A 41027-nucleotide genomic window follows, 5' to 3' on the forward strand; every position below is an offset into this window, starting at 1 on the left:
AGGCGGGATGCCGGGCCGGGCACCACTGTGCCGAACCTGCCCGGGCGGGTTTGCTTGCAGACGCACTAGTTGCACGGTAATAAAGCACCGCTTTTCTGTTACCGTGCGGGTATGGCGGCGAACACGGCCGGTGCCCGGCTCGAGGAACGGTGGCGGGACATCCTGTCGGTCCACGCCCGCACCGTGTGCGAGATCGACCGCGTGCTGCATCCGTACGGCCTCGGCGCAAGCGATTTCGAGGTTCTCGACATCCTCGCCGACGAGACGCCCGAGCACGGCTCCCAGTGCCGGGTACAGAACATCGCCCGACACGTCCATCTGAGCCAGAGCGCCCTGTCCCGGCTGATCGCACGACTGGAGAAGGACGGTCTCGTCCTGCGCTCGGTGTGCGAGGAGGACCGGCGCGGGGTGTGGGTCGCGCTGACCGAGAGGGGCCGCGACCTGCACGCCCAGGTGCTGCCGCTGCAACGCGAGGTCCTGGCCCGCATGCTGACCCGGGCTTGATCCGTCAGACGGTGAACTCCGCGCCGTCCGCGAGGACTTCGGCCCTGGCCTCGATCACCCGGCGCCGGGCGGCCGAGGCCGGGTCCAGCAGCGGGTTCGTGTTGTCGAAGCCGCCGCCGGCGGCCGTGCCCAGTAGATCGACCCTCACGCCCATCCTCTTCAGCGGTGGCCACCTGCCGTGGGGCCTTCCCTCCGTACCGTTCGGAACTATCCCGCCGCGGGGGGCAGTTCCGGCCGACCTCCGACAGGCTGCCGGTCGATGGGGCGCCGGGGCGGGATCGGGGTGAAGACGAAGTCGCGGGGACCGCTCCACAGCGCGGGGACGGCGTCGAAGCGGCGGCACAGCTCGTACGCGATCGCCTCGTAGTTGACCCGCCAGCCGTGGAAGTGGACCCAGGCCTCCTTGGCCGCCCGCTCGGCAGGAAACCCCACCGTCGCCAGCATCGCGACGGCCGCCTCGAACTCCGCGAAGGTGAGCTGGATCGGTGCGTCCGGGTCCGGGTCGACGTCGAAAGGGACACGCAGGGCGCGCGCGATGTCACGCAGGGCGGAGAAGCCGGCCCGCAGCACCAGTCGGGCCTGCGCAGGAGCTCTCTGGGGGGCCAGCGAGAGCTGCATCGCCGCCGCGTCCATGACGGAGAGCAGCCCGACCAGCCAGTGACGGTGAGCGCGCGGCGAGCGGAACGAGAGCAGTACCGGGTAGGTGGAGTGGCTCTCTCCGATGTCCGACGCCAGCCGCTCCCAGTCCCGGTAGAGCTCGGACAGCGCGGTCTCGGTGTCGACGAGCCACTGCCGCGCCAGGATCTCGGGCCCCCAGGCCGGTTCGCCGGCCCTGGACTGGAGCAGGGTCACCTCCAGTTCGCGGCGGTTGTAGGCGGCGTAGAGGGTGGGCAGGTAGGCGATCTGCAGGGCGATGAGGACCGGCCCGGTGGCCGCCGCCAGGAAGTCGATCGCGGACAGGTGCAGCCGCCGACCACTCGCGAAGCCGAGCGTGAACAGGCTGGATCCGGCCTCGCGCAGGGAGTCTGACCAGCCCAGCGAGGACAGGGAGTACAGCAGCAGGCCGTAGCCGATGAGTGCTCCGCCGAGCCAGGTCGCCAGCATGCCCATCAGGATCAGCGAGCCGAGCCAGGTCTGTGTGCGGTCGATGGCCTGGTAGCCCCCACGAAGAGCGCCCAGCCGCAGCAGGCCGCGCAGGATCCGCCACAGTCGGTACACGAGCGCCGAGTAGAGGCCGCGGGGTACCACCAGCGTGCGCAGGATGCTGGCCATGACGGTCAGGAGGAGCAGTGCGCCGACCGTGCCGGAGATCCATCTCATGCGGTCATTGTGGACCGCGGTCGGGCCTGCCCCGGCGCTACGGTTCGTGCACGGAACCGCGGACGCCCCGGGTCGTCACGGGTCCGCGCCGGGGCGGGCACCTGTCCGTGGATGCGCCGGGGCGTGCGGGTCGCCCCTAAGGGCGGGCCAGCAGGGTGCGCACCCCGTCGGAGTTCAGTGTCAGCCCGTGCGGCGAGGCCGCGTCGATGGTGAGCGTGAGTTCCCCTGTGGGCCACTGGGAGGCGAGCGCCCCGAGCGGCACGAGCCGGTACCTGGAGACGAACGGCAGCAAGCCGGCCATTTCCGTCTCCGAGGTGAACACCGGGACCGTCTGCTCGCCGTCGGGCTGCTCCAGGACCGGCAGGGCCACGGCGTAGGGGTCGACAGCGTCCTCCTCGGCGACATCGTCGGGCACGGGGACGAGCACGTCGCTCCCGGCCAGCGTGTCCAGCGCGTTCGAGTCCTCGGCATCCACCGCGAGGGTGTCGAGTGCTGCCTGAGCTGCGGTCGGTCGGTGGTTCTTGTCGGACGTGTTCATGGCGGATCCCCAGATAGTGGCGGGCGGGCACAGCCCGGAACCGCCGGCTCCGGGCGGGCTACCGTCGCGTACCCATCCGACGTCGGGCCATGCCTCGTGCGAGACCGGGATCGGTGTCTCCCGCCGGACCGGCCCGGCGGGAGACACCGCCCTGAACGGCGTGGCCACGCCACGACGGTCTCGGTGACGCCCGACGGACAGCGGGCGGTGCCCCGGCACTGCCGGGGGCACCGCCCGCTCGGGCCGTGCAGCGTCAGGCGGCAGCGCGATCCCTGCGGCGCAGGGTGAGGTACGTGCCGGTCAAACCGGCCGCCACGAGGGCGCCCACCCCGATGCCCACCGGGACGGCGGGGAACGACGACGCGTCCGTCGTGGCCGCCGTGTTCTGCATCGCGGGACCGGGGGTGATGCTGGTGGCGACGGCCTTCACCGGGCGGATCGGGCCGACCGACTTCACCGAGCCGTCCGCGTCCAGCAGCACCTGCTTGTTGTTCGGGTGCCGGAAGTCGAACATGCCCGCGAGGGAGCCGGCGGTGGCGTCGAAGGAGTGGTCACCGATACGGCCCGTGTGCCAGTTGTCCTCGATGAAGCGGATGATCGACGACTGGTCGGTCTGCGTGTGGTCGACCTTGTTGACCTTGCTGTACGGGGAGATCACGAGCAGCGGCTGACGGGTGCCGGGCCCGCAGCGGTCCGCGTAACCACCCGCCGCGGCAGGTCCGGTCTGGCAGGCCGGGCTGTCGGTGGCCTTGCCGTTGGAGCCGACCGAGGTGTCCTTGGAGCCGTTGCGCGGCTTGGCGAAGGCGTGGTCGTACCAGCCGTCGGAGTCGTCGTACGCGACGACGACGGCGGTCGACTTCCACTGCGGCGACTGCTGGATCGCGTTGATCTGGTCGACCAGGAAGTGCTGCTCGTCGATCGGGTCGGAGTAGGCGGCGTGGCCGTCCTGGTACTCGGCGGCCTTGATGAAGCTGACGGCCGGCAGCTTGCCCGCCTTGAGCGCCGCGCCGAAGTCGGTCAGGTCGTAGTTGTGGTTCGCCTGCCCGTTGTGGCCGATCTCGTCGACGTTCCTGGGCGGCAGATGGTGCGGGTTGGACGTCGACTTGTAGTACTCGAACGGCGAGTGGTGCGGGCTGTAGTCGACGACCTGGGCTCCGCCGACGTTGGTGTGGGTGGCGTCGCACTTGGCGTAGTCGCCCTGCTTGCCGTCCCAAGGCGTGGACGGCCGGAAGCCGCCCTGGAACCAACCCCAGGTGACATCCTGGGAGTTGAGCACGTCGCCGATATTGCGGCCCTGCATCGCGGCGAGCGCGTTCGTGCTCGTGTGGTCCTTGCCGGAGCAGTCGTCGTACGCCGGGTCGGGGTCGTTGATGACCGTGCCGACACCCTTGGCGTCGGGCGACTGGACGGTGTAAGCGTCGGGCTTCGTGGTCTGCTTGGGGTTCTCGGTACCGGTCGCCGGGTCGACGGAGACGACACCGTGCGTCTGACCGGCGACCAGGTTGAGCGCGCCGGGCGTGGACGGACCGTAGACGGAGCTGTAGGCGCGGTCACCCAGGGAGTAGTTCTGGGCGTAGTTCCACAGCGCGGTGACGGTATTGCCGTCGTAGTAGTCCATCACCAGGCCGGGCTCGCCGAACAGCGTGCCGGAGCACTTGCCCGAGTCCGTGTTCTGGACGAACTGGTCGTTCTTTCCGCCGTTGTAGGCGTACTGCTCGGGCCCGTAGGAGTGGTTCTGGTCGCAGGTCAGCGCCTGGGACGGGGAGAGCCGCTTGGGCGCGTACTGGTTGGGGTTCTTCGTCAGCAGCCCGGCGGTACGCAGGTTGTCGACGTCCTTCGGAGTGTTCTTGGACGCCGTGAACTTGGTGCCGTCGGTGTTGGCCGCCTGCGGATAGGTCGCGAAGTAGTGGTCGAAGGAGACGTTTTCCTGGAAGAGGACGACCACGTGCTGGATGGGCGTGGCCGTCGAGGAGTGGCCGTGCCCGTCCTGCGCGGCAGCCCAGGTGGGCGCGTTCGCGCCGAGGGCTGTGAGCGCCGCCGCGCCCAGGAGCGCGCCGAGGCTCCTCATCGTTGCTCGTCTTCCCCTGCTGGACATGCTGGTTCACCTTCCGGACACGAACGTCTTTGCGCCGTACGGTCAGGGATGCTCCGCCGAATGGGCGGCACGGCGCTGGAGCGGCGATGGCGGGCGAATGAACAGCGGGTCAGGGAAGCAGGGGAAAGTCTTGACCGTGTATTGACCAACAAAGCGGGCAGTTGTCTGAACAGGCTCAGCCCAGGAGGCTGCGCCCGTACCAGTCCGCACCGTCCCGCACGCCCGGCAGCGCGAAGAAATAGCCGCCGCCGAAGGGCTTGATGTAGTCGGTGAGCGGCTCACCCGCGAGGCGGTGCTGGACGGTCTCGAACTGGCGGGCAAGGTCCTGCTGATAGCAGCAGAACAGCAGTCCCATGTCCAGGTTGCCGTTGCTGTCCACGCCCCGGTCGTAGTTGTACGCACGGCGCAGGATCCGCTGCTGGGCGGTCCCCGGCGTGCGCGGGTTGGCGAGGCGTATGTGGCTGTCCAGGGGAATGACATCGCCCTTGGGGTCGCTCGGATAGTCGGGTGTGTCGTGCTCGACGTTCCCGTCGAGAGGCGCACCCGACTCCCGGGCCCTGCCGAACATCCGCTCCTGCTCGCTCAGGGATACCCGGTCCCAGAACTCCACGAGCATACGGATCAGCCGTACGACCTGGTAGCTGCCGCCCTCTGCCCAGTCCGGCTCGCCCATGCCCCGGCCCACCCAGACCAGCCGGTTCATCTCCCGGGCGTCCGTGGGATCGGGGTTGGCTGTGCCGTCCTTGAACCCCATCAGGTTGCGCGGGGTGCCGGAGGGACGGGGCGGGCTGGAGAACCCGTCGAGGCGCCAGCGAACCTGCATTCCGCCGCGGGTGTGCCGCGCGATGTCCCGCAGGGCGTGCAGCACGGTGTCGGTGTCGTCGGCGTGCAGCTGGAGGCTGAGGTCGCCGTGGCACCACTCGGAGCGGAGGTCGTCGTCGGGGAAGGCGGGCATCGTCGCCAGCCTGCGCGGGCGGCGGTCCGTCAGACCGAAGCGGTCGTCGAAGAGCGAGGCGCCGACACCGACGGTCACCGCCAGCGCGCCGGACGGCAGCCGGTCGCCGAGGACACCGGAGTCGGCGGGCGGCCCGGTGATGCCGACGGCCGGAGGCGTTCCGCCCGCGGTCAGGAAGCGGGCGCGGTCGGTCAGGGTGCGCAGCAACTCGCCGAGTTCCGCGCGGTTCTCGGCAGTCACGTCGAAGGCGATGAACGCCGAGACCCGGCGCGGGGCCGAGATCGCCGACTGCTGGTGGGTGCCGTGGAACGGCGCTACGGGGGACGCGTCCGTGACGTCGGCGGTGGCCGGGGCCGCCGCACCGCCGGCGGCGAGGCCGGCACCTGCGAGGGCGGCCCCGCGCAGGAAGCCGCGCCGCCCGAATCCGCCCGTCGCGGGACCGGCGTTCATACCGTCCTCCGGGGGTCGCAGAGCGTCGCCACCGAGGCCAGCCGCTCGACCAGGTCGTCGAGAACCGCGTCGAGCTGCTCCCGCTGGGTGCGGTCGAGCCGGTCCAGAGCAGTCCACCGCTCACCGTGGTGGAAGCCGTCCAGGGTGCGCTGTGCCCGGTTCATCTCGCGTTCGAGGGCGGGCAGGTCCGCGTAACGCGAAACGAGCAGGGGGTGCAGCCGGGACAGTACGGCGCGGGTGCCGTCGAGGTTGGCGCGGGCCGTGGCGAGGTTGGTGCCGCTGCCGTAGTCCGTCCGCCCGGGGAGCTCGAACTGCACGGTGTTCTCCAGGATCTCGTGCGCCCGCAGACCCAGTTGTGCCGGGTCCATGCGGGCCTGCGCCCAGTCGTCACGAAGCTCGCGGACGGCCTTGGCGAGGGCGGCCGCCGGTGCGCGCAACGCCTGCGCGGACTCGTCGTGCCACAGCCCGTACTCGATGCGGTGGAATCCGGCGAAGGACGGGTCGTGGACCCCGCCGGCAAGCCCCGCGTCCGTTCCGTTGATCTGCGCGTCGGCGTCGCCGAAGGCGTCGTACGCCGCACCGAGCCGCTCGTACTCGAGGTGCGCCGGAAGCCAGGCATCCCGGGCCGCGTCCAGATCCCCGCGGCCGATCGCGTCCTTGAGCCGTCCGGTCAGCCGTACCACGTGGTCGAGACCGGTGCCGACCCACTTCTGATAGTCGATCGCGAGCGGGATCAGGTCGTGCTCGGACACGGGAGCCGCAGCGGGGCCGGACCTGCCACCGGAGGTGATGCGGACCGTGGGGCCGGTGACCGCGTCGGCGTCGTCGGGCAGGCAGGTGAACGCGAACGAACCCCTGCCGAGCCGGACGGTCAGCGGACGGGTGGTGCCGGGGGCGAGGCCCTCCAGCTCCCCGTACACGGCCCGGCTGCGGGGGTCCTCGAGGTACACCTCCGCCGGACCGCTCGAGGTGTTGTGCAGATCGAAGACCTGCAGCCCGGGAACCGGGCTCTGCCAGCCACGGCCACAGCCGCTCGGCGACACCTCGACGGTGGTGTGCGTGAGCCCGTCGCCGGCAGCCCGCGCATGTCGGGCTCCACCGAGCGTGGTGATCAGCAACGCCGCCACCAGGCCGAGGGTGAGCACGAGCCCGCCCGCGGCCCAGACGCGGCCCCGCCGTGAGGTGAGGCCGGGCACCGGCATTCCTCCGCGCCTCCCCGAACGACGTGCGAACGTACCCACGCACCTCCCTGAGGCGCGATCACCTCATGCTAGGCAGCACTGCCGCCCCGAAAAGCCTTTCGCAGGGACCGACACCAAGAGTTCCCCCGTGATTCACCGGGAGCTCGCCGTGCGAGCGGTCTCGGCGGAACGCTCGGCCCCGCCGCTCACCGGCGACGGCGCTCATCCGCTCGGACCGCTTCACCGTGCCGCGCACTGAAGCGCTTCGTAGGCTGGTGCCCCGGGGGCACGTCACGGAGGTCTGCGATGCCCCGCAGCATCTGGTCGGGAGCGATCAGCTTCGGCCTGGTCACCATTCCGATCGATGTGGTTCCCGCGACCGAGGACCACAGCGTCGGCTTCCACCAGTACCACCTGGAGGACATGGGCCGGGTCCGGGTCCGCAAGTACTGCGAGGTCGAGAACCGCGAGGTCCCGCAGGCGGAGATCGGCAAGGGCTACGCGATCTCCAAGGACCAGGTCGTCCCGGTCCTCGACGAGGAGCTGCGCGAGTTGCCCCTGCCGACGGCGAGGGCCATCGAGATCGTCACATTCGTGCCGGCCGAGTCCATCGACCCGCTCCGCATCGGCGAGGGCTACTACCTCCAGGCCTCGGGCACGGTGGCCGCGAAGCCGTACGCCCTGCTGCGCAAGGCCCTCGCGAGGACGTCGAAGGTCGCGGTGGCGAAATTCGCCTGGCACGGCAGAGAGAGACTGGGGCTGCTGCGCGTGCGGGACGAGGCGCTGGTGCTGCATGCGATGCGCTGGCCCGACGAGATCCGGGACCCGGCCGAGCTGGCCCCGCCGGACGTCCGGCTCTCCGACCACGAGATCACCGAGGCACAGCACCTGATCGACCGCATGACCCGCGACGACCTCGAAGGGCCCGACTTCGCCGATCACTACACCGAGGCCCTCGAGCAGGTGATCGAAGCCAAGCGTGAGGGGCACGCACTGCCCGCGGCTCCGGAGCCGGAGGCCGAGCCCGGCAAGGTGCTGGATCTGATGGCCGCGCTCCAGGCCTCGGTGGCCCAGGCGAAGGCGTCCCGCGGCGAGGCTCCGGAGGCCGAGGTGCACAAGCTTCCGAAGAAGACCGCGACCGACACCACGGCGAAGAAGGCGCCCGCCAGGAAAGCCGCCGCCAAGAAGACCGCCGCGAAGAAGGCCACGAAGAAGGCCACGAAGGAAACGGCGAAGAAGGCCGCGGCGAAGCAGACGACCCGTCGGCCGCGCAGCGCGTAGCCGGGGTCCGGTCCGGGTCGTCGCTCGCGTCCGCGCCGACCGCCCCTGCGATCGGTCACCTGGGCTGCGGCGTGGTGGCCACCGGCGAGACCGAACAGGCGACCAGCACCGGGCCATGAACCGGCCTCACCTTTCGGCCCGGGCGGCGCGCCCGACAGATCGTCAGGGGTGGGGAGCGGGGGACGCGGAACGGGGGCTCTTCGCCGCCGTCGTCCGCCCCGATGTGTGCTGGTCGGACAGGACCAGGTCCTTCGCCCTGCGGAACTCCTCGTCCGTGATGTCACCACGGGTGCGCATCTCGGACAGCCGGGCGAGTTCCTCGGTGCTGCTGGGACGCTGCTCTCCCGCCACCGTCCGACGGATGTAGGAGTCGAAGGCCTGCTGCTGGGCGCGCGCCTGTGCCAACTCCCTGCGACCCATGTCCTTGCCACGGGCGACGAGATAGACGAAGACGCCGAGGAAGGGCAGCACGATCACGAACACGAGCCAGCCCGCCTTGCCCCAACCGCTCATGGAGTCGTCACGGAACGCGTCGACGACGACCCGGAACAGCAGGACGAACCACATGACCAACAGGAAGAACCACAGCATCGTCCAGAAGGCGCTCAGCAGTGGGTAGTCGTACGCGAGGTATGTCTGCGCGACCATTTCTCTCCTCCGTTCCGGGCTCTCGCCCCGGGACGCCGGTGCCGTCTTCAGGGTGCGCGCGGCAGGGGCGGGGAGCCTCACCCGGCAGGGGTGAGCGTCGCGGCGCGAGGCGCTCGCGAGGACCGCTGTCCGGCGGCCCTGCTCAGCATGCAGGACACGAGCCCGACGACCCCGACGATGAGGGAGAGCGCGGCGATGGTCTGCAACGGGTGCCTCCAGGGTCCCGCTCGGGGTGGGGGCGCCGGGTCACCCATCACGGGTGAGGCCGTCCGTTGCGGCCCGACGGCCCTCACTCCGGCAGTCGGTGCATCTCCACGACACGCAGTCCGAGCGACTGGCACCGGGCGAGCAGCCCATACAGGTGTGCCTCGTCGACAACGGGCCCGACCAGCACGGACTGACCGGAGAGGACAAGGTGGTCCATCTCCGGGAATGCCTTGCTCAGGGTCTCCGACAGCTGCCCGTCGACACGGATCTCATAACGCATGAGCTGCTCTCCCTCGGGTGGACTGGGGCGGGCGGACTGCGCCTCGTCCGCGATCCTCCGCGCCGGCGAGCCGCCCGGCCTCACCTGGCGGAGGTGAACCGTGGGGACGGCGGGCCCCGGTGTCAGTCCTTCAGGACGATCTTGAACATGATGATCAGCAGCCCGAGCAGGAGATTGATCGTGGCGCTCACGATCACGAGGCGCCAGGAGGCACCCGCGGTGCGTGCCGCGGCCGCCGACCAGCCCACCTGCCCGGCCACGGCGACGGCGAGCGCCAGCCAGGCCCCCGCCCCGCAGGTCCAGGCCCAGCAGCGGGCTGACGGCCACGGCGGCGGCGGGCGGGACGGCGGCCTTGACGATGGGCCATTCCTCACGGCAGACATGCAGCACCACCCGGCGGCTCAGCACCTGCTCCACCAGCCGCGCGCCGAACAGCTGGGCGTGCACATGCGCGATCCAGAACACCACGCCGGTGCTGACCAGCAGGAGCACGAGGTCGATGCGCGAGAACACGCCTGTCGCACCGGCGCCCACCACCACGGACGCGGCGAGCAGCGATCCGTAGACGCCGCCGGTGTAGTCGGCATGGGCGAGCAGCTCGGCGATGCGCGCCGGGGCCTCGGAGTGCTCCGCCTCGGACATCACAGCCTTCCCGGGCGACCGGCTGAAAGTCTGCGGGCACCGCGGCCTCGCCGACCGGGACGCGGCCGGCCCCGGGCCGGCTCTTCACCTCACCGGAGGAGCCCCTCACGCCGGACCGGAACACCGCCGCCGCTTCTCCGGGCCGCCGGGCGCCGGAGCCCTGCCGGCCCGTGGAACCCACGGGCGGGCGCTCAGCCCTCGGCCGCGGGAAGTGTCACCTCGAAGCGGCAGCCGCCGGGGATGTTGCGGACGGTGGCCTGCCCCCGGTGGGCCTCGACGATGCCCCGGACGATGGCGAGGCCGAGGCCCGCGCCGGCCGGGGGCGTACGCGCGTGCGTGCCGCGCCATCCGGTGTCGAAGACACGCGGCAGGTCCTCCTCGGGAATGCCACCGCAGCCGTCCGTCACGGACAGCACGACCCCGTCCGGTGAACACGTCGCGGCCACCGCGACGGTGCCGTCGGCGGGCGTGCGCCGGATCGCGTTGACCAGGAGGTTGCCCAGCACGCGGCTCATCTCCCGGCCGTCCACCTCGACGGGCACGGGCTCGACCTGGTCGCCCACCAGCCGTACCCCCCGTTCCCGGGCGAGCGGGTCGGCTCCCGCCAGAGCGTCGCCGACCAGGTCGTACAGCGACATCCGGGACGGCGTGAGGGCGAGGGCGCCGGCATGGATGCGGGACAGCTCGAACAGGTCGCCGACCATGTCGTTGAGCCGCTCGACCTCGGCGCGGATCTGCTTGAGATAGCGGTCGGGATCGCCGGCCACTCCGTCCTCAAGCGCCTCCGCCATCGCCCGCAGGCCGGCGAGCGGGGTGCGCAGGTCGTGCGAGATCCAGGCGACCAGCTCGCGCCGCGAGGACTCGAGCGCACGCTCACGCTCGCGGGACTCGGCGAGCTTGGCACTGGTCGCCGCCAACTCCTGACTGAGTGCGGCGAGTTCGGCGGTCGCCGGGCGGGCGGGGGCGGCGAAGTCGCCGCCGTCGCCGAACGAGCGCGCCGCGAGCTGAAGTTCCCGGCTGCGGGCGACGACCCATCGGCCCAGCAGCAGCGCGGTGGCCAGGGAGACGACCGCCGCCATCGCGACGACCGTCGTCACGACGCTCAGGTCGTGCGCGGACAGGAACATCGCCTCCGCCACCGCCAGGGTGCCCGCGAGCATGGCGAGCACCGCCACCGCGGCCACCACGGCGAGCGAGGCGGTGAGCGAGCGCCGCCGGATCAGGCGTAGCACACCGGCCCCGGCCAGGCCGGTGGCGGCGGCCCCGAGGAAGGCGTACAGCGCCATCAAGAGGGTGTCGTGCACCGTCAGCTCCCTTCGGACCCGGCGGGGTCGAACCGGTATCCCACGCCCCACACGGTCTGGATCAGGCGGGGCCGCGCGGGGTCGTCCTCGACCTTCCCGCGCAGCCGGCGGACGTGGACGGTCACCGTCGACAGATCACCGAAGTCCCAGCCCCACACCTCGTGCATCAGATCCTCGCGGCTGTACGCCCGTCCCGGGTGCCGCAGGAAGAACGCAAGCAGGTCGAACTCGCGCAGGGTCAGCGCCAGTTCCGCGCCGTTCTTGGTGGCGCGCCGGGCGGCCGGATCCACGGTGAGGCCGGCCGCGCCCAGGGGATGCGTACCGGCGACGGGCCGTGTACGGCGCAGCACCGACTCCACCCGCAGGACGAGCTCACGAGGGCTGAAGGGCTTGGTGACGTAGTCGTCGGCCCCCACCTCCAGGCCCAGGATGCGGTCGTCCTCGTCGCCGCGCGCGGTGAGCATGATGACCGGCACGGGCCCGCGCTCACGCATCCTTCGGCACACCTCCAGCCCGTCCATTCCCGGCAGCATCAGGTCCAGCACCACCAGGTCCGGCCGGCGCGCGGCGGCGCGGCTCAGCGCCTCCGGCCCGTCCTCCGCGCGGTCCACGGCGTAGCCGGCCCGGTCCAGGTACCCCGCGACGATCTCCGCGACGGTGGAATCGTCCTCCACGACCAGGACGCGGGCGACTGCGGGGGGCCGGTGCCCGGCGGGCACCCGGCTCTCGGGCTCATACGGCTGCTCCATGCGTCCAGCCTCGCACCGCGGTCACCCACCCGGTGCCTTCGAGCCGTTCCCCGGCCGCCGACGTCCGTGTTTCGTAAGAAGCCGAAGTCCGATTCGCACCCTTCGCGTTCGTAGGGTGAAGGCCGTGACGACCTCTCCCGCACCTGCCCACGTCGACGTGGTGCTCCCGTGTCTGAACGAGGCCGAGGCGCTCCCCTGGGTCCTCGCGCGTATCCCGCCCGGCTGGCGTGCCGTCGTCGTGGACAACGGCTCCACGGACGGCTCGGCCGAGCTGGCACGCGAGCTCGGCGCGACCGTCGTCCACGAGCCGCGCCGCGGCTTCGGCGCCGCCTGCCACGCGGGGCTGACCGCCGCCACCGCCGACATCGTGTGTTTCTGCGACTGCGACGCCTCGCTCGACCCCTCGCTGCTGGTGCCTTTCGTCCGCGACGTGCGTGCCGGGAAGGCCGACCTGGTGCTCGGGCGGCGGCGCCCGCAGGGCCGGGGCGCCTGGCCCGCACACGCCCGGGCGGGCAATCTCGCCCTCGCCCGGATGCTGCGCCGCCGCACCGGACTGCGCCTGCGCGACCTCGGTCCACTGCGCGCCGCCCGCCGCGAACCGCTGCTCGCCCTGGGCCTCACCGACCGCCGCAGCGGCTACCCGCTCCAGATGGTCGTGCGCGCGGCGGACGCGGGCTGGCTGATCACCGAGCACGACGTGCCGTACCGCCCGCGCACCGGCAGGTCGAAGGTGACGGGCACCTGGCGCGGCACCTGGCACGCGGTCCGGGACATGAGCCGGGTGCTGGCCGAACCGACCGCACTCACCACGGCAGGAGGACCCACTCGGTGACCACGCTCCTCGTCATCGCCAAGGAACCGCGGACCGGGCGGGTGAAGACACGTCTGACACCGCCGTTCACACCGCGTGAGGCGGCACTGCTCGCCGAGGCGGCGCTGGCCGACACCCTGAGCACCGTCGCGGCGACCCCCGCCACCCGCCGTGTCCTCGTCCTCGACGGGCAGCCCGGCCCCTGGCTGCCGCCCGGCTTCGATGTCGTACCCCAGTGCGCCGGCGGGCTGGACGAACGGCTGGCCGCGGCCTTCGCCGGCTGCACCGGTCCGGCGCTGCTGATCGGGATGGACACTCCGCAGGTCACGGCGGAGCTGCTCACCGTGGACTTCGCCGACTGCGACGCATGCTTCGGCCCGGCCGTGGACGGCGGCTTCTGGGCGTTGGGACTGGCCGAACCCGATCCCGGGCTGCTGCGGGGCGTGCCCATGTCGACGGCCGTGACCGGCGCCGTACAACGGGAACGGCTCGTCACCGCAGGTCTGCGCGTGCGCGATCTGCCGCGCCTCCGGGACGTCGACACGGCCGCCGACGCCGGGGCCGTCGCCGCCGTCGCCCCCCACGGCCGGTTCGCCGCACTGTTCGCCAGGCTCACGGCGGTCAGCGGTCGATGAGCGCCGCACACGACATCGCCGCACCGGACACCGTCGGGCACGCGGCATCGCTCCTCGCATCGCCCTGGGGCGCCGACGATCCGTACTCCCACGCCCTGCACTCCGGCCGCGGTCCCCTCTTCCTGCGGCGGGCCGACGGCTGGCTGCTGCCGCTGGAGGTCGAACGGTGGTGCGCGGAGGCCGACAGTGTCGATCTGGAGGTGCTGGGCCGGTGCGAGGGCTCCGTCCTCGATGTGGGCTGCGGGCCGGGTCGCCTGGTCGCGGCGCTCGCCGCACAAGGACGGTGTGTCCTCGGCATCGACGTCAGCGAGGCCGCGATCGCCCGCACCGTCCGGCGACTGCGACATCCCCTGCCCGAGAGAGACCGGGCGCTCGGGCTTGGTCCCGCCCTGCGCCGCTCCGTCTTCGAGCCGGTGCCCGGCGAGGGTCACTGGGACACCGCGCTCCTCATGGACGGCAACGTCGGCATCGGCGGCGACCCGCGCGCCCTGCTCCGCCGTCTGGCCCAACTCCTGTCCCCAAGCGGCCTGTTGATCGCCGAGACGGCACCTGTCGACATCGACGAACGCGTCACCGTCCAGGTCGTCCATATCGTCGGCTCCGGGGGCAGCACCGGAAGCCCGTTCCCCTGGGCACGGCTCGGCACACGGGCCCTGCTGCGTCACGCACATCGCTCGGGCTGGCGGGCGGTCGACCAGTGGTCGGCGCAGGGCCGCTGCTTCGTGGCACTGCGCAGTCGCCGCGCACGGGGCAGACCTGGACCGCCGAGGAGAGAGGCGCTGATCGGCGGTCAACGCGCGAGGAAGCCGTCCGCCGCAGGCACGGCGGCCGACCGGTAGCCACCCGTGCGCGCCGCGGCGCGCACGCGGCCACAGAGGTGGACCGGCACTCGGGAGGCCTCCTCCCTGTGGTTCGCGCGGCACACGGGCAGGCGAACCCTGACGGCCGGCGCCGACGGCCCTGTGGTTAGCATATGAGCACCGCCTAGCTCGAAAGATAAACCTGTGACTGTCAACGACGACTCGTTCACCAACTGGAAGAACCGCGAGGAGATCGCGGAGTCGATGATCCCGATCATCGGGAAGCTGCACCGGGAGCGGGACGTCACGGTCCTTCTTCACAGCCGTTCCTTGGTGAACAAATCGGTGGTCAGCATTCTCAAGACCCACCGATTCGCACGGCAGATCGCCGGCGAGGAGCTCTCGGTCACCGAGACGCTTCCCTTCCTGCAGGCCCTGACCAGCCTCGATCTCGGCCCTTCCCAGATCGACATCGGCATGCTCGCCGCGACGTACAAGGGCGACGACCAGGGCCTTTCGGTCGAGGACTTCACCGCACGGGCGGTGGCCGGGGCCACGGGCGCCAACAAGATCGAGCACGGCGAGGGGCGCGACGTCGTGCTGTACGGCTTCGGCCGCATCGGCCGCCTCGTCGCCCGCCTGCTGATCGAGAAGTCCGGTTCCGGCAACGGTCTGCGGCTGCGCGCCATCGTCGTGCGCGGCGGCGGTGACCGGGACATCGTCAAGCGGGCCTCACTGCTGCGCCGCGACTCCATCCACGGCCAGTTCCAGGGCACGATCACGGTCGACGAGGCGAACAGTGCGATCATCGCCAACGGCAACACCGTCAAGGTGATCTACGCCGACGACCCGACCGAGGTCGACTACACGGGGTACGGCATCAAGGACGCCATCCTCATCGACAACACCGGCAAGTGGCGCGACCGCGAAGGCCTGTCGAAGCACCTGCGTCCCGGCATCGACAAGGTCGTGCTGACTGCGCCCGGCAAGGGCGACGTGCCCAACATCGTGCACGGCGTCAACCACGACATGGCCAAGCCGGACGAGCAGATCCTGTCCTGCGCGTCCTGCACCACCAACGCGATCGTTCCGCCGCTGAAGGCGATGGACGACGAGTACGGCGTCCTGCGCGGGCACGTGGAGACCGTCCACTCGTTCACCAACGACCAGAACCTGCTGGACAACTACCACAAGTCCGAGCGCCGCGGCCGCTCCGCGCCGCTCAACATGGTGATCACCGAGACAGGTGCCGCCTCCGCCGTCGCCAAGGCGCTGCCCGACCTCAGGGCGCGGATCACCGGCAGTTCGATCCGCGTGCCCGTGCCGGACGTCTCGATCGCGATCCTCAACCTGCAACTCGCCCGTGAGGTGACCCGCGAGGAGGTCCTCGACTACCTCCGTGATGTGTCGCTGACCTCCCCGATGCGCCGTCAGATCGACTTCATCAGCGCACCCGACGCGGTCTCCAGCGACTTCATCGGCTCGCGCCACGCATCGATCGTCGACGCGGGCGCCCTCAAGGCCGAAGGTGACAACGCGATCCTCTACCTCTGGTACGACAACGAGTTCGGATACTCCTGCCAGGTCATCCGTGTCGTGCAGCATGTCTCCGGGGTGGAGTACCCGACCTACCCGGCCCCGGCGGCCTGATCCCCGCGCGCACAGGTCCCGGCTCGGTGCCCCGTCGTACGGGGCCGCCGGCCGGGACCGGCCGCCGTGACACCCCCTCAGCGGCACCAGCAAGTTGAACTCCCCACTTCAGTAGGGGAGTTCAGCCATGTTTGCGCCAATGTTCAGTCACGTGGCTCGTCCTGCCCACCGAGTCCTTGCGAAAATCTCGGCACCCGGGCCGCTCCCTCCCCAGGAGACCCCGGGATGTCCCCGTCCGCAGACGTCCGCAGGGAGTCGATGTGCGCGACCCGGTACCCCCCACAGCACGGCGCAGAAGAACGCCGTCCGTTCCCAGGCCCTCGCGGCGGCTGCGCCGCTCCGCATTCGCAAGTGCCCTGGCCGCGATCGCGCTGGTCGTGGCGCTGCCCACGAGCGCCCAGGCCAACGTTCTGCAACTCCTGCCCCAGAACGCCGACGGTCTGGAGCAGTCCTTCTCTCCCGCCTACGACTACGACGGCGACGGCTGCTACGCCACGGCGGCCATCGGCGCGGACGGCACCATCAACCCGGGCCTCAAGCTGGGCGGCGACGTCAACGGGCACTGCCACGACTACGCCCAACTGGCCAACGCCAACACATACTCGCGTGAGAAGTGCAACAACGGCTGGTGCGCCGTCGTGTACGCCAGCTACTTCGAGAAGGACCAGGCCACGCTCGGGCCCGCGGCCATCGGTCACACCCACGACTGGGAGCACGTCGTGGTGTGGATCAACAACAACGAGGTCCAGTACGTGTCGGTGTCGCAGCACTCCGGCTATCAAGTGGCCGGGCGTTCGTCGGTGCGCTTCGACGGAACCCACCCGAAGATCGTGTACCACAAGGACGGCGTCTCCACCCACGACTTCCGGTTCGCCAACAACAATGACGAACCGCCGGAGAACGTCACCGGCGGCTGGTTCTACCCGCGCCTGGTGGGGTGGAACGGCTACCCGGCAGGCTTCCGCGACAAGCTCATGAGCGCGAACTTCGGGGCGGCCACCATCAAGATCAAGGACGGCGACTTCGAGTACGCGCTCGCGCACTCCATGCCGACCGGGATCCCGTTCGACCCGAACGCCTGACCAGCGCACCTCGTCAGGGCCTGGCCGCCGTGGAGGCGGCCGGGCCCCTTCGGGACGATGATCCGCGCAGCGATCGCGACAGGGTCCGGGGACGGTGACGCCCGGTCAGGAAACGGGTTCGCGGGCCGTCAGGCCGCCGCGGCCAGGTCCAGATCCGTGGTCTCGGGGGCCAGTCCCGGGGCCGGTGCGCACGGCCGCCATGGCGGCGCCGAACTTCTCGGTGAACTCGGCCGCGACGTCGGTGTGGACGTAGAACCGGTTGGCGGCGATGCAGACCTCGCCGCCGCGCATCTTGGCATCCATCGCGCCTTGTACGGCGGCGTCGACGTCCGCGTCCGCGCAGACGACGAAGGGGGCGTTGCCGCCGAGCTCCATGGTCACGTCGACGACGTTGGCCGCCCGCCTGCTCCAGGAGCAGTTTGCCGGTCGCGGTGGAACCGGTGAAGGAGAACTTGCAGACCCGTTCGTCACCGAGCCAGGTCGAGACGACCTCGGGGGCGCGGTCGGTGGGCAGGACGTTCAGCAATCCCTCGGGCAGTCCGGCCTCGGTGAGCAGTGCGGCCACCGCGAGGGCGGTGAGCGGGGTCTGCGGAGCCGGCTTCAGCAGGACGGGGCAGCCGGCCGCGAGGGCCGGGGCGATCTTGCGGGTGGCCATGGCGGCCGGGAAGTTCCAGGGCGTGACGAACGCGGTGACGCCGACCGGGTGTCTGCGCACGACGTGCCGGAAGCCGCCGCCCGGGGCGTCGCCGAAGGAGGAGCCGATGCGGACGGCCTCCTCGGCGAACCAGCGGAAGAACTCGGCCGCGTAGCCGACCTCGGCCGCCGCGTCCCGGTAGGCCTTGCCGTTCTCGAGCACGATCAGGCCCGCGAGCATGTCGGTGTGCTCCCGCAGCAGCCGGAAGGCGTCGTGCAGGATCTCCGAGCGGCGCCGCGGCGGCGTGGTACGCCAGGGGGCCGCGGCCGCCTGCGCCGCCTCGATCGCGGCACGGGCATCGTCCGGACCCGCCGCGGACACCTCGCGGACGAGGGCGCCGGTTGCCGGGTCGTGCACGGAGTAGGTCCGTCCGCCGGCCGCCGGGAGCCAGCGGCCGCCGATGAACACGTCGCCGTCGGCGAGCGGGGCCTTGGCGAGGGGGTCGATGCCGACGAGCTTCATGAGCTGCTCTTTTCTCCGTTCGGACAGGGGCTCGCCAGATGCGCGGTGAATTTACGAGCACGCCATACGGCGGACAAGGCCACTCCGGCGGATCGCAACGGGGGTTGCACGACGCCCAGGCCGCCGGCCGTCTGCGCCTCGTCGGAGGCGAGGGCCTCCAGCAGGTCGATGTCCCGGCGCAGGCCGTGACCCCGCGAGGCCGAGGAGGCGTCCGTCACGCGCGTCGTCCCAGGCCCGTGACACGACGAAGGAACCCCAGGTCAACCAGCGAGTTGTCAGGAGAGCAACCGGCATTTCGATTCCTCTGGCCGCCTTGCGAGGGGGTGGCGGCAGACCTAGATTCGCCGCATCGGGCCGGATGAACTGAGCTGAATGCGAGGTTCATCCCTTGCTCCCGTCACATCCGGGTTCCCTCGTCGAACCCTCCACTACCGAAGGTCCAGGAGTTCCGATGCCCTCCCCCTTTGCCGCGACCGCGCTGATCGGCGAGTCCTTCGTCGGTGACGGCGCCGACGCCGCGCACACCATCGTCGTGATCGGCCGCAAGGGCGGCCCGGTCGAGACCGCCTGGGCGACCGTGCTGGCCACGCCGAGCGCCGGACACGTGCCGTTCATGACGGTCGTACGGCCGTCGGTGCCGGTCCGACCGCTGACACTGTTCGTGAACAAGGCCGTCGCCGGGAGCGATCTGCACGAACGCGCCATCTGGGGCAGCGCGCAGGCGGGCCTGGCGCAGGGTGTGCTGGACGCCGTGGCGCAGGGCCTGATCCCGGCCGGGGACGCCGACGATCTGCTGATCATCGCCGCGGTGTGGGTCAACCCGGCGGTCCACGACCTCGACGCCTGCTTCCGCAACCAGCGGGCCGCCGCCCGCGGCGCGATCCACGCGGCCGTGACGGGCACACCGTCGGTCTCCGACGCCCTGGCCGCGGCGAAGGAAGGAGCGACGAACCCGTTCTACACGCCCTCGCCCGAGGTGCTCGCCGCGTCCGCGCCCGAGGTGGTCGCCCGGTGAAGATCACCGACATCACCCTGGACGGCCACGCGATCACGGCCCACACGGGCACCCCGCACTGTGTCGCGCTCGCCGCCGTGCTCGAGGAGGTCATGGAGTTCAGTGCACCGCGCCGCGCAGGACGCGTACGAGGGTGTGGCCCGGGCCATGCGCCTCGCCCCGCCGGCCGACGGCGACTGGGGCCGGGCGGCCGTGACGGCCGTGCGCGAGATCTCCGGGGCACTGGATATCAAGCGGGTCCTGCGCGAGCTCGGCGCCGGCCGCGCGCTGCTGCCGGCCATCGCGGCGGGCGCGGTCGCCGATGCCGTGACCAAGAACGCACCACGACTGCCGGACGAGTCCGAGGTGCTGGAGATCCTCGCGCGGACCTACGAGCGCTCCTGAGGCACGGGGAGCCTTCCCTGCTGGTTAGTGGCCGTCCGGATCCGCCGCGGCACGGGTCCGGGCGGCCTTCTCTGTCTCCTGGGCACGAGACGGGCTCCGGGGCCGCGACGCCGGGGACCGGCCGGCCCAGGGGGCGCACCCGCCGGCCGGTCCCGCGTCCGTGTCACGTGCTGCGTCGCCGTCAGCTCGCGGTGGCCGCCGCTCGCTGAGCCAGGCGGTGTCCGCCCGTGAACACGTTCATGGTGTGCCGCCGAGGTCGCCGACGTCGGTGGGCCCGTCTCGGCGACCGGGCGGCGGCCGGCCACAAGGCCGGCGGTCGGTGCCATGTCCCCAGTCGGTACGGCCTCGTGAGGTGGTCGGCTCCGCTTTGTCTACAGTATTTCGTATGCCGCTGACAAGGGAAGGGACGGGACAACACGAGGAATTCGCAGCTCGAGCGTGCGTGCGGCCGGCGCCGGAGCGGGAGACAGCGGCCGTGCACGGACAAGCCGGGAGTAGACTGTAGACGAAAACCAATATGGGGCTCGGGTGAGCCGCTACCGAGGGGTGGAGCCATGGCCTTGCCGACCGGCACCGTGCCGAAGGTGGAGCGACCCGGCCCGCTGCGCGAGCGGGTCTACGAGGCTCTCCTGGAACTCATCGTCACCAGGTCGCTCGAACCAGGGCAGCATCTGGTCGAGACCGAACTCGCCGGCCACCTGGGCGTCTCCCGCCAGCCGGTCCGCGAAGCCTTGCAGCGGCTCAACACCGAGGGATGGGTGGACCTGCGCCCCGCGCAGGGCGCGTTCGTGCACGACCCCACGCAGGAGGAGGCCGACCAACTGCTCGTCGTACGCGGCCTGCTGGAGGCCGAGGCAGCAAGGCTGGCAGCGGCCCACGCCACCCCCCGGGCCACGGCGCGACTGCGGGAGTTGTGCGAGGCGGGCGAGCGAGCGTGGGAGTCCGACGAGGTCGAGGCGGTGGTGGCGGCGAACGCCGCCTTTCACGCGTATGTGATGGAACTCGCCGCGAACACGGTGCTGGCGGAGCTGTCCGCCCAGGTGGATCGACGCGTCCGATGGCTCTACACACCCGTCGCCCGCACCCGCGGCGCGCTGTCTTGGAGCGAGCACCGCGCCATGATCGACGCCATCGAGGCAGGCGACGAACAGCGTGCACAGCAGCTGATGCGGGCGCACACCGAGCACACGCGCACCAGCTACCACAAACGCGCGAGTTCCGAGCGCTGACGGCATCCTGCCGCCGGCCGTCGCCCACGGGACGCGTCCCACGGGCGACGGCCGGTTCCGCGCGCCCTCAGCGGCCGCCCGGAACGGACCGTCCATGCTTGCCGGTTGCGATGACCATCAGCGTCACCTCACTCGCCCACGATCCGGTTCGCGGCTGAGCACGACAGGTCGACCAACGGGTCGAACACCGAATGCATGGGCGACGAGGCACGGCTCCTCCGGGGGACCCAGCCCGAAACCGCCGGAACATTTGCAGCCCAGGACATGGATACACGCCGGGCGGTGACGGTATACAGTATGCAATCACTCAGGCGAGGGGACTTCATGGAGTCTGCCCCGACGGCCCATGAGGCGTCACCCTCCGAGACCTCAGGGAGCCGCTCCATGTCGTACCGCTCCGCTCTCGCCCACGTCTTGAGCAGCGCCATCAAGCCGTCCGCCGAGGAGACCGGCACACGTGAGCGGTTTCCCCGCGCGTCGGTGACCGCCCTCGGAGCGGCGGGACTGCTCGGACTCACCGTCGCCTCCGACCTCGGCGGCGGGGGTCTGAACCTCTTTGAGGCCACCGAGGTCGTGACCGAGGTGTCCCGCGTCTGCCCGGCCACCGGCGCGGTCCTGCGTTCCCACTACGCCGCCGTCGCCTTCATCGAGGCGTACGGCACACACTGGATGCGCCGGAAGGTCGCCGTCGGCCATCACCTGAGCACGCTGGCCCTCACCGACGCCGGCGAGACCGGCTCCCCGGGCGGAACAGGTGCGACGGCGACGCGCACCGGCGACGTGGTGGCACTGCGCGGCCGCAAACGTGACGTCGTCGCAGCGGGCGAGGCCGACAGCTACATCTGGTCCGCACGACCGGCCGACGGCGGCGAGGGCCAGGCCCTCTGGCTGGTGCCGGCGGACGCACCCGGCCTGTTCGTGCCCGCCCGCCCCAGCGGAGAGGGTCCGCGCGGCAGCGGGACGTCGACGGTCTGCGCGGACCCTGTGCTCGTCCCTGCCGGGGCGATGCTCGAACGGGACGGGACCGACGACATGTTGAGCACCGTCTGCGCATGGCTGGCCGCGGTGCCCGCCCCGGGGGCGGAGGTCCCCGCCGGACCGGTCGATGCCCGAGCGCTCACCTGACCGCCGACTCGACCACCGCAGGACCGTGGTTGCCCCTTTCCGGACGGTGGACGTAGACATTGATAACTGCATACAGTATTCGATGAGCCTTCAGAGTCGCCAGGGGGCCACGCAAAGTGAAGCCGGTATACAAAGTTCCGTATGCATTGAGGGGCGTCATGCACTGTACGAGCAGCGCGGCAAGGTGTCCGGGATCGTCGATCACCACCCCCGTAGGGAGGAACCATGACGACGAGCGTCAGTGACGTGACGACGGAGGCCGCCGTCTGTGCGATCGTGGCCGCCCATCGTGGGCAGCGCGGTCCGCTGCTGCCGATACTCCACGCCGTCCAGGCCGAACTGGGCCACGTTCCGCAGGAGGCCGTTGCGATACTCGCCCGCGAGCTCAATCTGTCGAGGGCGGACGTACACGGGGTGGTCTCCTTCTACCACGACTTCCGCCGCGAGCCGGCCGGCCGTACCACCGTGCGCATCTGCCGCGCCGAGGCCTGTCAGGCCCTCGGTGCCGACGCCCTGGTGACCTCCGCCCGCGACCGGGCGGGCGTGCCGCTCGGGGAGACACGCGCCGACGGTTCGCTGACGGTGGAGCAGGTCTTCTGTCTCGGCAACTGCGCGTTGGGGCCCTCCGTCGAGGTGAACGGCGAGGTGCTGGGACGCATGAGCGCGGAACGCCTGCGCTCGATCCTGGACGAGGCGGTCTCATCGTGACTCAGACGTCGAACTCCCCGGTGACGGTGTACGTGCCGCGTGACTCGGCTGCGCGGTCGGTCGGCGCGGACGCGATCGCGGAGGCGCTCCGGAAGGCGGCGGCCGCTCGGAATCTGCCGCTCACCGTGGTGCGCAACGGGTCGCGCGGCATGCTCTGGCTGGAACCGCTGGTCGAGGTGGTCACGCCCGAGGGGCGGGTCGGCTACGGTCCGGTGGCGCCCACGGACGTGGACGGCCTGGTGGACGCGGGCCTGCTGAACGGCGCGGACCACCCCCTCCGGCTCGGTGTCGTGGACGAGCTTCCCTGGCTGACCCGCCAGACGCGGGTGACATTCGCCAGGGTCGGGGTCACCGACCCGCTCTCCCCGCAGGACTACGAGCGCCACGGTGGCCTCGTCGGACTGCGCAAGGCCCTGGAGCTTCCGCCCGCCGAGGTGGTCGCCTCGGTCACCGAGTCCGGCCTGCGCGGCCGGGGCGGCGCGGGATTCCCGGCCGGCATCAAGTGGAAGACCGTGCTCGACTGTGCCGACGAGCTGAAGTTCGTCTGCTGCAACGCCGACGAGGGCGACAGCGGGACCTTCGCCGACCGTATGGTCATGGAGGGCGACCCGTTCATGCTCATCGAGGGCATGACCATCGCCGCGCACGCGGTCGGCGCGCGCGAGGGCTATGTCTACCTCCGCTCGGAGTACCCGGACGCGGTGGCCACGATGCGTGCCGCGATCGAGATCGCGCGCGAGCACAACTGGCTCGGGAAGCACATCCTCGGCTCGGATCTCTCCTTCGATCTGCATGTGCGGGTCGGCGCCGGTGCGTACATCTGCGGCGAGGAAACCTCCATGCTGGAGAGCCTGGAGGGCAAGCGCGGCGTCGTCCGCGCCAAGCCGCCCATCCCCGCGATCGAGGGGCTGTTCGGCAAGCCGACCGTCGTCAACAACGTCCTCACCCTCGCCACCGTTCCGGTGATCCTCGCCGACGGGGCGAAGCCGTATCAGGAACTCGGCGTGGAGCGCTCGCGCGGCACACAGGTCTTCCAGCTCGGTGGCAACATCGCGCGCGGCGGCATCGTCGAGACGGCGTTCGGCGTCACTCTGCGCGAGCTGATCGAGGACTACGGCGGCGGCACGCTCAGCGGACGGCCGGTGCGCACGGTGCAGGTGGGCGGGCCGCTGGGCGCCTATCTGCCGACCTCGATGTTCGATCTGCCCATGGACTACGAGGCGTTCGCGGCGGCGGGCGCGATGCTCGGCCACGGCGGTGTCGTGGTCTTCGACGACACCGTGGACATGGCCGCCCAGGCCCGCTTCGCGATGGAGTTCTGCGCCGCGGAGTCGTGCGGCAAGTGCACGCCGTGCCGGGTCGGTTCGGTGCGCGGCGTCGAAGTGATCGACCGGATCGTGGCCGGCGAGCAGCGCGACGAGAACCTTGCCCTGCTCGAAGACCTCTGCGAGCTGATGACCGACGGATCGCTGTGCGCCATGGGCGGGTTGACCCCCATGCCCGTGCGCAGCGCCATCACACACTTTTCTGACGACTTCCTCGCGAGGAGGGAGGGCACGGCATGACACTGCTCAAGGAGCCCGACTTCGGAACCCCGGAACGACCCGGCGAGTCGACCGTCACCGTCGAGGTCGACGGCCTGCCCGTCACGGTGCCCGAGGGCACCTCGGTGATGCGGGCGGCGGCATGCGCCGGCATCGACATACCCAAGCTCTGTGCCACCGACAGCCTCGAACCGTTCGGCTCCTGCCGGCTGTGCGTGGTGGAGATCGACGGCCGTCGCGGCACCCCGGCGTCCTGCACCACCCCGGTCGCGGACGGGATGCGGGTGCGCACCCAGACGCCGAAGGTGGAGAAGCTCCGCCAGGGCGTCATGGAGCTGTACATCTCCGACCACCCGCTCGACTGCCTCACCTGCTCGGCCAACGGCGACTGCGAACTGCAGGACATGGCCGGCGTGGTCGGGCTGCGCCAGGTCCGGTACGGCTACGAGGGGGAGAACCACCTCGACGCCGCCCCGGACCTGAGCAACCCGTACTTCGACTTCAATCCCTCCAAGTGCATCGTCTGCTCCCGCTGCGTCCGCGCCTGCGGCGAGGTGCAGGGCACCTTCGCGCTGACCATCGAAGGCCGCGGCTTCGACTCCAAGGTCTCCCCCGGTGCCGGTGAGTCCTTCCTGGACTCCGAGTGCGTCTCCTGCGGCGCCTGTGTGCAGGCCTGCCCGACGGCGACGCTGCAGGAGCGGTCGGTCGTCGAACTCGGCATGCCGTCCCGCTCGGTGGTCACCACCTGCGCGTACTGCGGCGTGGGCTGCTCGTTCAAGGCCGAGCTGCGCGGCGACGAACTGGTCCGGATGGTGCCCTACAAGGACGGCGGGGCGAACGAGGGGCACTCCTGCGTCAAGGGCCGCTTCGCCTTCGGCTACGCGACCCACCCCGACCGCGTCCTCAAGCCCATGGTTCGCGAGAAGATCACCGACCCGTGGCGCGAGGTCGAGTGGGAGGAGGCCATCCAGACGGTCGCCGCCAAGATGCGCGCCATCCAGGACGCCTACGGCCCGAGCTCGATCGGCGCCATCAGCTCCTCGCGGTGCACCAACGAAGAGGTCTACGTCGTCCAGAAGATGGTGCGCGCGGCCTTCGGCAACAACAACGTCGACACCTGCGCCCGGGTCTGCCACTCCCCCACCGGCTACGGACTGAAGCAGACCTTCGGAGAGTCGGCCGGCACGCAGGACTTCCGCTCGGTGGCGGAGGCCGACCTCATCATGGTCATCGGCGCCAATCCCACCGACGGCCACCCGGTGTTCGCCTCGCGAATGAAGCGCCGGCTGCGCGAGGGTGCGGGGCTCGTCGTGGTCGACCCGCGTCGCATCGACCTGGTGCGCTCGCCGCACATCGAGGCCGCGCATCATCTGCAGCTCAAGCCCAGCACGAACGTCGCCGTCATCAACGCCATGGCGCACGTGGTGGTGACCGAGGGCCTGGTCGACCGCTCGTTCGTCGAGGCACGGTGCGAAGGGTTCGACGAGTGGGCGCAGTTCGTCGCCCTCCCGGAGAACAGCCCGGAGGCCACCGAGCCGATCACCGGTGTCCCGGCGGACCAACTGCGGGCCGCCGCCCGGCTGTACGCGCAGGCGCCCAACGCGGCCATCTACTACGGCCTCGGCGTGACCGAGCACAGCCAGGGCTCCACGATGGTCATGGGGATGGCGAACCTCGCGATGGCCTGCGGCAACATCGGCCGCGAGGGCGTGGGCGTCAATCCGCTGCGCGGCCAGAACAACGTGCAGGGCTCCTGCGACATGGGCTCCTTCCCGCACGAGTTCACCGGCTACCGCCATGTCTCCGACGACGCGGTGCGCACCGTGTTCGAGGAGCTGTGGGGCCGCTCCCTGCTGCCCGAGCCGGGGCTGCGGATCCCGAACATGTTCGACGCGGCGATCGACGGCTCCTTCCGGGGCCTGTTCGTCCACGGCGAGGACATCGCCCAGTCCGACCCGAACCTCCAGCACGTCAGTGCGGCGCTGGCGGCCATGGACCTGGTCGTGGTGCAGGATCTGTTCCTCAATGAGACGGCCAAGTTCGCGCATGTCTTCCTGCCGGGCGCGTCGTTCCTGGAGAAGGACGGCACCTTCACCAACGCCGAGCGCCGGATCAACCGGGTGCGGGCGGTCATGAAGCCGAAGACGGGCAAGCACGAGTGGCAGATCGTCTGCGAGATCGCCACCGCCATGGGCTACCCCATGGCGTACGACCACCCGAGCCAGATCATGGACGAGATCGCCCAGGTCACACCCACCTTCAAGGGCGTCTCCTTCGAGCTGCTGGACAAACTCGGCAGCGTCCAGTGGCCGTGCAACGACGAGGCTCCGCAGGGCACGCCGACCATGCATGTCGACGCATTCGTCCGCGGCAAAGGCAAGTTCGCGGTCACCGCCTATGTGCCGACGGACGAGCGGACCACCTCGCGCTTCCCGCTGGTGCTGACCACGGGACGCATCCTCAGCCAGTACAACGTGGGAGCGCAGACGCGCCGTACGGGCAACGTGGCGTGGCACCCCGAGGACCTGCTGGAACTGCACCCGCTGGACGCCGAGAACCGCGGCATCACCGACGGCGACATGGTGACGCTGACCAGCCGGGTCGGCAGTACGACACTTCGGGCCCGGGTGTCCGACCGGATGCCGCCGGGTGTCGTCTACACCACGTTCCACCACCCGGTGACCGGCGCCAACGTGGTCACCACCGAGAACTCGGACTGGGCGACCAACTGCCCCGAGTACAAGGTGACCGCCGTACAGGTGGGCCTGGCCCACCCGCTCGAACGGCACGCCACCGACTCCGTCGGGACCGACCGGCTCGCGGCGGTGGACTGAGATGGCCGCCGCCGTGCCGTCCGAGCAGCGGATGGCGAACCAGATCGCCGCGAACTTCCGGCATGTTCCCGATGACCGGGCCGCGGAGGCGATCGCGAGCCACATCAGCCGGTTCTGGGACCCGCGGATGCGTGCCCGGCTGTTGGAGCTGGTGGAGGCCGGGGCGGACGGCCTGGATCCCGTGGTCGTCTCCGCCGCACGACTGCTGAGGCAGCCGCAGGAGGCCCCGGCCGGCTGACCGGCGACCGCCTCCTCTGTACATGACACCGCCTCATCCCCCTTCCTTGCGAAGGCGGATGAGGCGGTGTGGTCTGCAGGGAGCCCGAACGGCTCAGGCCGCCGCGACGCCGTCCAGGCCGCGGCTGGTGACCAGCCGCACCCGTCCGTCGCCGAGGTGGTAGGACAGGCCCGCGACGGCCGTTGGCCCGCCGACGAGCGCGGGTGAGCGGTCCTGCAGCAGGTCCACGGTGTGGCGTATGTGCTCGTCCACGATGTCGGACTCCTTGCTCAGCCCCGCCGCACGCGCGGTCAGCACACTGGGCGTGACGCGCTCGACGACGTCGCGCACATACCCGGCCGGAGCCAGGCCCTCCTCGAGGGCCGTGCGCGCGGCGCGGATCGCACCGCACGCATCGTGTCCGAGCACGACCACGAGAGGGCAGCCCAGCAGGCCGACTCCGTACTCGATGCTGCCGAGCACCTCGGGACCGACCACATGGCCGGCGGTGCGCACCACGAAGAGGTCGCCGAGCCCGCGGTCGAAGATGATCTCCGCGGCCAGTCGTGAGTCGGAGCACCCGAAGATCACGGCGAAGGGATGCTGACCGGGCGCCAGGGCGGCGCGACGTGCGGCGTCCTGGTTGGGGTGCTGCGGATCTCCGACGACGAAGCGCTGATTGCCCGTCAACAGGATGTCGAGGGCCTGGGCTGCGGAGGGCGTCTCGTTGTGGGCCATGGAATCAGGATGCGTAGACTTCATACAGTATGCAATACCTGTGCAGTGGTCGGGTTCTCACGCGGAGGTGACGGTCGACGCGCTCGAGGCATTGCGCTGCGCCAGCAGGTCGGTCGCCGCGTGAACGGCCCGTAGCGTCGGGGCCTCCGCACCCGTGATGTCGGCGATCTCGACCACCGCCGTGACCACGGCATCGAGTTCGAGCGGCTTGCCGGCCTCCAGGTCCTGGAGCATCGAGGTCTTGTGGTGACCGACCCCTTCGGCGCCGCGCAGCCGCTTCTCGATGGAGATGTCCGGCTCGCTGCCGACCCGGGCCGCGATGTCCAGCGTCTCCTCCATCAGCTGGGTCACCAGCCGCCGCGTCCGGGGGTGACGGCAGATCTCGACCATGGTCGCCCTGGTGAGCGCGCTGAGCGGATTGAAGGCCACATTGCCCATGAGTTTGATCCAGATGTCGTCGCGCAGACGGGGCTCGACCGGCGCCTTCAGGCCTCCGGCGACCAACGCCTCGCTGAAGGCCGTGCAACGCTCGGACATGTGCCCCGAGGGCTCCCCGAGGGAGAACCGGGTGCCCTCCAGATGCCGGATCACTCCGGGCGCCTCGATGACGGTGGCCGGGTAGACGACACAGCCGATCGCCCGTTCCGGAGACAGGACCGCACTCGTGGCGCCGGCCGGGTCGACGGCCTCGACCCGACGGCCTTCGTAAGGCCCGGCCAGGCGGTGGAAGTACCACCACGGGATGCCGTTCTGCCCGGCCACGACAGCCGTGTGATCGGCCAGCAGCGGCTTGATCAGGGGGCCACAGGTCGGGTAGGAGTGCGCCTTCAGGCCGAGGAACACGTAGTCGACCGGGCCGACCTCGGTGGGGTCGTCCGTGGCGTGCGGCCGGGCGGTGAAGTCACCGCGCGGGCTGTTCACACGGACGCCGTCGGCCCGCATGGCACGCAGATGGTCACCGCGGGCGATGAGGTGCACCTCGGCGCCACCCCGGTCCAGTGCGGCACCGACGTACGCGCCGATCGCGCCGGCCCCGAGGACTGCGATCTTCATGGCCACTCCTCTCGATTGAAGACTGTATACTGTATTCACAGCTCTCTGTTCACGTCTACCAACAGCACGTGACCGTTCGACGTCGAATTCCGGCGCGCCCCCACTCAGCGAGGGATGAAGCGCACAACGGCGCCCGTACTCCCTCGGGAGGCCGCGACCGGAGTCGACCGGCTTTCCGGCACCGTGGACCGGGCCGGAGACGGCGGCCCGGTCACGTCCGGCCGGTATCCGCCATGCGCCCCATGACAGCCCGACGACCGCGGCGCGTTTCGGTGCCACGAGGACACCCGTCACCGAGGCCGCGGAAGAGCTCAACGCCGTGCCACCTGCGGGATCCCCGGCCCGCGGTCAGTCGAGCGGCCGGACAGCACTCCCGGCCGCTTCGGACGGTGTACGTTCCCGCGCCGCCCCGGCCTCGGGGCGGGACACGGGCAGCTCCACCATGACGCACCACCCCGAGGCGTTGCGCCGTACCTCCATACGCGCTGCAAGCGCGTCGACGATCGCCAGGCCACGACCACGCTCGTCGAGATCGCCGTCCTGGCACGGACGTGGGAGCTGACGGCCCCCTCCGTGGTCACGCGCCATCACGCGCAGGAAGCCCGGCCCGAGGTCCAGGCGCAGGGTCAACCGCCGGTGGCCGTGCTCGGCAGCGTTGGCCGCCAGCTCGTCGACGACGAGGACGGCGGTGTACCTGTCGTCCGCGCAGAGGCCCCACTGGTGAAGCAGCGCCTCGGCGATGTGCCGCGCGCTGCGCACGGACGCCCGTCGGGCGGGCAGGACCAGCAACGCATGCCGGGGAGGGGCCGGCTGCGCGACGGCCGCCGGGCCACGCGCCACCGTTGCCTCGCAGGTCGGTGCCTCGGTCTCGCCGCGATCCCACATACTGCCACCAAGAGGAACTGAATACCGTATACAGTATTCTACTCCCTTGCCCGGATTACCGGAAAACCGCAGCGGGAAGCCGGCCCGGGCCGATGGCCGGGGCCGGCTCCTCATGGAGGCAGGACGTCCGCTCCCACGTCATCCCGCCGGGCCCGCTCGAGAGCGGACCGGTTCAGATGATGACCTGCTTGTCCCGCATGGCGGCGATGGCGCTCGCGTCATAGCCCAGCTCGCTCAGGACCTCGTCGGTGTCCTCGCCGAGCAGCGGAGCACCCTTGATCTCGGGCTTGAACCCGGAGAACTTGATCGGGCTGCCGACTGTCAGGTACGTCCCGCGGCCCTTCTGCTCCACCTCGACAACGGTCCCGCTCTTGCGCAGCGCCTCGTCGTCGGCGATCTCCTTCATGCTGAGCACGGGCGCGCAGGGCACCTCCCACTTGCGCAGGATGTCGACCGCCTCGTACTTCGTCTTGTCGGCCAGCCACTTCTCGATCTCCTCGAAGATCTCGAAGATGTGGGACTGCCGGGCCTTGGCGGTGGCGTACTCCGGGTCCTCGGCCCACTCGGGGTGGCCGATGGCCTCGGCGGTCCGCTTCCAGTTCTGCTCCTGGACCGTGAAGTAGATGTAGGCGTTGGGGTCGGTCTCCCACCCCTGGCACTTGAGCACCCAGCCGGGCTGACCACCGCCGCCGGCGTTGCCACCGCGAGGCACGGCCTCACCGAACTCGCCGTTCGGGTACTGCGGGTACTCCTCCAGATAGCCGACCCGGTCCAGGCGCTGCTGGTCGCGGAGCTTGACCCGGGACAGGTTGAGCACGGCGTCCTGCATGGACACGGCCACCTTCTGGCCCTTGCCGGTCCGGTCACGATCGATCAGCGCCGTGAGAAGACCGATCAGCAGGTGCATGCCCGTGTTGCTGTCCCCGAGAGCGGCACCACTGACGGTCGGCGGGCCGTCCCAGAACCCGGTCGTCGACGCGGCACCACCCGCGCACTGGGCCACGTTCTCGTAGACCTTGAGGTCGTTCCACGGCGAGTCCTCGTTGAACCCCTTGACGGAGCCGAAGATCAGCCGCGGGTTCCACTTCTGGAGGGTCTCCCAGCCCAGGCCCATGCGGTCCATGGCGCCCGGTGCGAAGTTCTCCACCAGCATGTCGGCCTCGCGGATCAGCTTCTCCATGACCTCCCGGCCCTCGGGGGACTTGGTGTTGATGGCCAGCGAGCGCTTGTTGCTGTTCAGCATGGTGAAGTACAGCGCGTCGGCGTCGGGGATATCGCGCAGCTGATTGCGCGTCACGTCACCGCCGGTGGTGCGCTCGACCTTGAGGACATCGGCTCCGAACCAGGCGAGCATCTGCGTGCAGGCCGGACCGGCCTGTACGCCGGTGAAGTCGATGACCTTTATCCCGGCAAGGGGCAGTTCAGTCATGTTCGCTTTCCTTATCGTGAATAGTCTCGATGCAGTGATGGCGGGACGTGGTCAGTGCTTGGCCGTGATGCCCTTGGGGTTGAGGTGCGCGATGTTGCCGCTCTCCGTGCCGTCGGTCGGGTCGATCACGCAGTCGATCAGCGCGGGAACGCCGGCGGCCAGGGCCTCGCGGAGGGCGGTGGCGACCTCGTCGGGCGTCTTCGCCTGGTAGCCCTGGCCGCCGAACGCCTCGATCATGAGGTCGTGGCGGGCCTTGAGGGCGGTCGGTGCCGGGTCGTCTGTGGCGGAGGCGTCGTCGCCGCGGTAGACGCCGCTGTTGTTGAGGACGACGGTGACGATGGGCAGGTTGTAGCGGCAGACCGTCTCGATCTCCATGCCGCTGAAGCCGAACGCGCTGTCGCCCTCGATGGCGACGATCGGGTCGCCGGTCTCGACGGCGGCGGCGATGGCGTAGCCCATGCCGATGCCCATGACGCCCCAGGTGCCGCTGTCCAGCCGATGGCGCGGCACCTGCATGCCGATCGTGTTGCGGGCCAGGTCCAGCGCGTTGGCGCCCTCGTTGACGACGTAGGCGCGCGGATTCTCCCGCAGCACGTCACGGATGGCCTGCAGCGCGCCCAGGAACTTCATCGGGTGCGCCGTCTCGGCGGCCTTCAGACGCCCGGACATCTTGGCGACGTTCTGCGCCGAGCGGGCGGCGAGTTCCTCACGCCACTGCGGCGGGGCCGTGATCCGGCCCGGCTTGCTGCGCTCGACCAGGGCCTCCATCACGGAGCCCACATCGCCGACGAGCGGGGCCGCGATGGGCTGGTTGCTGTCCATCTCGGTGGCCGCGATGTCGACCTGGATGAACTTGGCGTCCGGGTTCCACTGGGGCGCGTCGCCGTGCCCGAGCAGCCAGTTCAGACGGGCACCGACGAGCATGACGACGTCGGCCTTCTTCAGCGCCAGCGAGCGCGCGGTCGCCGCCGACTGCGAATGGTCGTCCGGCAGCAGGCCCTTCGCCATCGACATGGGTACATAGGGGATGCCGGTGCTCTCGACGAACTCCCGGATCAGCTCGTCGGCCCGCGCGTACGCGGCGCCCTTGCCGAGCACCACCAAAGGCCGCTCGGCGCCCGCGAGGAGGTCGATCGCGCGGTCCACGGCCTCCGGCTGCGGCAACTGGCGCGGCGCCGGGTCCACGAGCCGCCACAGCGACGCGGCGCCCTTCTCGGCGTCGATGACCTCACCCAGGACCGCGGCCGGGATGTCCAGGTAGACCCCTCCGGGGCGTCCGGATATCGCGGTGCGGATCGCACGGGCCACTCCACGGCCGATGTCCTCGGCCCGGTGCACTCGGTAGGCCGCCTTGACGAACGGCTTGGCGGCCGCGAGCTGGTCCATCTCCTCGTAGTCGCCCCGCTGGAGGTCGACGAGGTGCCGCTCGCTCGACCCGGAGATCTGCACCATCGGGAAGCAGTTGGTGGTTGCGTTGGCGAGTGCCACGAGGCCGTTGAGGAAGCCCGGCGCCGACACCGTGAGGCAGATGCCCGGCTTCTGCGTGAGGAACCCGGCAGCCGCCGCCGCGTGGCCGGCGTCGCTCTCGTGCCGGAAACCGATGTACCGGATACCCGAGGCCTGCGCGAGACGGGCCAGGTCCGTGATCGGGATACCGACGACCCCGTAGATGGTCTCGACACCGTTGAGCTTGAGTGCGTCGACAACCAGATGGATCCCGTCGGTCAGAGCGGCCGGGTCCTCGGCGCCCTCCACGCCCGTGTCCTGTACGACAGCGTCCGTCATGGTCCGGATCCTCCCTAGAGGGTCGCCCAGTTCGTCTTCCGTGCTTCACCATCCGCGCCAGGGGGCCGGCGCGTCCAAGATCTTTTGCCAACCAGCCGATTTACGGCGTTTATCGAAAGGGGCGGGGTCGGCCGCAGGCGCCGGGTGCGCTTGCGGACACCGGCCGGGGCAGCCTGTAACAGAGCTCCCCGCCCCGGGGCGGGGCCCGTCAGCCCGCGCCCCGGACGTCCACGAGCCGCCTGTCGCGGGGGCCTTCCGCCGCCTCGGGTACGGCGGCGAGGTCCGGCCGCTCCGTCACGAAGACCTCGTCCAGCGAGAGCCCCGCGACCACGTTGAGGAACGCCCTGGCCACGACCGATCCGGGCGTCGCCGCATGGACCGCCACCGAGATCTGCGCCCTGGCGTCCGGCTCGACCAGCCGGACGGCCCGGGTACCTCCGGTCACCGGCATGGCGTTCAGCCAGGTGTGCGGGACGACGCTCGCCCACGCCCCCGTGGCGACATGGGCACACAGGGAGGCGACCGAGTCCGTCTCGACCTGGGGGGTCGCCATGACCCCTGCGCTCTCGAAGGCGTTGTCGATGAACTGACGGAACCTCATGTCCGGGGTCAGCAGCGCCAGCGGGAGCTGCGCCGCCTCGGCCCAGGTGATGGTGGGGGCCGGGGGCACCAGATGCTCGCCGGACACCAGCAGCACGTACTGCTCCTCGTACAGCCGGAGCATCTCCAGGCCCTCCCGGTCGTCGGGCCCGAAGTGGGCGATGGCGGCGTCCAGTTCGAAGTCGCGCAGCTGGCGGACCAACTCGGCGGAGGACAACCGCGAGCACACCTTCACCCTGGCCAGCGGGTGCATCGCACAGAAGGCGGCCACCGGAAGCCCGGTCGTCGTCGACACCGTGGGCCCCGTCCCCAGCCGAAGCGTGCCGGTGACCCCCGACTGCATGACGGCCACCTCGGCCTTGAAGGCATCGTGCTCGGCGAGGATCCGCTTGGCCCAGACCACGAGCCGCTCACCCTCAGCGGTCAGTCCCTCGAAGGTGCGCCCCCGGTTGATCAGTGTGACGTTCAGCTCCCGCTCCAGCTTCGCGATGGCGATCGACAGCGCCGGCTGCGAGACGTAGCAGGCATCCGCCGCCCGCGCGAAGTGCTTCTCCCTGGCCACTGCCACGAAGTACTCGAGCTGCCGGAACAACATGAGCGGCTCTCCTTCACCGAGCGATATTGTATGCAGTATTCCTTATTCACGAGGCGGGCGCCATACTGTGGACGACGACGATCCGGAGATCGATGGCGCGCCCGTCACACGCACAGGAGTGCGGCCCTCGGGAAGCGCTCAGAAGGAGGGGAACCGCCGTGGACGGCAACAACGCGGCCGGGAACGCAGCCTCATCGGGGCGGGCCGGACATGGCGCCGGGCGCATCGGCGAGCCGGAGGCCTGGCTGGCCCAGGCGATCCTGCGCGAGTCCTCCGAGGCCATCGTGGTGGCCGACCCGGAGGGGATCATCCAGGTCTGGAACGGCGGAGCGGAACGGATGTTCGGACACCCGGCGGCCGAGGCCGTGGGCCAGAGTCTCGACCTGATCATCCCGGAGAAGCTGCGGGGGCGGCACGGCAAGGGCTACCGGAACACGATGGCCACCGGTCAGACCCGGTACGGGGACACACTCCTCGGCGTTCCCGCCACCCACCGGGACGGCCACCGCCTGTCGATCGAGTTCACGGTGGCGCTGCTGCGCGATGCGACCGGCCGGATCGCCGGAATCTCCGCGATCATGCGCGAGGTCACGGAGCGGCGCAACACGGAGAAGGAACTGCGTACGCGGCTGGCCCAACTCGAGCGGCGGCTCTCCCAGACGTCCCCCGCCTGACTGCGGCCCGACCGGCTTCGTCCGACGTATCACACGCGGCGGCCCGTCGGATGTTCACGGCAGAACTCAACGGTGTCGACCGGACATCGGTGACCACGCCGGACGGCTGGCGCACCGGCCCGGGTCGGTGCGCGGCGTCTGCCTTCCGGTACAGGCTCGCGTCACCCGGATTCGGCGTTGCTCGGCGGATAGGACGGACGCATCGGCACCGGCGGCGCGAGGGACGGCAGCGCCGTCTCCTCCACCCAGGCGGTGAACACGTCGTCCAGCGGCCGGCTCGCGAACCGCGCGGCGTGCGTGGTGAAGGCACCCGTCGTCACGACCCCGCCCCGGTGCACGCCCGCCCAGCTGCGCAGCATCCGGTGGAACGCCTCCTCACCCAGAGCGGAGCGCACCGCGTGCAGCACGAGGCCACCGCGTTCGTAGAGACGGTCGTCGAACATCCGCTTGCGACCCGGGTCGGCCAGCCGTAGATCCTGCGGCAGCGAGGACAGCTTCCGGTGCGCCGCCTCGGCCAGCTGGGCGGCCGTGGGGCCCCCGGACCGCTCCGACCAGAGCCACTCCGCGTACTTCGCGAATCCCTCGTTGAGCCATATGTGCCGCCAGTCGGCGACGGACACGCTGTTCCCGAACCACTGGTGCGCGAGTTCGTGCGCCACCAGCCGCTCCGACCCTCGTGCCCCGTCCACGTGGTTGACGCCGAACAGCGACAGGCCCTGTGCCTCGACGGGCACGTCGAGCTCCTCCTCCGTCACGACCACCGCGTACTCGCCGAACGGGTACGGGCCGAAGAGCTCCTGGAACAGCTCCATCATGGCGGGCTGACGCGCGAAGTCCCTGGAGAACTGCGGTAGCAGACGCGCGGGAATGTGCCCGTACTGCGGCACGCCGCCCTCGCCCGGATCGCCGAGCAGCACCGTCTGGTACCTGCCGATCGACAGCCCGACCAGATAGCTGGAGGTCGGTGCCGGCTGTTCGTACACCCACGTCGTCGTCGACGCCTTCGTCGTACGGGTCAGCAGGCGCCCGCCCGCCACCACCGAGTACATCGACGGGGTGGTGACCGATATGTGGTAGGACGCCTTGTCCGCCGGGCGGTCGTTGCACGGGTACCACGACGGCGCCCCGACCGGCTGGCTCGCCACCAGTGCCCCGTCCTCCAGTTCCTCCCAGCCGATCTCACCCCAGGGGCTGCTGACCGGCTTCGGATTGCCCGACCAGTGCACCTCGACGGTGAACGCGGCACCCGCCCGGATCGGCTTCTGCGGACGAACCCGCAGCCTGCCCCCGCGGTGCGCATAGTGCGGAGCCCGGCCGTCGACCCTGATCCGCCCGATTCGGAAGTCGGCCAGATTGAGCTGGAACTCGGTGAGCGGGGCCCGGCCCGCTATGGCGTTGAGGCGGGCCGTCCCGGCGAGCCGGTTGGGGCCGGGCCGATAGTCCAGCGCGAGCTCGTAGCGGTGCACCCGGTAGCGGGGGTCACCGTTGTCGGGGAAGTACGGGTCTGCTTCCACCTTCTGCTGAGGGGTCACTGCTGCGTCTGCTCCCTGCGCCGTGCTCGTACGTCGTGCCGGCGTCCCGCCTTCCGGCCCCTGACGAGTCACGCCGCGCGCCTCCGGGGACGCCATGCCTCGATCGGGTTGCCCAGCCAGCGGGTGTCGTCGGGCACCGACTCCGCCGCCATCACGAGCGACGCGGGACCCAGTGTGGTGCGGGCCCCGACCGTGCTACCGGGCAGGACGATTCCGCCAGGACCCAGCGTCGCGCCCTCACGGAGGACCACAGTATCCGTCCGCAAGATCCGGTCGTGGAAGAGGTGGGTCTGCAGCACGCAGCCGCGATTGACCGTGGCTCCGTCCTCCAGAGTCACCAGGTCCGTCTCCGGAAGCCAGTAGCTCTCCACCCACACGCCGCGGCCGATCCGGGCGCCGAGTGCACGCAGCCACAGCGTCATCAGCGGCGTGCCCGGCACCGCCCCGGCCAGCCACGGCACGGCCACGACCTCGACGAAGGTGTCCGCCAGCTCGTTGCGCCACACGAACGAGCTCCACAGCGGGTGCTCCCCGGTGCGGTGCCGGCCCACGAGCAGCCACTTCGCCACGACGGACACGGCACCGGCCGTCAGCCCGGCGCCCAGCAGCACCAGCCCGCACAGCAGCCACGCCCACCCGCCGAGCGCGCTGAGCGCCGCCGCCGTCAGCACCGCGAGCCACGCCGAGCAGAACACGGGCACGATGCGGCACAGCTCCACCAGCCCACGCGCCCACAACAGCCGGGCCGGTGGGTCGTAGGTTCGGCTCTGATCACCGCTGGACACCGCGCGCGGCAGCTTCACCGGCGGCAACCCGAGGTAGGAGCTGCCCTTCTTCGCCTTCTTCGGCGTCGCCGACAGCACACCGACCAGCCCGCCGTCGGGCACACTCCGGCCCGGTGCGGTCATCCCCGAGTTCCCGAGGAACGCCCGCCGACCGATCTGCGCGCGACCGATGCGCACCCAGCCGCCGCCCAGTTCGTACGGCGCGGTCAGCGTGTCGTCGGCCAGGAACGCCCCGTCACCGACCGTCGTCAGACTCGGCAGGGCGAGAACGGTCGACACCTCGGCGCCGCGGCCGATCCGCATCCCGAGCAGCCGCAGCCACACCGGCGTGATCAATCCGGCGTAGAGCGGGAACAGGGTCTCGCGCGAGCGGTCCATCAGCTGGGTGACAGTCCAGGCCTGCCAACCGATCCGGCTGTGCGTCGGGTGCGTGCCCTCGCGCAGACCGAGGCTCATCAGCCGTACGGCGATCAGGAGCAGCAGCGCGTAGGTCAGCCCGAAGGCAATCGTGGCGGGAACCAGCGCCGCGGCCGCACCCCGAAGGGCCGCACCGAGACCGGCGGCCGGATCGACGAAGGCGTGCGCCACCAGGAGGGCGGCCGCCCCCGGCGGCACGGGCAGGACCGTCAACGCGAAGCCTGTGACGCCGTACATCGCCCGCCACCACCGGCCACGCCGCGGTCGCTCCTTGGGCCAGTTGCGCTTCGCCCTGCCGAGCTTGACGGCGGGCGCACCCGCCCAGCGCTGACCGGTCGGAACCTGCCCGGCGACGGCCGATCCGGGCGCGACCTCGGCCCGCTTGCCGACCCGCGCCCCCGGGAAGAGCATGCTGCGGGTGCCGACCACGGCGTGCGCACCCACCTTGACCGGGCCGATCTCCAGCCGGTCGCCGTCCAGCCAGTAGCCCGTCAGGTCCACTTCGGACTCCACGGCCGCGGCCCTGCCCAGCTTGAGCATGCCGGTCACCGGCGGCAGCGAGTGCAGGTCCACCTCGGGGCCGACCTTGGCGCCCAGCGCCCGCGCGTACCTCTCCAGCCACGTGCCCGTCAGCGAGGTCGCCCCGCTGAACTCCGCCAGCCGCTCGGCCGTCCACAGCCGCAGATGAACGCTGCCACCGCGCGGGTACTGCCCGGGCCTGACGCCCCGCAGCAGCAGCCGGGCCCCACCCGCGGCGATCGCGAGCCGACCCGGCGGGGTGAAGAACAGCACCGCCCCGGCCGCCACGGCCCACCACGAGGTGCTCGGCACCCACGGGTACGGGCCGAACCAGTGCAGCACATTGCCGAGCGCGGCCAGCACCACGGTCCAGCGCAACCCGAGCACCGTGAACAGGGGAACCAGCAGGAGGACTTGCAGAGCCCGGGTGAGCGCCGGAACCGGCAGGATCACGCGCTGTGCCCCGTCGTCCTGCGCCGACTCCTCCAGACGGCGGGCCAGCTTGCGCAGCGTCGGCTGCTGGTAGATGTCGAGGACGGCCGCGCTCGGATAGCGGGTGCGCAGCCGGGTGGTGAGCTGCGCGGCGGACAGACTGCCACCGCCGATCGCGAAGAAGTCGTCGGAGGCGCCCGCCACCGGGATGCCGAGGACCTCGGTCCACTGCTCGGCGAGCCAGGCCTCCGTGCCGTAGAGCTCGGCCGCGGGTTGCTCCAGGCCCTCCAGCGGCCAGGGCAGGGCATTGCGGTCGACCTTGCCGGACGTGCGGGTGGGCAGGTCCTCGACCGGCGCGAGCAGCGGCACCAGAGCGGCGGGCAGTTCGGCGCGCAGCTTCTCGACGGCGACCGTACGGTCCCATCCCTCCTGGGTGACGACGTACCCGACGAGGAGCTGATTGCCGCTGCGGGCGGTCCGCACGGCGGCGGCGGCGCCGGCCACGCCCGGCAGCGCCTGCAGTGCGGCGTCCACCTCGCCGAGTTCGATGCGCCGCCCGCCGAGCTTGATCTGCTCGTCGACGCGCCCCAGGAAGATCAACCCCTCGGGCTCGGCCCGGACGAGGTCCCCGCTACGGTAGGCACGTTCCCAGGCGAGCGCTTCGAGGGGCGCGTATTTCTCCGCGTCCTTCTCGGCGTCGAGATACCGGGCGAGCCCGACCCCGCCGATCACGAGCTGCCCGCTGTCGCCCATCGCCACCGGCTGCCCGGCGTCGTCCACGACGGCCAGTTCCCAGCCGTTCAGCGGGAGCCCGATCCGGATCGGCTCCTCGCCGGTGAGCAGCGACGCACAGGCCACAACGGTCGCCTCGGTCGGCCCATAGGTGTTCCAGACCTCGCGGCCCTCGGTGACCAGCCGCTGCGCGAGCTCGGGCGGGCAGGCCTCGCCACCGAAGATCAGCAGGCGGACGTCGTTCAGGGTCTCGGGCTCCCAGAGTGCGGCCAGGGTCGGCACGGTCGAGACGACGGTGATCTCCTGCTCGACCAGCCAGAGACCGAGGTCGGCGCCGCTGCGTACTTGCGAGCGCGGTACGGGTACCAAGCAGGCCCCGTACCGCCAGGCCAGCCACATCTCCTCGCAGGAGGCGTCGAAGGCCACGGAGAGGCCGGCCATGACCCGGTCGCCGGGCCCGATCGGCTCCTCCTTCAGGAAGAGGTCCGCCTCGGCGTCCACGAACGCGGCGGCGCTGCGATGACTGACGGCGACGCCCTTGGGCTTCCCGGTGGAACCGGAGGTGAAGATGATCCAGGCGTCGTCCTCGACGCCCGGGCGGGCAGCGGGACCGCCGGACGTGCCGTTGACGGTCAGCCGGTGCCCGGCGCCGATCACGGCGCGCACCTCCGCCTCCCCGAACACCAGCTCGGCCCGCTCGTCCGGGTCCTCGGCGTCCACGGGGACGTAGGCGGCTCCCGCCGCGAGAACGGCGAGGATCGCCACGTACAGGTCATTGGTCCCGGACGGGACGCGGACGCCGACCCGGTCGCCGAGGCCGACCCCGGCGTACGCGAGGCGCCGCCGCAGGGACTCGACCTCGAAGGCCAGAGCGCGGTAGGTGAGGCTACGACGGCCGTCGTCGAGAGCAGGCTCGTCGGGATGCGCCCGTACCGAGGCGTCGAGGATGTCCACGAGCGTCCGCGGCGAGGCGGCAGCAGCGGCGGAGAAGAGCGCGCGGTCGCCGAACTCGGCGCGCATCCGTTCCTCGGACGGCGCGAGTGCGGGGCCTTGCTGGAGGGCTGCCATCGGGTCCTCACGTCTCGTTCCCGGAACGTTCCGGGCGCTGGTGGGCCCGCAGGGATGCCTGGGGATCTTCCGGTCCAGCTCCAAACAAGCGGGCAATCCTAGTACGGCGCCGGACACCGACAGTGCCGACAAGCCACCGACGCAGGGTTCAGGTGCGGCCCGAACCGGTGATTCCGGCGCGCTGACATGGGGATGCGTCATCGTGACGAGATATGCCCCACACATGGCCGTAGCGCCTCGAAGGGGCGCATCTCGAGCCCCCGAGGGGGCACTTGGCGTCTCCGTCGGGGGCGCGGAAGGGGGCAGTGCTGCGGTCGGTCACCATGGGTAAGCCTGGCCTCGCTGCGTGCTGTGGGGCTCCCATCGTTCCGCATCGGCCCTGTTCGCGCCTGTTGTGCCGCCGCCGGGTATCCGAGGCTCCTGATTCTCGGCCTCGGAA

General features: G+C 70.9%; 36 protein-coding genes and 1 pseudogene. 16 read left to right on the forward strand and 21 right to left on the reverse strand.

Annotated elements, in window-relative coordinates; genetic code table 11:
• Nucleotides 1–111: 111 nt before the first annotated feature.
• Nucleotides 112–504: a MarR family transcriptional regulator gene (locus tag VXC91_RS18475; protein WP_329508371.1), complete on the forward strand. Its 393-nt coding sequence runs from the start codon at nucleotides 112–114 to the stop codon at nucleotides 502–504.
• A gap of 4 nt (nucleotides 505–508) precedes the next feature.
• Here the strand turns inward: VXC91_RS18475 and VXC91_RS18480 are convergent, their stop codons facing one another.
• From VXC91_RS18480 to VXC91_RS18505, 6 genes are all read right to left on the reverse strand, one after another.
• Nucleotides 509–652: a hypothetical protein gene (locus VXC91_RS18480; RefSeq protein ID WP_329508372.1), complete on the reverse strand. Its 144-nt coding sequence runs from the start codon at nucleotides 650–652 to the stop codon at nucleotides 509–511.
• Between the two features lie 59 nt (nucleotides 653–711).
• Nucleotides 712–1824 carry a hypothetical protein gene (locus VXC91_RS18485; protein WP_329508373.1) on the reverse strand — a complete coding sequence of 371 codons (1113 nt, stop codon included), beginning with the start codon at nucleotides 1822–1824 and terminating at the stop codon, nucleotides 712–714.
• A 136-nt stretch (nucleotides 1825–1960) separates the two neighbouring features.
• Nucleotides 1961–2362, reverse strand: coding sequence for an SseB family protein (locus VXC91_RS18490; protein WP_329508374.1), 402 nt, complete (start codon nucleotides 2360–2362; stop codon nucleotides 1961–1963).
• A gap of 253 nt (nucleotides 2363–2615) precedes the next feature.
• The gene (locus VXC91_RS18495; protein ID WP_329508375.1) at nucleotides 2616–4457 is read right to left on the reverse strand and encodes a phospholipase C; all 1842 of its coding nucleotides are present in this window, start codon (nucleotides 4455–4457) and stop codon (nucleotides 2616–2618) included.
• A gap of 175 nt (nucleotides 4458–4632) precedes the next feature.
• The gene (gene efeB, locus VXC91_RS18500) at nucleotides 4633–5862 is read right to left on the reverse strand and encodes an iron uptake transporter deferrochelatase/peroxidase subunit (protein ID WP_329508376.1); all 1230 of its coding nucleotides are present in this window, start codon (nucleotides 5860–5862) and stop codon (nucleotides 4633–4635) included.
• The gene (locus VXC91_RS18505) at nucleotides 5859–7064 is read right to left on the reverse strand and encodes an EfeM/EfeO family lipoprotein (RefSeq protein WP_329508377.1); all 1206 of its coding nucleotides are present in this window, start codon (nucleotides 7062–7064) and stop codon (nucleotides 5859–5861) included. The genes efeB and VXC91_RS18505 overlap by 4 nt, the downstream gene beginning before the upstream one ends.
• 285 nt (nucleotides 7065–7349) lie before the next feature.
• Between VXC91_RS18505 and ku the strand changes: the two genes are divergently transcribed.
• Nucleotides 7350–8324, forward strand: a complete 975-nt coding sequence (gene ku, locus VXC91_RS18510) for a non-homologous end joining protein Ku (protein WP_329508378.1) — start codon at nucleotides 7350–7352, stop codon at nucleotides 8322–8324.
• Between the two features lie 162 nt (nucleotides 8325–8486).
• On the opposite strand, the gene VXC91_RS18515 is transcribed toward ku, so the two are convergent.
• From VXC91_RS18515 to VXC91_RS18535, 5 genes and pseudogenes are all read right to left on the reverse strand, one after another.
• Nucleotides 8487–8972, reverse strand: coding sequence for an SHOCT domain-containing protein (locus VXC91_RS18515; RefSeq protein ID WP_329508379.1), 486 nt, complete (start codon nucleotides 8970–8972; stop codon nucleotides 8487–8489).
• A 289-nt stretch (nucleotides 8973–9261) separates the two neighbouring features.
• A complete protein-coding gene (locus VXC91_RS18520; protein WP_329508380.1) occupies nucleotides 9262–9459 on the reverse strand; it encodes a hypothetical protein in 198 nt (65 codons plus the stop codon).
• 122 nt (nucleotides 9460–9581) lie between these two features.
• Nucleotides 9582–10101: pseudogene (locus tag VXC91_RS18525) on the reverse strand (hypothetical protein).
• 191 nt (nucleotides 10102–10292) lie between these two features.
• Nucleotides 10293–11405, reverse strand: coding sequence for a sensor histidine kinase (locus VXC91_RS18530; RefSeq protein ID WP_329508381.1), 1113 nt, complete (start codon nucleotides 11403–11405; stop codon nucleotides 10293–10295).
• Nucleotides 11406–11407: 2 nt separating this feature from the next.
• A complete protein-coding gene (locus VXC91_RS18535; RefSeq protein ID WP_329508382.1) occupies nucleotides 11408–12154 on the reverse strand; it encodes a response regulator transcription factor in 747 nt (248 codons plus the stop codon).
• Nucleotides 12155–12269: 115 nt separating this feature from the next.
• Between VXC91_RS18535 and VXC91_RS18540 the strand changes: the two genes are divergently transcribed.
• The 5 genes from VXC91_RS18540 (at nucleotide 12270) to VXC91_RS18560 (ending at nucleotide 17132) form a co-directional block, all read left to right on the forward strand.
• On the forward strand, nucleotides 12270–12986 hold the full coding sequence (locus tag VXC91_RS18540; protein WP_329508383.1) for a glycosyltransferase family 2 protein: 717 nt from the start codon (nucleotides 12270–12272) through the stop codon (nucleotides 12984–12986).
• The gene (locus VXC91_RS18545) at nucleotides 12983–13600 is read left to right on the forward strand and encodes a TIGR04282 family arsenosugar biosynthesis glycosyltransferase (RefSeq protein ID WP_329508384.1); all 618 of its coding nucleotides are present in this window, start codon (nucleotides 12983–12985) and stop codon (nucleotides 13598–13600) included. Before VXC91_RS18540 ends, VXC91_RS18545 begins: the two co-directional genes overlap by 4 nt.
• A complete protein-coding gene (locus VXC91_RS18550) occupies nucleotides 13597–14439 on the forward strand; it encodes a class I SAM-dependent methyltransferase (RefSeq protein ID WP_329508385.1) in 843 nt (280 codons plus the stop codon). Before VXC91_RS18545 ends, VXC91_RS18550 begins: the two co-directional genes overlap by 4 nt.
• A 165-nt stretch (nucleotides 14440–14604) precedes the next feature.
• A complete protein-coding gene (locus VXC91_RS18555; RefSeq protein WP_329508386.1) occupies nucleotides 14605–16050 on the forward strand; it encodes a glyceraldehyde-3-phosphate dehydrogenase in 1446 nt (481 codons plus the stop codon).
• 329 nt (nucleotides 16051–16379) lie between these two features.
• Nucleotides 16380–17132 carry an NPP1 family protein gene (locus VXC91_RS18560; protein ID WP_329508405.1) on the forward strand — a complete coding sequence of 251 codons (753 nt, stop codon included), beginning with the start codon at nucleotides 16380–16382 and terminating at the stop codon, nucleotides 17130–17132.
• Between the two features lie 13 nt (nucleotides 17133–17145).
• On the opposite strand, the gene VXC91_RS47450 is transcribed toward VXC91_RS18560, so the two are convergent.
• Both VXC91_RS47450 and VXC91_RS18575 read right to left on the reverse strand, forming a co-directional pair.
• A complete protein-coding gene (locus VXC91_RS47450) occupies nucleotides 17146–18288 on the reverse strand; it encodes an aldehyde dehydrogenase family protein (RefSeq protein ID WP_425578462.1) in 1143 nt (380 codons plus the stop codon).
• Nucleotides 18285–18506 carry a hypothetical protein gene (locus tag VXC91_RS18575; protein ID WP_329508387.1) on the reverse strand — a complete coding sequence of 74 codons (222 nt, stop codon included), beginning with the start codon at nucleotides 18504–18506 and terminating at the stop codon, nucleotides 18285–18287. The genes VXC91_RS47450 and VXC91_RS18575 overlap by 4 nt, the downstream gene beginning before the upstream one ends.
• Before the next feature lie 233 nt (nucleotides 18507–18739).
• On the opposite strand from VXC91_RS18575, the gene fae reads away from it, so the two are divergent.
• The 8 genes from fae (at nucleotide 18740) to VXC91_RS18615 (ending at nucleotide 27365) form a co-directional block, all read left to right on the forward strand.
• Complete coding sequence (gene fae, locus VXC91_RS18580) at nucleotides 18740–19303, forward strand: formaldehyde-activating enzyme (RefSeq protein WP_329508388.1); 564 nt, start codon at nucleotides 18740–18742, stop codon at nucleotides 19301–19303.
• A gap of 102 nt (nucleotides 19304–19405) precedes the next feature.
• Nucleotides 19406–19687, forward strand: coding sequence for a dehydroquinate synthase/iron-containing alcohol dehydrogenase family protein (locus tag VXC91_RS18585; RefSeq protein ID WP_329508389.1), 282 nt, complete (start codon nucleotides 19406–19408; stop codon nucleotides 19685–19687).
• Nucleotides 19688–20241: 554 nt separating this feature from the next.
• Nucleotides 20242–20916, forward strand: coding sequence for a GntR family transcriptional regulator (locus VXC91_RS18590; RefSeq protein ID WP_329508390.1), 675 nt, complete (start codon nucleotides 20242–20244; stop codon nucleotides 20914–20916).
• A gap of 384 nt (nucleotides 20917–21300) precedes the next feature.
• Complete coding sequence (locus VXC91_RS18595) at nucleotides 21301–22041, forward strand: acyl-CoA dehydrogenase family protein (RefSeq protein WP_329508391.1); 741 nt, start codon at nucleotides 21301–21303, stop codon at nucleotides 22039–22041.
• Between the two features lie 225 nt (nucleotides 22042–22266).
• Nucleotides 22267–22749: a formate dehydrogenase subunit gamma gene (locus tag VXC91_RS18600; RefSeq protein WP_329508392.1), complete on the forward strand. Its 483-nt coding sequence runs from the start codon at nucleotides 22267–22269 to the stop codon at nucleotides 22747–22749.
• On the forward strand, nucleotides 22746–24314 hold the full coding sequence (locus VXC91_RS18605) for a formate dehydrogenase beta subunit (protein ID WP_329508393.1): 1569 nt from the start codon (nucleotides 22746–22748) through the stop codon (nucleotides 24312–24314). The genes VXC91_RS18600 and VXC91_RS18605 overlap by 4 nt, the downstream gene beginning before the upstream one ends.
• Nucleotides 24311–27127, forward strand: a complete 2817-nt coding sequence (gene fdhF / locus VXC91_RS18610) for a formate dehydrogenase subunit alpha (RefSeq protein WP_329508394.1) — start codon at nucleotides 24311–24313, stop codon at nucleotides 27125–27127. Before VXC91_RS18605 ends, fdhF begins: the two co-directional genes overlap by 4 nt.
• A 1-nt stretch (nucleotide 27128) precedes the next feature.
• Nucleotides 27129–27365 (forward strand): formate dehydrogenase subunit delta, encoded by a 237-nt coding sequence (locus VXC91_RS18615; RefSeq protein WP_329508395.1) that lies wholly within the window; start codon nucleotides 27129–27131, stop codon nucleotides 27363–27365.
• Between the two features lie 93 nt (nucleotides 27366–27458).
• On the opposite strand, the gene VXC91_RS18620 is transcribed toward VXC91_RS18615, so the two are convergent.
• From VXC91_RS18620 to VXC91_RS18645, 6 genes are all read right to left on the reverse strand, one after another.
• Nucleotides 27459–28082 (reverse strand): carbonic anhydrase, encoded by a 624-nt coding sequence (locus tag VXC91_RS18620; protein WP_329508396.1) that lies wholly within the window; start codon nucleotides 28080–28082, stop codon nucleotides 27459–27461.
• A gap of 57 nt (nucleotides 28083–28139) precedes the next feature.
• On the reverse strand, nucleotides 28140–29135 hold the full coding sequence (locus VXC91_RS18625) for a 2-dehydropantoate 2-reductase (protein WP_329508397.1): 996 nt from the start codon (nucleotides 29133–29135) through the stop codon (nucleotides 28140–28142).
• A gap of 348 nt (nucleotides 29136–29483) precedes the next feature.
• The gene (locus VXC91_RS18630) at nucleotides 29484–30020 is read right to left on the reverse strand and encodes an ATP-binding protein (RefSeq protein WP_329508398.1); all 537 of its coding nucleotides are present in this window, start codon (nucleotides 30018–30020) and stop codon (nucleotides 29484–29486) included.
• 172 nt (nucleotides 30021–30192) lie between these two features.
• A complete protein-coding gene (gene frc / locus VXC91_RS18635; RefSeq protein ID WP_329508399.1) occupies nucleotides 30193–31449 on the reverse strand; it encodes a formyl-CoA transferase in 1257 nt (418 codons plus the stop codon).
• A 51-nt stretch (nucleotides 31450–31500) separates the two neighbouring features.
• Nucleotides 31501–33234 (reverse strand): oxalyl-CoA decarboxylase, encoded by a 1734-nt coding sequence (gene oxc, locus VXC91_RS18640; RefSeq protein WP_329508400.1) that lies wholly within the window; start codon nucleotides 33232–33234, stop codon nucleotides 31501–31503.
• Nucleotides 33235–33442: 208 nt separating this feature from the next.
• Complete coding sequence (locus tag VXC91_RS18645; protein ID WP_329508401.1) at nucleotides 33443–34429, reverse strand: LysR family transcriptional regulator; 987 nt, start codon at nucleotides 34427–34429, stop codon at nucleotides 33443–33445.
• Between the two features lie 158 nt (nucleotides 34430–34587).
• Between VXC91_RS18645 and VXC91_RS18650 the strand changes: the two genes are divergently transcribed.
• Nucleotides 34588–35103: a PAS domain-containing protein gene (locus VXC91_RS18650; RefSeq protein ID WP_329508402.1), complete on the forward strand. Its 516-nt coding sequence runs from the start codon at nucleotides 34588–34590 to the stop codon at nucleotides 35101–35103.
• A gap of 161 nt (nucleotides 35104–35264) precedes the next feature.
• On the opposite strand, the gene VXC91_RS18655 is transcribed toward VXC91_RS18650, so the two are convergent.
• Together VXC91_RS18655 and VXC91_RS18660 are read right to left on the reverse strand one after the other, a co-directional pair.
• Entirely contained in the window at nucleotides 35265–36635 is a 1371-nt protein-coding gene (locus VXC91_RS18655) for a M1 family metallopeptidase (RefSeq protein WP_329508403.1), read from the reverse strand.
• 68 nt (nucleotides 36636–36703) lie between these two features.
• Nucleotides 36704–40588, reverse strand: a complete 3885-nt coding sequence (locus VXC91_RS18660; RefSeq protein ID WP_329508404.1) for a Pls/PosA family non-ribosomal peptide synthetase — start codon at nucleotides 40586–40588, stop codon at nucleotides 36704–36706.
• Between the last annotated feature and the right edge of the window lie 439 nt (nucleotides 40589–41027).

It is taken from the genome of Streptomyces chiangmaiensis (assembly GCF_036281785.1).
In the GTDB taxonomy this organism is placed as follows: domain Bacteria; phylum Actinomycetota; class Actinomycetes; order Streptomycetales; family Streptomycetaceae; genus Streptomyces; species Streptomyces chiangmaiensis.

Excerpts from the sequence above, each read along its gene's own strand:
- VXC91_RS18475 (WP_329508371.1), top strand. The coding sequence starts at position 112 with ATGGCGGCGAACACGGCCGGTGCCCGGCTCGAGGAACGGTGGCGGGAC.
- VXC91_RS18485 (WP_329508373.1), bottom strand. The coding sequence starts at position 1,824 with ATGAGATGGATCTCCGGCACGGTCGGCGCACTGCTCCTCCTGACCGTC.
- VXC91_RS18490 (WP_329508374.1), bottom strand. The coding sequence starts at position 2,362 with ATGAACACGTCCGACAAGAACCACCGACCGACCGCAGCTCAGGCAGCA.
- VXC91_RS18495 (WP_329508375.1), bottom strand. The coding sequence starts at position 4,457 with ATGTCCAGCAGGGGAAGACGAGCAACGATGAGGAGCCTCGGCGCGCTC.
- efeB (WP_329508376.1), bottom strand. The coding sequence starts at position 5,862 with ATGAACGCCGGTCCCGCGACGGGCGGATTCGGGCGGCGCGGCTTCCTG.
- VXC91_RS18505 (WP_329508377.1), bottom strand. The coding sequence starts at position 7,064 with ATGCCGGTGCCCGGCCTCACCTCACGGCGGGGCCGCGTCTGGGCCGCG.
- ku (WP_329508378.1), top strand. The coding sequence starts at position 7,350 with ATGCCCCGCAGCATCTGGTCGGGAGCGATCAGCTTCGGCCTGGTCACC.
- VXC91_RS18515 (WP_329508379.1), bottom strand. The coding sequence starts at position 8,972 with ATGGTCGCGCAGACATACCTCGCGTACGACTACCCACTGCTGAGCGCC.
- VXC91_RS18520 (WP_329508380.1), bottom strand. The coding sequence starts at position 9,459 with ATGCGTTATGAGATCCGTGTCGACGGGCAGCTGTCGGAGACCCTGAGC.
- VXC91_RS18535 (WP_329508382.1), bottom strand. The coding sequence starts at position 12,154 with ATGGAGCAGCCGTATGAGCCCGAGAGCCGGGTGCCCGCCGGGCACCGG.
- VXC91_RS18550 (WP_329508385.1), top strand. The coding sequence starts at position 13,597 with ATGAGCGCCGCACACGACATCGCCGCACCGGACACCGTCGGGCACGCG.
- VXC91_RS47450 (WP_425578462.1), bottom strand. The coding sequence starts at position 18,288 with ATGAAGCTCGTCGGCATCGACCCCCTCGCCAAGGCCCCGCTCGCCGAC.
- fae (WP_329508388.1), top strand. The coding sequence starts at position 18,740 with ATGCCCTCCCCCTTTGCCGCGACCGCGCTGATCGGCGAGTCCTTCGTC.
- VXC91_RS18590 (WP_329508390.1), top strand. The coding sequence starts at position 20,242 with ATGGCCTTGCCGACCGGCACCGTGCCGAAGGTGGAGCGACCCGGCCCG.
- VXC91_RS18595 (WP_329508391.1), top strand. The coding sequence starts at position 21,301 with ATGTCGTACCGCTCCGCTCTCGCCCACGTCTTGAGCAGCGCCATCAAG.
- VXC91_RS18600 (WP_329508392.1), top strand. The coding sequence starts at position 22,267 with ATGACGACGAGCGTCAGTGACGTGACGACGGAGGCCGCCGTCTGTGCG.
- fdhF (WP_329508394.1), top strand. The coding sequence starts at position 24,311 with ATGACACTGCTCAAGGAGCCCGACTTCGGAACCCCGGAACGACCCGGC.
- VXC91_RS18615 (WP_329508395.1), top strand. The coding sequence starts at position 27,129 with ATGGCCGCCGCCGTGCCGTCCGAGCAGCGGATGGCGAACCAGATCGCC.
- VXC91_RS18620 (WP_329508396.1), bottom strand. The coding sequence starts at position 28,082 with ATGGCCCACAACGAGACGCCCTCCGCAGCCCAGGCCCTCGACATCCTG.
- VXC91_RS18625 (WP_329508397.1), bottom strand. The coding sequence starts at position 29,135 with ATGAAGATCGCAGTCCTCGGGGCCGGCGCGATCGGCGCGTACGTCGGT.
- VXC91_RS18630 (WP_329508398.1), bottom strand. The coding sequence starts at position 30,020 with ATGTGGGATCGCGGCGAGACCGAGGCACCGACCTGCGAGGCAACGGTG.
- frc (WP_329508399.1), bottom strand. The coding sequence starts at position 31,449 with ATGACTGAACTGCCCCTTGCCGGGATAAAGGTCATCGACTTCACCGGC.
- oxc (WP_329508400.1), bottom strand. The coding sequence starts at position 33,234 with ATGACGGACGCTGTCGTACAGGACACGGGCGTGGAGGGCGCCGAGGAC.
- VXC91_RS18645 (WP_329508401.1), bottom strand. The coding sequence starts at position 34,429 with ATGTTGTTCCGGCAGCTCGAGTACTTCGTGGCAGTGGCCAGGGAGAAG.
- VXC91_RS18660 (WP_329508404.1), bottom strand. The coding sequence starts at position 40,588 with ATGGCAGCCCTCCAGCAAGGCCCCGCACTCGCGCCGTCCGAGGAACGG.